The sequence below is a fragment of the Chitinimonas lacunae genome, assembly GCF_042650885.1.
Classification (GTDB): Bacteria; Pseudomonadota; Gammaproteobacteria; order Burkholderiales; family Chitinimonadaceae; genus Chitinimonas_A; species Chitinimonas_A lacunae.
Window position 1 is genome coordinate 4,676,701 of the sequence record NZ_JBHSBU010000001.1, and the last position, 57,204, is coordinate 4,733,904.

The following is a 57,204-nucleotide window of genomic DNA, read 5'->3' on the forward strand; positions in this document are numbered from 1 at the left end:
TGGTTTTCAGCCAGGCTCTTGAAGCCTTGGGTCTGAATTTGCGAGAAGTGAGCGAACAGGTCTTCACCGCCGCCGTCGGGGGTAATGAAACCGAAACCTTTGGCGTCGTTGAACCACTTGACGGTACCAGTTGCCATCGTGCTGTATCCTTGTTGGGTAATAAAGTGAAACGGGCGATTGCCCACGCTGCCGGACGATCAAACAAGGGACTGGCGAACCGGGGCGCCTGAGGCGCGAGACTGCCAAAGAACCTGCTTATTGAATTGCCTGCGACCCGCAGTTTACTGCGGTGTGAGGCTGTTCGGCAAATGGTTTATCGCGAGCTGCGACGCGAGCCTAGTCCTCTGCGAGAATGGCGTCAATATATCGTTTCCCCGTCTAAAGCGTTTGTTGCCTTTTTGCGTTTTTATCCCTTGTTCGGAATGGGAAAATTCCCATTATCTTTTTTGCGGGTTTTCAAAGCAGATTTTCCAATGGCAGAAAATCCACCCGCTCGCCTGGCCTGACAGTGCGTCCCGGCGTCAGATCGACCAGACCGTCTGCCCAGCATAAAGCGCTCATAACGGCCGATCCCTGATTGGAGTGGATTGTCACTTGCAGCATCCCATCCGTTCCCATTTCCAAACGTCCACGCAGAAATTCGCGCCGCTTGTCGGGTTGTGGCCAGCTAAACGCTGCCGGCAGCGATAAGCGGCGTGGCGCGGCAGGCTGGGCACCCTGGCTTTTAAGCAGGAAGGGCCGTGCCAGCAGACAGAAAGTCAGAAAGGTCGAGACCGGATTGCCCGGCAGCCCGAGAAAGGCCGCCTGCCCGATCCGGCCAAACGCCAGCGGTTTGCCCGGCTTGATGGCAATGCGCCATAGATCGAGCTGGCCGAGCCGCTCGACGACGGCTTTGACATGATCCTCCTCGCCGACCGATACCCCGCCTGAAGTCATCACCACATCGTTTTCCGCCGCAGCCTGCGCCAGCGCCACCTCAGTGGCTCCCGGGTCGTCGGCGATATTGCCGTAGTCGCTGACCGTACAGCCCAGCCTCTCCAGCAGTGCCAGCAGCGAGAAACGGTTGGCGTTATAGATAGCGCCCGGCGGCAGCGGCTCGCCCGGCAGTACCAGCTCATCGCCGGTGAACAGCACGCCCACCCGCAGGCGGGGCCGCACCATCACTTCGGCGATCCCGACCGAGGCCAGCAGCGCCAGATGCTGCGGCGTGAGCCGGGTGCCGGCCGAGACCAGCCGGTCGCCCAATGCAATATCGTTGCCGCGCAGCCGGATATGCTGGCCCGGCCGCACACTGGCTTGCAGCTCGACCCAGCCATCGCCGGCGACGGCTTCTTCCTGCGGCACCACGGCATTGGTGCCGGGCGGCACTGGTGCGCCGGTGAAAATCCGGGCGGCCTCCCCGACGGACAAGGGTGTGCCGACCGCCCCGGCGGCAATACGCTGGGTAACGGGCAGCCGCGCCGGCAAGGTGGTGAAATCGCTCAGATGCAGGGCATAACCATCCATCGCACTATTGTCGAAGCCCGGCACATCGAGCGGGGCGGCCAGATCGGTGGCCAGCACCCGACCATCGGCGACGGCAAGCGCCACGGTTTCGTGCCCGGTCAGCGGGGTAGCGGCCTCCAGCAACTGCGTCAAGGCGTCATCGAAGGAGAGAAGCGGCGTCATCACGGTCTCGGCTGAAAAAGTTGAAGGAAGTGGCGCAAGGCGCGGGCCTGGGCCGTGCAAGATGGAAAAATCGATTGATGGAAATTATTCGGCCAAATGTCTTCAAGACATATGGCGGTTAATAAGAGGAATGGAAATATTCCTCAATCCGTACCCCACGATATCCTAACCGCCGGTATACGCCATCACCCGGATGATCTTACCCGGCTGTTCACGAAATTCGTGCCGCTCGGGCTTGCGGTCGATTGCCTGGCGCAGGGCAGCGTCAAGTCCTGCCTCGTCGATTCCGGCGCGCAGCAAGGGTCGCAGTGCGAGCTTGTCTTCCTGGCCGAGGCAGAGGTAGAGCGTGCCGTCGCAGGTCAGGCGGACCCGGTTGCAGGTGGCGCAGAAATGTTGCGAGATCGGTGTGATATAGCCCAGGGTGAAGGCGCCGTCGTGGCTGCGCCAGTAGCGGGCCGGACCGCCGCCCAGCTCAAGCGTCGAGGCCGTGAGCGAGAAGCGCTCGGCCAGACGCTGGATATGGGGTTGCAGATCGATATAGGCCGCATTGCGGCCACCCTCGCCGATCGGCATCGCTTCGATCAGCCGCAGGATAAAGCCGTGTTCGAGGCAATAGGCCACCAGATCGTCGAGTTCGTCTTCATTGAGACCGGCCTGGACCACGGTATTGATCTTGATCGGGGCAAAGCCGGCCGCTCGGGCGGCGTCGAGTCCCGCCAGCACCTTGGCCAGCGCATCGCGGCCGGCGGCGCGGGCAAAGCGCTCGGGCCGCAGCGAGTCGAGGCTGACATTGAGCCGGTCGACGCCGGCGCGGCGCAGTGTTTCGGCTTGTTGGGCCAGGCCGGTGGCATTGGTGGAAAGGGAAAGGTCGGCAAGTCCAGGTAGCGCTTTGAGGCGGGAAGCCAGTTCCGCCAGATTGCGCCGCAGCAGCGGCTCGCCGCCGGTGAGCCGTACCCGCCGGGTACCAAGCCGGACAAAGGCTGCTACCACCCGCTCGATCTCAGCGAAGGTCAGCCAGTCAGCCGGTTCTTCGAAATCCTTGAAGCCCTTGGGCAGGCAGTAAGTGCAGCGCAGGTCACAGCGGTCGGTGACGCTGAGGCGCAGATAATCGATACGGCGACCGAAACGGTCGATCAGGCTGGGATCGGGCATGGCGGCGCGGCTGGCAAGTCTTCCTGGTAGGTCGAGCTGAAGGCCCGAGGCTTACAGTGTGGCCGAAGGCTGGCTGCGACGGCCAGCAGAAATCATTGAACGAACCTAAAAAAACGGCGCGTCTCCCAAGGAAACGCGCCGCGATCGGTCGGACCGAAATGGCCCAATATCAGACTCCCCAACGAATCTGGAGCAATCCGGCTTGCCGTCAAGCCAGGCTCGTCTGCCTCAATGCAGCAAGCGTGCCAGGGACGTGGCGGCGACAAAGTGGCTATGGATTGATTTTAAGTGGCTGATATTGCTTGGATATTTTTTGTTCCGGCAATCCGGGTGCTCCCTGTCTCCCCGCCAGCCTCCCACACTGCGCCATAAAGAGGCAGCAATGCACCAAAGCGAGGCAGGACAGGGGCGGGCGGCGCACTATCGGCAGGGCTTGTCAATCGTCGGAGTCTCTACTCTATCGGAAAGCAGCGAAATACTTGAGAATGCCCGCTCGACCAATCTCAGCGCAGTGCGAGGCCATGGATTTTCTGAATTTCTGGAAGTCGATGCAAGAGAGTGTGCCAGTGCTCCAGCAGGTGCGACTCGACATCGTCTGGGAATACCGCGAACTGTTCCTCGACGGGGCGTGGATGACCATCAAGATCACCCTGATTGCCGTCCTGCTGGGCACGCTGATCGGCCTGATCGGCGGCATGGCCCGCCTGGCTGAGGTGCGGCATGGGCCGTGGCGTCTGCCGGTGCGTTGGTTGGTCCGCATGCCGGCCACGGCCTATGTCACCTTCTTTCGCGGAACGCCGCTGTTTGTGCAGATTCTGCTGATCCATTTCGCGATTCTGCCCAGTCTGATCCATCCGACGGACGGTGTATTGATAGCGGGCGAGCTGGCCCGTACGCTGCGCCAGGAGTACGGCGCCTTTATGTCCGGTCTGGTGGCGCTGACGCTCAATGCCGGCGCCTATATCACCGAAATCTTCCGGGCCGGCATTCAGTCGATCCACCGTGGCCAGACCGAGGCGTCCCGCTCGCTCGGGATGACCTACTGGCAGACCATGCGCTATGTGGTGATTCCGCAGGCTTTCCGCCGCATGCTGCCGCCGCTGGGTAATGAAGCGATCATGTTGCTCAAGGATTCTTCCCTGGTGTCGGCCATCGGTCTGTCCGAGATGGTCTATGCCGCGCGTACCGCTGCTGGTGCCTATTCCCGCTTTTGGGAGCCTTATCTGGCGATTGCCTTTGCCTATCTGATCATGACCCTGGTGCTGGCTGCCTTGGTCGAACGGCTGGAGAAGCGTTATCAGGCGGCCGGGGGGATTCACTGACGCCGGAGATGTTTCAAGCAAAACGCCCATCGAAACCGATGGGCGTTTTGCTATGGCGACAGCTGTTGAAGGAAAAGATCCTGTCTTTTCATTGCAAGGCCGGGTACTGGATTGAGAAGAAAAGAAATATTTCTTGAATCCTTCTAGCGATCACGCGGTTCCCGCTTCTTGGCCGGTGGGCAGTCGCCTTTATGGATGCAGTCCCAATGCTTTTGCCAGAAGGAGCGGTTGTCGGGGGCTTTGGCGCTCTGGATCGGCTGGGTAGGCAGCACTTCGATCTCGTCTTGCTGCGGCAAGGGTTGGGGCTCGCTGCTGCTGGCCGTGGCGGTCGGCAGCGGCTCGGGAGGAGTGGTGAGCAAGGGGACGGCTGCGGCGCCGGGTGCAAGTGGCGGGTCGGTGGGTTCGCTCGGAGCGCTTGGCTTGTCGAGCGCGACGATATCGAGTTCGGGCGCCGGGGTGGATTGCCACCAGATCACGCCACCCAGCAGCAGGGCCGCGCCACCTGCCAGCGCCAGCATGCGGCGCGAGGGCATACGGCTGCTGCGGCGGGACGACTGGCTGCCGATGGGCCGGGGTGTCGGGGCGGCCAGCATTGCCAGTGCCTGTTCGGCATCGGCAAAGCGCTGGTTACGATCCTTTTTGAGGCAGCGCATGATCAGTTGCGCCAGCGTATCGGGCACCGCCGGATTGATGGCGCGTGGATCGGCCGGTTCTTCGTAGAGGATGCGGTAGACCGTGCTGGCGAGCTGTTCGCTATCGAAGGGTGCCACGCCCGTGGCTGCCTGGTAGAGCACCACGCCGGCGGCGAACAGGTCGGCGCGGCCGTCGACCCGTTTGCTCTGGATCTGCTCGGGTGCCATATAGCCGGGCGAGCCGATCAGGGCGCCGGTACGGGTCAGGTCGTTGCTGGGAAGTTGGGCGATGCCGAAATCGGTGATCTTGAGCCGGCCATCGCTCGTCAGCATCAGATTGGCCGGTTTGATATCGCGATGGACCACATCGCGGGCATGGGCATAGGCCAGGGCGTCAAACAGCTGGCGGGCCAGCTCTTCGAGTTCGTCGGGCGGCAGGCGGCCTTCGTGTTCGAGCACCTGACGCAGGGTACGGCCTTCGACCAGCTCCATGGCCAGATAGGACTGACCGTCGATCTCGCCGCATTCATAGACCGTGATAATGGCCGCGTGGTTGAGCCGGGCGGCCGAGCGGGCTTCGAGTTGCAGCCTAGCGTTGTATTCGGCCCGGTGGCTGGCGTCGAGATGCAGATGCAGCACCTTGAGCGCCACCGGGCGATCGAGCCGCTCATCGACGGCACGATAGACCACGCCCATAGCGCCTTGGCCCAGCACTTCGGTGATGCGGTAGTAAGCAAGCCTGTCCATACCACTATTTTACGGTTTACCGAGATGGCACTGTTGATCAATTTCCAGGGCGGAAGAAAACGGCGCCGTCCGCAGCGGCCGATGATAGACGGCCCCGGCTGAACGGTCGGTGAAGCGGGGCGGGGGGTCAGTGCCAGGTCGAGATGATGCGCTCCAGCGTGCCATCGCGGCGTAGTTTTTCCAGTCCCTGGGCAAAGCGGTCGGCCTTGTCATTGTCGCCGCGCTGAAAGCCCACATAGCGTGCCACTTCAGCCAGCGGTTTGGGCAGAAGCTTGATGCGGTCGATCACTCCCTGTTGACGTGCCAGATAAAGCAGCTGGGTTTTGTCCCCGACGATCAGATCGACCCGCTTGACCATCAGCTTCTGCAACAGCTGCGCCGGACTGGTGGCGCCGGCATCCTTGCGCAGATAGCTCGCCTTGTCGAAGGCATCGGTATAGGCAAAGCCATGCACCGTACCAATGGTATAGGGCGCCAGGTCGGACAGCTCGTTATAGCTGATGTCCATCTCGCTACGGGTCATGAATACCGTCACGCCGAAGCGTATCGGCCCGACCAGCCGGTACTGCGCCATCCGTTCAGGGGTGCCGACGAACTGGTAGGCCATATCGACCATTTTGGCATCAAGCATTTTCTTGACCCGTTCCCACGGATAGAGTTCGAGGTCAAACGGCTGGCCGATGGCTTGCAAGGTGGCGGTGACGATATCGGTATCGAGCCCGGCCGGGCGCTGGGTGGCAGGATCGAGAAAGCTATACGGTGGAAAGGCATTGTCGGCTGCCACGATCCACCGTTCGGCCCGGGCTGACAGTGCCAGCAATGTCAGTCCTATCCATATCCATGCACGCATCACCGTCTCCTGTGGCCGTCGATGGCATCGACAGATTCACTATAAGCCACTGTTATCACGGTGCTACTCGTCGTCGTGCTGCCTGAGTGCCTCCTCCATATCGGCCAGCAGAATATTGAGCGCGTCGCTGGAAATGCGGATTTCACTGAGCGACAGACCCAGCGACAGCAGCATCAAGGCCAGGCTGATGCCGAATACCCACTGGGCCGGCCATTGCCAGCCCAGCAGCACCAGAAACATCGACAGTACGCATAAGAACATGCTGCCCACGCCGACGGCCTGCATGCGCCGGATCAGGATCACCCGGCGGCGCAGGTTGGCGATCTGACGCAGGAGCTTGGGCGAGGGCGAGCGCTGGTAGGCGTCGTAGAGCTGGCGGATCACGCTCGACAGGCCGAGAAAGCGGTTGGTATAGGCCAACAGCAGCAGCGAGATGGCCGGAAACAGCACGGCCGGCACATTGATCGACATCTCCACCGGGCGGGGCTCAGTTGGCCTTGCTGAGCTGACGCAGGTCGGCGGCGACCTGCTTGGCGTAAGTCTTGGTATCGATATCGGTGTAGCGCTTCACCACGCGGCCTTGCGGGTTGATCAGAAAGCTATGGCGCTTAGCCAGCTTCATCACCCCCAGATTGTGGAGGGCGCCATAAGCCTCGGCGACCTTGCCGTCGGGGTCGGCCAGCAGGGTAAAGGGGAGTTCATATTTCTTGCCGAAGGCCTGAATCGCCGCCACCGAGTCGGTGCTCACCCCGACGACTTCGGCACCCAGCGCACGCAACACCACGATCTCGTCGCGAAAGCCGCAGGCTTCTTCAGTGCAGCCGGGCGTGTCGGCCTTGGGATAGAAATACAGCACCACCCATTTGCCACGGAATTCCTCCAACGCACGTGGTTTGCCGTGCTGGTCGTTGAGGGCGAAGATCGGGGCCGCTTCGCCAACAGCCGGGGCGGCGAGGGCCGGGGCCGCCGCGACCAGGGCGGCCAGGGCCAGGGAAATCAGCTTGCTACGCATGGGAATCGCTCTCTTTCGCTTGCGAAAGCCTGAGGCCGGCGGCAGGAAGAACGCACGCAGAATCGGGCTCAGGCGACAGGATGGGATCAGGACCAGACCCGGCCGACCGGGTCGATAATGGCGCTTATTATCGTCCCGCCCGCAGCAGCCGAACAAGCGCCTGCGGGCTATTCCGCTATACCTTCCTTTCGCGGCATAGGTATAATCTGCGCCACTTTGCGGAAAGCGCCCCTGTGCCACCGCCTGGTCCCGTTAGTTAAATGGATATAACCGGCCCCTCCTAAGGGTCAATTGGTGGTTCGATTCCACCACGGGACGCCAGAAACCCAGCAAAAGCCCTGAATCTCCAGGGCTTTTGCTTTGTGTCGACTTCGGCTGCTTCCTGGGGCCGAAGCGCCTGGGCAGCGGATAGCGGACGCCTCATGCTTGCACCACTTCCCTGTCTATAAAGCGGTCAGCTTTCTCAGCCATTCTGCCTTCCCTTCACTAATCGGCTGATTTTATCCGGACAGTTCCCAGTAAATGGAAGAACTGATCCAGCCCTCTCCGATTTCCCGTATCCCTTCGATAAGTCGAAAGGTATTGGCCCGCTCCAGGGCCGAGTAGTCGAGCTTGGGGTGGTAGCTCAGTTCAAGCTCGACCTGGTAGGGCAATTCCTATTGGCCACCCTGCCAGGGCATTCCTTTGAGCCGAACGGGAAAGGGTGTTTGCCCTGGCAGTTGGACATAGGGAGCGTATCCATCGTCAATTGGCATAACCGCTCTGCCGCCTTGGTTTGGAGGGAAAAGCGGAGAGTTGCCTTAATGAAATATTTTCTATGCATGGCTGTATTGAATGACGGGAGTTACCTGCCGTATTGCGTATTGCAGAGAAAAATATATTGCCTGGCCATCAATCATTTTCTGATCGCTTATGCCAAAAAAAATGACATAGATCAAAGCCGTTTTGCGAGGAAAGCCTAGACTTTGGGGCGATTCTTTCCCTAGCGAGAACCAGCATGCTCCACATCCCCCAAACCTCCGCCGTCCTGGCGACTGATGAGGTGGCTGCAACCTCGGCCCATTTCTATCTGATCGGAGGCGGTATCGCTTCCCTGGCCGCTGCGGCCTTCCTGATCCGCGACGGCCATATCTCGGGCCATCACATCACCATCATCGAGCAGCTCGACCGACTGGGCGGCAGCCTCGATGGCACGGGCGACCCGCAGTATGGTTATCTGATCCGCGGTGGCCGGATGTTCGAGAGCAAATACCGCTGCACCTACGAACTGTTCGACTCGATCCCGACGCTCGATAACAGCCGCAGCGTCAGCGAGGAAATCCGCCACTGGAACGAGGTGATACGGACCGGTTCCAAGGCCCGGCTGGTGCGCAATGGCTGCAAGATCGATTCGCCGGAATTCGGCCTGAGCGAGCGGCATATTCTGACCCTGACCCGCCTGGGGGTCGAACCCGAGTCGATGCTGGGCGACAGCACCATCAGTGACCACTTCGACGCGGAATTCTTCGAGAGCAATTTCTGGCTGATGTGGTGCACCACCTTTGCCTTCCAGCCCTGGCATAGCGCGGTCGAGTTCAAGCGTTATCTGCTGCGCTTTGTCCATATGATCGACGGCTTCAACCAGCTCAAGGGCATCATGCGCACCGTCTACAACCAGTACGACTCGCTGGTGCGCCCGCTCAAGAAATGGCTCGATCAGCGCGGCGTGCGCTATCTGACCGGTGCCCGGGTGCTCGACCTTGGCGTGGCCGGCCTGCCGGGGCAGCGCCGGATCAGCCAGATCGACTGTGAACGCCATGGCCAGCCTCATCGCATCGTGCTCGGGCCCAACGACTACGCCATCGTGACCCTGGGCTCGATGACCGACGCTTCGACCAGCGGCGGCCACGACCATCCGGCGCCGCTGCTTGGCAAGGAGCAAGGCAGCGCCTGGCCGCTATGGGAAAAACTGGCGACTGGCCGGCCCGAGCTGGGACGTCCTGCCGCCTTTGCCGACCATATCGAACAATCGAAATGGCTGTCCTTCACGGTGACGCTGCGCGATCCGGCGCTGTTTGCCCATGTGCGCGACTTCACCGGCAATGTGCCAGGCGAGGGAGGGCTGATCACCTTTGCCGATTCGAACTGGCTGTTGTCCATCGTCCTGCCGTTCCAGCCGCACTTCCGCGATCAGCCCGAATCGGTGCAGGTGATGTGGGGCTATGGGCTCAATATGACGCGACCAGGGAATTTCGTTGCCAAGCCGATGGGGGAATGCAGCGGGCGCGAGTTGCTGACCGAGGTATTGGGACATCTGGGCGTACCGCAGGACCAGCATGACGCGATAATCGACAACGCTACCTGTATTCCCTGCCTGATGCCTTTTATCACCAGTCAGTTCCTGCGCCGTGCCGAGGGCGACCGGCCCCAGGTGATGCCTGAAGGCTGGCGCAATCTGGCCCTGGTCGGCCAGTTCGTCGAGTTGCCCGAGGATGTGGTGTTTACGGTCGAATACTCGATCCGCAGTGCCCAGGCCGCCGTGGCCGGGCTGCTTGAGCTCGATACCGCACCGCCGCCGGTCTACAAGGGTCAGTTCAACCCTGCCGTTCTCGCCCGTGCCTTTACCGTGCTGCACGATATGGGCACCTGAGGCCGCGCTTTACGCCATTGGCAGTGTCCCGGTTGCCTCCACCTGCTGCGATGTCGGGTGGAGGCTTTTTTATGGACGGAAGCCGAGGGGGGAGAAAAATGGAAAATAATGTGAAAAATGTCTGCTATGTGTATAGTAGACAATAGTATGAAACTATAAATAATTGCCGATCCGGCTTGTCTGCCGGATCGGCCTGGTCCCTATCAGTTCACCCTGGCCATCTGGCCATCCTTGACCTTGGGGCGGGCCTCGATGCCCAGTTTGACCTTTTCCGGATTGGCCACCGACACCTGCTCATCAAACGGCGGGAACATCACCTGATCGGTCCGTTCGAAACGCACCAGGATGTCGTGGTAGCTGCGCAGATGCTCGACAAAGATCACTGTTTCCCCGCCTCGGGCATAGCCGTATTTGAGAGTGCTGAAGTATTCATAGTTGCGCAGCAGCGGCAGCACGGTTTTCAGATCGACCCAGGCATCGGGGTTCTTGCCGAGCCGTTGCGCCAGTTGACGTGCGTCGGACAGGTGGGCCGTGCCGACGTTGTAGCTGGCGAGCGCGAGCCAGGTACGGTCGGGCTCGGCGATATGCGGCGGCAGTCTGTCCTTGAGCATCTGGAGATAGCGGGCGCCGCCCATGATGCTCTGGTAGGGGTCAAGCCGGTCATCGACGCCCAGTCGGTCGGCGGTGTCATTGGTCAGCATCATCATGCCGCGCACGCCGTAGGGTGAAGTGGCGAACGGGTCCCAGTGTGATTCCTGGTAGGCGAGGGCGGCCAGCAGGCGCCAATCGATACCATAACGGGCTTCGGCTTCGACAAAATGGGCGCGATAGCGTGGCAGCACCGTTACCCGCCGTGCCAGGAATTCCTGGGCATCGACCGGCTTGAGTCGTTTGACATGGCCGTAGTAGCGGTCGAGCAGACGGCCAAGCGTGCCGTCCTTGCGAATACCGTCGAAGAATTTCTTCACCTTGCCGCCGAACTCGGCCGGTGCAGTCTTGGGCCAGGCCCAGCTCAGCGGCTGTTCCGGGCCGACTTTGAAGGCGGTGGCCACATCGGGGTAGAAATTCTGGGCAGCTTCGGCACCGTGGGTATCGATCACGGCATAGTCGATCAGGTGATTGGCGACTTTTTCCACCAGCTCTTCGCTGTCTTGATAGTCGGCCGCGTGCCAGATCAGTCCGGGCGTTTTATTGGCCAGACGGCGGAAGCTCGGCGCGAGCTGGCCGCTGACCATCAGCAGCCGCTCGCCGATCTCGCCGATCGATTTGGGGGGATTGCTGTCGCGGTGGTGCACCAGGACCGGTTGCACAGCCTGGTAGCTGGCGCTGAATACGAGTCTCGGGTCATCGCCCTGAAGCAGGCCGACGGCCAGGTGGGCTTCGCCTCGGGCGAGCTTGTCGGGAATCTCGGCCACGCGCGGGGCCACCACGAACTTGACCTTGACGCCCATTTCTTCGGCAAAGCGGGTCACCAGATCGTATTCGAGCCCGGCGTATTTGCCTTCAGCATCGACATAGAAGCTGCTGGCTCCATTGCGGATCAGGACCACCAATTCACCGCTCTGCTCGACCGGCGGTACCGGTTTGAACTCGGGTTCGGGCAACGGCGGCTGGCGGCAGGCCGCCAGACACAGGGCAAGCGCAAGCGCGGTGGTGGCCATCAGTCGCATCGTTTCCCTCCCGGTTGTCGGGAAAGGGAAGGGAAGGGGCGCATGATATTGCTATCGAACATATATCTTCTCCGTGGGCAGGCCGCGATTTTGCCATGAGCCAGACGTCATAGGACGTAGGGAAACCCTGTGGAATAAGTCACTTGCGTCGAAACAGACTCAGTTCTGGCAAAAAAGTTTATCAATGTGGTTGACAGGGCCATAAGTGGACCCTATAATGCGCACCTCTTTCACGGAAAGGTGGCAGAGTGGTCGAATGCGCCGGACTCGAAATCCGGTATACGGTTACACCGTATCGTGGGTTCAAATCCCACCCTTTCCGCCAGACCACGAGAAAAAGCCCTGATTTATCAGGGCTTTTTCCTTTTTTGTCTTGCTGGGTATGCCATTGGGTATGCCATCTATAGCTCACTGTTGAGCACGTCCCTCGTGCCAGCAAAACACCGCCTAAGCGCAATGCATCTGCTACCCCTCGCTGAAGCAGCTCAGCTAGACTCCCTGTCTAATCGAAAAAGAATTCTTTGGACCAAGCATCCCCACCTTGGGGGGCGACCCACGCGGTAGGTAGGGGGGCTTACCTACGCCGCATATAAAATTTGGAGTTTGCTGAACCTACCGGTAGGTAACACCTTCCTGCGCCCCGGCTCACACTTGTCTGGCCTTAGCAGGCTGTTGAAAAACCCACCCTGTCATCAAGCAGACAGGTCTGCGGGATGAGATCATCCCTCCCCCCTCTTCCAAGAGCTTTTCTTCCTGCGTGGCGCCGATACCCTTCAGGAGGCGATGTTCAGTTATGTTGAGCTCAACAGCCGTGTGCCGGCAGCGCATCCGCTGCGGCCGCTCAAGCAGGCTGTCGATGCGATCCTGGCCAGCATGAGCGCCGAGTTCGATGGCCGCTATGCCCTGGTCGGCCGGCCCTCGATGCCGCCAGAACGGCTGCTGCGCGCCCTGTTGCTGCAGGTGCTGTACACCATCCGCAGCGAGCGCCTGCTGGTGGAGCAACTGGATTACAACCTGCTGTTCCGCTGGTTCGTCGGCCTCGGTGTTGACGGTCCGGTCTGGGACCACAGTACCTTCAGCGCCAACCGAGATCGCCTGCTGGAGCACACCCTGCTGCGGCAGTTTTTTGATCGCATGCTGGCGCTCGCCGACTGGGCTGGTGTCCGATGAACACTTCAGTGTCGATGGCACGATGATCGAAGCGTGGGCCTCGCACAAGAGTCTGGTACGCAAGGATCAGCCCGACCCGCCACAGGCCACCGGCCGTAGCGGTGGCCGCCATGCAGAAGTGGATTTCAAGGGCGAGACGCTCAGCAATGCCACGCACCAGTCGAAGACCGCCCCGGATGCCCAACTGTACAAGAAGGCTAAGTTTGCCGAGGCGAAGCTGCGCTACCTGAACCACATCCTGCTGGAGAACCGCAACGGTCTGGTGGTGGATGTCGAAACAACGAAAGCGGCTGGCACTGCCGAGCGTGAAGCGGCGGAAACGATGGCGTCGCCCACGCTGAAACCCGGCAGCACGCTGGGCGAAGACAAGGGCTACGACGTGGACAGCCACATCAGGGCGCTGAAGGCGCTCGGCATCAAGCCGCAAACCGCCGCCAAAGATCAGCCTGCAGGTGCGCAAGCGGATCGAGGAATGCTTTGGCTGGGCCAAGACGATCGGTGGCTTGTGCAAGACCCGCTTCATCGGGACAGCGAAGGGGCAAGCCCAGGCACTGATGACGTTTGCCGCATGGAATCTGACGCGGATGATGACGCTGTGTGGAGGGCGGGAAGGCCCAAGATAGAAACCATTGCGCCCGGCGTCCGTCAACTGGCGGGCAAAACCCGGAAATGGGTGAGGAAAAGGCTCGAACTCAGCGAGTTTCGAGCCTTAGCAGAAGAAATTCACCAATGATGTAAGGTTGGAGCAAGCCATTGTTTCTGCGCAAAGCCTTTTTCAACAGCCTGCTAGGGTTATGCAACAAAGCCTTCAAAAGTATGGATTAGATGGGGTGATTTTTCTCCACGATTTCCTCTCGAAGGCGTTCAAAGCCCTGTTCGTTTTTGAAACTGGGATCGTTCACGATTTCTAGAGCGGCTTCTATCTGATCAAGTTCAAAGAGCGCTTTTGCCTTGCCTAGGGCCAGCTCGGTCGCGAACGCTTTCGCCCGAGACATACCACAATCAAATACCTTGATCGCCCAAGCCGGATCATCGTTGACAGCATAGTAAAAATAGCCAAGTTCAACATATGCTTCTAGGCATCCCGGATCATTCTCTAAAGCCATCTGCAGGATTTCTTCTGCACTTTCGAGTTGATACTCGTGACCGTCAGAAAGTTGAATGGCTCTAGCCTTGTCGACCATTAAATGAGGTGGAAGCTCCGCGTCCTCATACTGTTTGTATAGGGCCGTTAGTGTATTGGCGTCCTGAGTCGCTTTGGCCTCTTCAATCTTCTGCCTCAACATCCGAATAGGATCTTTCATTTTGCACCCATTTTCTCTAGAGCGTGTTATGGACTAAATATTTCTGCCAGCCGTGGCAAGAGAATGCAAACGAAGGCCAGGAAATGGTAGGCAGCCAAGGTCTGGCTCAATCGTTCATAGTCGCGAGCTAAACGGCGAAAGCGAGCCATCCAGCCAAAGCTGCGTTCGACTACCCAACGCCGAGGTAACAGGACGAAGCCCTTCTTGGCCTCAGGCAACTTGACGACTTCGAGCGTCATCCCGTGTTCTGCAGCGGCCTCGGCCGCTTTTTCGCCGGTATATCCCTGGTCAACAAAGGCCACTTCGACCTGCTGTCCGGTGACGTTTTGCACCTGTTCAGCCAACACCGCCACTTGAGAACGGTCTTGCTCATTAGCCGGGGTGACCACTACCGCGAGGAGGTGACCCAGCGTATCGACAGCGATAGGAACTTTGCTGCCTTTGCGCTTCTTTGCCCCGTCGTAACCTGCCCGAACACCGCTTTCTGGCGTGGACTGCAAGGTCCGGCTGTCCAGGCCCACCGCCGTGGGCGCCAGGGCACGTCCTTCTAGAAGCCGCAGAACCGCGCGTAAGTCGTGCACCAAGGCTTCAAAGCAGCCGGCCTTGATCCAGCGTTGCATCTGCTGATAGACCGCCGGCCACGGTGGGAAATCATGCGGCCTCATCCGCCACGAAGCGCCAGTGCGAAGCAGCCAGCGCATCGGATTGAAGATTTCCCGCAAGTCATGGGTGCGTTGCGGCGCCTTCTCGTCCATCAACGTCAGGTAGGGAACGACCAACTGCCATTCTTCGTCGGTCACATCGGTAGGGTACGGTTTACGGGCGGTCATACAATGAATAATAACTGCCAAACCCTGCTTCGTCCTTCAAACCTAGGCTCCGCGTGCCTTTCAGCCAAAGTGCATAACACGCTCTAGCAGAAGAAATTCACCAATGATGTAAGGTTGGAGCAAGCCATTGTTTCTGCGCAAAGCCTTTTTCAACAGCGCTGCTAGCGCAGGTTGTCCGCCGCTACAGCCGAGACCGTGTCTGAATGTTGATCAGCCCAGCCCCATCGCCGCACTCAATCGAACATCGCCAACAAATCTGCTATCAATTTTTTCCGCCAATCATCGAGCGCACAGGACTCAAGAGATTTTGAAAGCACATCAAAGCCAAGTTTCGCTTCTTTCGAATCGATCAATTCAATGTCAGTCAATATATTGAATGCCTCATGTGCAACCTCCCAGTTTCCTTGACACACAAGATTCACTAGCCACAGGAATTTGTTTGAGCAATCGAATTTTCCCAGACAATTGACTAAAGTAGCACGTTGGTCCGACAGGTCTGGACGATCGATAAGCTCAACAAGAACCGCTTGAACACTTGGGTCGCCTTTTTCCGTTACATCAATAGCTAGTGCATTCCTCTCTACACTGTCCTTAGTGTCTTTCAATCTTTGCAGTTGTTCACTTAAAATCGACATCTCTACCTCTTTCACAAAATCACTCGATCCTTACTTAGGGACAGGCTTGCCAATGTCCTTCCAATACTTCATAGCATCCTGCGCATTCTGGGAGTCCTGGATGTCCCTTCCTCCATTAAAGTCTGCCTTCCCTTCGCGGTGCCACCATTTTTGGAAATCCTTATCGTGTTTAGTCCCGGCATTTGATGGTGCAATCTTTTCTCATCACTGGAAGGAAGCACTATGGGCCAGGTTCTACACGGAAGCGCCACAACGACAGAGGCAATCCGTCGAGCAATACAAAATAGTCAAGAGAGTCTGAGAGCACTGTCCAAGCGGTACGGCATCAATCAGAAGACTGTTGCCAAGTGGAAGAAGCGAACCTCAGTCGCTGATCTGCCCACCGGCCCCAAAAAGTCTTGCTCAAGCGTTCTGTCAGCCGAGGAGGAGGCAACCATCATTGCCTTTCGCCAGCACACATTGCTGCCCCTGGATGATTGCCTCTACACCCTACAACCGATGATGCCGCATCTGACGCGCTCATCTCTGCACCGATGTCTTCAGCGCCACGGCATCTCGAGACTGCCTCAAGTCGAGGGTAGCAAGCCGGTCAAGAAGCGGTTCAAAAGCTACCCGATCGGCTACTTCCATATCGACATCGCCGAGATGCAGACGGCCGAGGGTAAGCTCTATCTCTTTGTTGCGATTGATCGCACCTCCAAGTTCACTTTCACCGAACTCCATACCAAAGCCGGAAAAATGATTGCTGCACAGTTCCTGCGCAACTTGATCGAGGCGGTGCCCTACACCATCCATACAGTGCTCACCGATAACGGCATCCAATTCACGAACCGCCATTGTGATCAATACGCTTTCCAGCACATTTTTGATCGCGTCTGCGACGAGCATGCCGTTGATCATCGACTGACCAAGGTCAAACATCCTTGGACCAATGGGCAGGTCGAGCGAATGAACCGGACTATCAAGGACGCCACTGTTAAGCGCTTTCATTACGACGATCATGCGCAACTGCGACGACACCTAATCGATTTCATCAATGCCTATAACTTCGGACGAAGGCTCAAGACTCTCAAAGGGCTGACGCCCTACGAATTCACCTGCAAACAGTGGACTTCTGAGCCACATCGCTTCAGGGTTGATCCGATCCATCAAATGCCGGGACTAAACATCTAGTGCTTGCTCGTTCCCTGCTGAATACGGACTCTTGCCACCCCTTCATTCCCGCCCCGTAGAGGCCGATTGGCGGCCTTGCTCCTTCGCCACGACATCCGGGCTAAGCCAGACTCGCAGATAGCGTCCATAGCCCTTGCTGCGCTCAAACCAGACCCGTTTCCGACGCCACCCCGCATCCAGCAGAGTTTGACTTAACTCCTGCGATGAAAAGCCCAGCGCACTCGATAGCTCCTCCATCGACCAATGGCGGTGCCTTGCGGCAGGAGGGAGTGAGGCGTACCAAGCGTCATGCTTGGCCCGGGTTTTTGTCACCCCCTCCTGACAACCGTTCACAGGCGGCACGTGGCCAGAGGCACTTTGCGCCAGCCGCGTCGATAGGCCGGCCCGTGCTGCTTGACCTTCCATTCCCCCTCGCCGTGAATCTTGATGCCGGTGCTGTCCACCAGCAGATGCAGCGGCTCGGCACGGCGTCGCACCGGAATCTGCACCGCCAGGGTGGCCTGCCGCCGGCTGACCGTGCTGAAACACGGCACCGACCAGTCCAGATTCATCATGCGCACCAGGCTGCACGTGAACCCGCGGACTTGGCGCAGCCCTTGTTGGAACAGCACCTTCAACGTCAGCATGATTTGAATGGCTTGATCGCTATAGCGCGTCGGGGCGCCCGCCTGACCTGAAGGCTCATTGCTATGCCAGGCAAGGTCCGGCGAAAACCAGATCGTGACATCGCCCCTCGCTTGCAGGCTTCGGTTGTAGGTGGACCCATTCGTCGTGCGGTAGCGGGGCTTGGCTGGCTTCATGCTGCTAGCTTACAACCGGCATCAACCCTGGATTCGGGGGTTATGCAACAAGGCCCCTCTGAGCTGAAGTTCTCTGGCTGCCGCAAAACGGCGTGTTTCCTCAATTGAAGCCAGCTCTTCATGGAGCCGCTTGAAATCGGATTGTTTCATTTCTTTTCACAGCGTGTATGCGATGTCTGCCGGCGGATCGGGAGGCATGTTTAGTCCTTTGGCTGCTGTTTGCATTTCTTGTTTCGAATTCGGCCAAGAAGCAGGCTTGCTGGGGTAGAGACGTTAAGACCCGGTAACTACCTCCAGCATGCCGAGCGCTGGCAGCTACAAGCGGTCAAGGCTTATTGATAAAAATGTGTCAATTGGCCTCAAGCCCCTTTCAATGCTTCATCAAGATCGGTCTTTAAATCGTCAATATGCTCGATACCGATCGATAAGCGGACTGTTTCTTCCGAGACCCCGGCGCGCGCCAGTTCCTCGGGCGATAGCTGGCGGTGGGTGGTCGAGGCCGGGTGGGTGGCGAGTGAGCGGACGTCGCCGATATTGACCAGTCGGGTGAACAGCTTCAACCCGTCCAGGAAACGCTCGCCGGCAGCGCGGCCGCCGTCGATGCCGAAAGTGAGCACCCCCGAGGCTTTGCCGCGCAGGTATTTCTTGGCGAGCAGATAGTCCGGATGATTTTCCAGCCCGGCGTAATTGACCCACTTCACCTTGGGGTGCTGTTGCAGATATTGGGCAATCGCCAAGGTGTTGCTATTGATGCGATCGAGCCGCAAAGCCAGGGTTTCAATGCCTTGCAGGATCAGGAAGGCGTTGAATGGCGAAATTGCGGCGCCGGTATTGCGCAGTGGCACTACCCGGGCGCGGCCGATATAGGCGGCGGGGCCGAGGGCTTCGGTGTAGACCACGCCGTGGTAGCTGACATCGGGTTCATTGAGACGCTTGAAACGGGTTTTATGTTCGGCCCAGGGGAATTTGCCCGAGTCGATAATGGCGCCACCCACACTGGTGCCATGGCCGCCCAGATATTTGGTCAGCGAATGCACCACGATATCGGCTCCATGTTCAATCGGCCGGCTCAGATAAGGCGAGGGAACCGTATTGTCGACAATCAGCGGTACACCATGCCGATGAGCGATTTCGGCAATCGCGGCAATATCGGTGACATTGCCGGCCGGATTGCCCAGCGATTCGACAAAAACCGCCTTGGTGCGTTCGTCGAACAATTGATCGAAACTCTGCGGGTCGCGATGATCGGCAAAGCGGGTCTGAATGCCGAATTGCGGCAGCGTATGAGCGAACAGATTATAAGTCCCGCCATAAAGCGCCGTGCTGCTGATGATATTGTCGCCGGCTTCGGCGATGGTCAGGATCGAATAGGTTACGGCCGCCTGGCCCGAGGCCAGTGCCAGGGCGCCAATGCCGCCTTCGAGTGCTGCGAGGCGTTGTTCGAGGATTTCTTGGGTCGGATTGTTGATCCGGGTATAGATATGGCCCGGTACCTTGAGATCGAACAGGTCGGCACCATGCTGCGCACTGTCGAAGGCATAGGCCACCGTCTGGTAGATGGGCGGCGCAACCGATCGGGTCGTGGGCTCCGGTGAGTAGCCGGCGTGGACGGACAGCGTTTCAAACTTCCAGGTTGTGCTCATGGCTAGATCCAATCATCCGAGTTAAGGGAAATCTCATCGCGACAGCCCGCACAGCCCATGGCCGGGTGTCAGGCCAGCCCATTGTTGGCTGCGATTTAAATGGCCGGGAAATACTTGGAAATCTTCTTTATATTTCCGTGGGAAATATAAAGCGATGAAAAACACGGCAGAGGCGATAAGAGTGGCAGAGCGCTGACAGACCGGCTGCCTTCGGTCCATTGCCGAGATCAGCATATAAAAGCCAACCTCGAAAGGTTGGCTTTTTGCTGGGTTGTTGCGGGATCGACGCTGAATCAGCCGCCGAATTGATAGGAGGCGCTGAGCCAGATCTGCCGCCCATACGGGGTGTAGTTGCCGACTGGATAGAACGGCCAGCCGCCTCGGCCATCGTATTTGACGGTATCGAACAGATTGTTGATGGTCAGGGAAACCGACGCGCGCTTATTGATCTGGTGGCCAACGCTGGCATTGGTCAGCCAGGTCGGCGACAGATAGGCCGAACCATCGCCATTGGGAATGCGGCCGTAGCGGTTGAAGGTCAGCGAGCTGCGCCAGGCTTCCCGTGACCAGTCGAAGGTAGCGGTGACGCGGTCAGGCCAGTCCGAGTTGTTCATGCTGTGGTGTAGATCGACCGGTTCGTCATGGGCAAACTGGCGGTAACGATGGGTCAGTACCCGCGAATAGCGAATCTGGCCGCCAAAGCGTCCCCAGTCCTGCGTGCGCCAGCGGTAGCCGGTGTTGAGGTCGAAGCCGCTGGTTTCCTCATCGGCCGCATTGATCGGGTTGATGAAGATATTGGCGATGGCATTGGGGCGCAGAGGCGCATCGGCCGGGTTGCGGACGATCCGGTTAAACGCATCAAGACACTGGGCCGAGCTGGCTTCGAGCTTGCCCGAGCGGCAGTGGGCCTCGGTCTGCAACAGATGGTCGGCATCGAGATTGGTGACTTCGTCCTTGATCCGTACCTTCCAGTAGTCGAGGGACAAATCGAACTGGTTGTTCGGTGCCCAGACCAAACCCAACCCCCACGACTTGCCGTTCTCCGGCTTCAGATCCTTGTTCTGGGTCTGCACATAGTTGGCACCGGGCGACTGATTGGCGAACTGGCAGTTGGACAGCGGCTGGCCGGCCAGATAGCAGCGGTAGTAGTCGGTGGTTGACGCGTAGTAGCCGTTGGTCTGGTTGGCAAAGATGTAATTCATATCGGGAGCGCGGAAGCTGGTGGCGTAGTTGCTGCGCACCAGCAAGCTATTGCTCGGGCGATATTCCAGGCCGCCGTTATAGGTGAACTTGCCGACATCGTTGCCGGCGAAGGCGTAATGGTCGTAGCGGCCAGCCAGGGTGGCGGTGATCTGCTTGGTCAGCGGCGCATTGAGTTCGGCCCCCAGCGCGTAGCGGGTGCGGGCGCCGCTGACATAGGTCGCCCGGCTGTTGTTGTAGAACACGCCTTGCGCGAGTCTGGGATCGGCGGCTGTGATATAGCCCTGTCTGCCCCATTCGGCCACGGTCGCCAGCTTAAGCGGGCCGCCGCTCAGTTCGAGCAGTTCACCGGTGGCGCTGAGGCTGAAGGTCTGGTTCCAGCTCTTGTTATGACTTCTGGCGTGGCCGAACAGCTGGCTGAAGGCTTCGGGCGTGACCGGGGTGTAGAAGCGGTTGGGGTCGGGCGCATAGATCGACACGCCGCTGGCCGTCTTGCCGAGTTGCGGGCCGAGGAAATATTCGTCGATCCCGTTATAGAACAGCGGCGCGCGATGGCGGCTGTCGTAGCCCGAGGCGCTGTAGACCGCCTCATAGGTCCAGCTGGTCTCGCCCAGATTGCCGCGTGCCCCGAGCGCCAGATTGGCACTGGTGTCTTCCCAGCGCCGGTTCCAGTGCGAAGCCCCGCCGATCTCCTCGGGTGCGAACCGCTTGGTCCATTGCTCGAAGTTGCCGGTGTTCTGGTTCAGGAAATAGCTTTTGCCCGACGCTGCCGCTGCCGTCCAACTGGGGCCGCGTGTATTGTTTTCCGTGGTGTTCCTGCCGGCCTGGAATTCGGCAAACAGCAGATGGTTGGCATCGAGCGAATAGTTGAGGCCGACAAAGCCGCTGAGACCTTCCTTTTTGGTCTGCAGGGTCCAGTAGGACGAAGAGCCTTTGCCGGAGCCGCAGAAGCTGCCGCCCTTGGGATCGTGGACGGTCGAGACGCTGCCATAGAAGTTGTTCGAGAAGCGGCCGCAGATGCCGCTCAGATCTTCATAGACATTACGGCCAAGGTCGGTGCGGCTCAGAATGGCCCGCGGCCTGGCACCGCCCAGCGTGTCGTCGGCCATGAAGTCGCGGTCCTTGCTCCACAACATGGCGCGGCGGTTGAGATCGAGCGCATAGACCAGACTCAGCTGATCGAAGGTTGCCCCGCCACTCAGCGAAAGCCGGGTATCTTCGCCGCCACCGTGCTGCAATCGGCCGGTCCGCGCCGAGATATTGATCCCCTCGATATGTTTTTTCAGGATGATATTGACCACCCCGGCAATCGCATCGGAACCATAAATCGCCGATGCCCCGCCATTGAGCACTTCCACCCGTTCGATCAGACCGGCCGGAATATCGGCCAGATTGACGAAATTGACCGAGCCTTGATAAGCGATTGGATAGTCGGCCATCCGATGGCCATTGAGCAGCACCAGGGTATGGTTGGGGCCAAGTCCGCGCAGGCTGATGGAATTGGCGGCCGGGGTGAAGGTATTGCCGAAATCGTCGCCCTGGACGAAACCAGTATTCTGCGGCAGGTTATTGAGCGCATCGAACACGCTTTTATAGCCTTGCTGCTCGATTTCCTTGGCTGTCAATACGGTGACGCTGGTTGGGCCTTCCTTGGCAACACGCACGATGCGTGAACCCGTCACCACCACCTGTTCGGCTTTGCTGGCTTTGCTTTGTTCGCTCGCTTGCGGCTTAATGGCGTCGGTCGATTCCTCGGCCGCCAGGGCCGAATAAGAAAACGTACTGAGCGCGAGCGCAACCTGGGTAGCGATCAGCGTGGGATTATGCTTCACGGATTTTCCTCCCTTTGTATTTGATAAACACCGGCCGGCGGCTGGCCGGTGGTGATCGATGGCCTGGCTTTGGCTCGGTTCGATACCCCGGTCTTATTGAGCCACGCAATCTAGCAAGTATGTATAATCGCCAAAAAGAATTAAAACAATTATTTTAATTTCTTTCCGGAATAATGAATCCTGCTTGCAACAGGCGACGGCAAGGCAAGGGCCTTATTTCTCAACGATCAAGCCGAATGATTTCATTGGAGAAAAAACGACGGGTCCGAAGTGGCTTCGTGGCGAGCGGGGAGCTGTGGGGGAGGACAGTATGGAGGGGCTGGAAGAGAGGCGGGAGTTACCCATCCATTAAATATTCATGCATAAGCTCTGCAAGAAAGCATACCGAAAGAATAAATAAAATAATAAAACGGGACTCCCAATAAAAGACCCGCCACCTATCGAGCGGGTCTGTTTGCATCGGTGACACCGTAGCAGGGTTTACTGCACGCGCACGGGACTATGTTTGACCTGCAAGGAGCGCACTTCCACCTGCTTGGCCAATTGGGCGATCAGATTCATCAGCGGTCGTCCGCTTTCCACTTGCATCGAGACTTCGATCCGGTCGGCCCGGTTCTGATAGTCGGCCGCGAAATGCCGTACCTGGAAGCCCCGGTGGCGGGTTACCCGCAGCAGGCGCTCCAGAGCGCCTACCTGGTTGTCGAGGGAGAGTTGGAGAGAGCTGGCCATGGTGATACTCCTGAAAAGACAAACGATGGAAAAACGGTCAGACGGCGAGCCGGGCTTCATTGGCCGGCTCGGGCAGTTGTTCGAGCATGGTGGCGTTGTCGGCGCCGGGCGGAACCAGCGGCCAGACATTGGCGCGACGGTCGATCACCGCGTGGATCAACAAGGGGCCGGGGGTCTTGAGAAGACGGGCAAGCGCCAGCGGCAGCTCGGCCGAGCGCTCTATCCGGAGCGCCGGGATACCGAAGGCTTCGGCGACGCGGCAGAAATCGGGGTTGTCGGACAAATCGGTCTCGCTGTAGCGCTGCTCGAAGAACAGCTCCTGCCACTGCTTCACCATGCCAAGCGTGCTGTTGTCGCACAGCAGAATCTTGATCGGCAGCCGGTAGCGGCCGATGGTGGCGAGTTCCTGCACATTCATCATGAAGGAGCCGTCACCGCTGACATTGATCACCAGGCGGTCCGGAAAGGCCAGTTGGGCGCCGATCGCAGCCGGCAGGCCGAAACCCATGGTGCCGAGGCCACCGCTGCTCAGGTGATGGCGCGGATGATGAAAGCCGTAGTGCTGTGCCACCCACATCTGGTGCTGGCCGACGTCGCAGCAGACGATGGCGTTGTCAGGCGCGAGGCGCGATAACTGATTGAGAAATGCCGGGGCGTACAGCAGCGGGCCGGGTGCATCGTAGCGCGGCTGGGTGGTCTGGCGCGCCTGGCGGCATTGTTCGCGCCACGGCTCGATCGCCAGCGGCTGGGCCAGTGCCTCGAGCGCCGGACCAAGGTCGCAGCAGGCCGACAGGTCTGCTGCGCGCAGCTTGCCGATTTCGGCCGGGTCGATATCGAGATGGATCACCCGGGCATCGGGCGCAAAGCCATCGAGCCTGCCGGTCGCCCTGTCGTCGAAGCGGGCGCCTGCCACCAGTAGCAGATCGCATCCTTGCACCGCCAGATTGGCGGCCCGGCTGCCATGCATCCCCAACATGCCGAGATTGAGCGGGTGCTCGGGCGGCAACACCCCTATGCCCTTGAGGGTGGTGACGGTCGGCAGACCCGCTACCTCGACCAGCCGGCGCAAGGCCGCCATCGCGTCAGCAATGGCGACGCCGCCGCCGGCGTAGAGCAGCGGCCGCTCGGCGCTGGCGAGCAGGCGTCGGGCACGTTCGAGCAAAGTGGGGGAGGGAGGGGCGGGGGAAGGCAGGGAGAGAGGCTGATAGGGCAGGGCGTTGGAGGCAAGCTGGAGATCCTTCGGGATATCGACCAGCACCGGCCCCGGTCTTCCCGAGCGGGCGAGGCGGAAGGCTTCGGCCAGCACACGCGGCAGGTCGGCGCCGTCTTCAAGCAGAAACGAATGCTTGACCGCCGCCAGCGACATGCCGAATACATCGACTTCCTGGAAAGCATCGGTGCCCATCAGCGGTCGGGCTACCTGGCCGGTAATCGCCACCATGGGCACCGAGTCGAGCAGGGCATCGGCAAGGCCCGTCAGCAGATTGGTGGCGCCCGGGCCCGATGTCGCCACACAGACGCCCACCCGGCCCGAAGCGCGGGCATAGCCGTTGGCGGCAAGCGCGGCGCCCTGTTCGTGGCGGCACAGGATATGGCGTACCCGGCGTCCCACCAGCGCATCGTAGAACGGCATGATGGTGCCACCGGGGTAGCCGAATACCAGTTCCACCGCTTCGGCTTCCAGGGCATCGACGATCAGATCGGCGCCGCGTCGTGTCATGGTCTTGCTCCTTTGCCGCCCCACAACGACGAAGCCCCCGGACCTTTCGGTGCGGGGGCTTCGTCTTGGGATTCGGACTTGTCGGTTTCTGCCTGCTCTACCGCCGTCCAGCCGTCAACGCGCCCCACGATCGTTTGATCGTGGTGCGTTTAATGGTAATGGTGCGGAGGGTGCGGACGGACATGGGGAAGAATTCTCAAGCGCCAATTGGCGCGTTGCACAATGGGCAGGAATCTAACCGGATTGTCGTCCTATTGGCAAGCGCTATCGTTGCTGCCTGACTTGCCGCCATAATCGCCCACCCGTTTCGCTTTCCGGCCAGTTCTATGCTTCCGCGCATTCCCCATGTGATCGGTTTTGACGATGCCCCGTTCGAGCGCAGCCATCGCGGCGATGTGATGCTGGTTGGCATCGCCTGCGCCGGCACGCGGCTCGAAGGCGTGCTGTCCAGCCGCATCCGCCGTGATGGCGCCAATGCCACTAGGGCGGTGATCGAACGGGTCGAGCACAGCCGCTTTCGGCCGCAACTCCATGCTGTGCTGCTGCAAGGCATTGCCTTTGGTGGCTTCAATGTGGTCGATATCCACGGCCTGGCCGCCGCAGTCGGGCTGCCGGTGCTGGTGGTGTGCCGGCATGAACCCGACCGCGACAGGATTCGGCAAACCCTGCTCAGCCATGTCGCCGGCGGCGCCAGAAAATGGCGGCTGATCGAGCAGGCCGGTCCGTCCGAGCCACTGGGTGGCCTATGGGTACAGAGAGCCGGCATCGATCTGTCACAGGCGGCCCATCTGCTCAGCGCCACCACGGGCCGCGGCAAGTTGCCCGAAGCGCTGCGGCTGGCGCATCTGGTGGCGGGTGGGGTGACGATGGGAGAATCGCAGAGCAGACCTTGATATCCTAACTATCCTTTGATCTTATTGATGGATAGTTAGTGTAGGAAGGTCTTGGGAAAATAAGGATTGTCTTTTAAGTAACTAGCTGATTTGTATATGAAGCGGGAGTCTATGAGACCGATTTTCCGATCCTTTGAATAAAACACAGGTTATTTACTGTGATATTTGATGGGTGGAGTTTACTCTATCCGCCTCCGCCTCCGCCTCCGCCTCCGCCTCCGCCTCCGCCTCCGCCTCCGCCTCCGCCTCCCACCCCTCAATGCGCCACATCCGAGCTGGCCATCACCCGTTGTTTCTTCATCAGCATCAGCAAGGGCAGCATCAGGCAGATGGCGATCCCGAAGCCCATGAACAGATCGCTGAAGGCCAGCATCATGGCCTGTTTGTTGATCTGGAGGTCGAGCAGCGCCCGGGCCTTGAGCGCCGCGAGGGCGCCAAGGTCGCCGTGGTGGTTGAAGAGTGACTCCAGCAGAGCCAGCCGTTCGCTGCTGGCGGGGTTGTCGTTGACCACATGGGCCATCAGGGCGGCGCGCTTGCCGGCTTCGAACTGACTCAGCAGCGTTGCCGACAGCGCGATGCCGACCGAGCCGCCGAGCTGGCGCACCAGGTTGTAGAGGCCGGTGGCGTCGGGAATGGTCGGTGCCGGGATATTGGCCAGCGTCAGATTATTGAGCGGCATAAAGACGAGCCCGAGACCAAAGCCGCGTTGCAGCAGCGGCCAGAAGAAATCTTCGCTGCCGGAGGCGGTGGTGAACAGATGGTGGCCCCACATCGAATAAAGGAACAACAGGGCACCCGTCACGATCAGCAGGCGGGCCGGCACGCCACGGGCGATCAGCTTGCTGGCGATCGGCATGGCAACCCCGGCGGCGATGGCCGAAGGCAGGATCAGAAAACCGGTCTGCATGGCGTTGTAGCCCATCAGGGTCTGGGCGTAGACCGGGAACAGGAACACGGTCGAGAACAGCGCAGCGCCCAGCAGGAAGGTAAACACCAGTCCGGCCGAGAATTGGGTGTCGCGCAGGATATGGAGATTGACGATGGGATGGCGGATTTCGAGCTGGCGCACGATGAAAAAGCCGAGGCTGACCACGCTGGTCACAGCGTAGCTGAGGATTTCGGCCGATTCGAACCAGTCGAGCTTTTCCCCGCGCTCCAGCATCAGTTGCAGCGCCCCGATGCCCAGTGCAAGCAGCAGCAGGCCCGGGTAATCGACCTGCCGCACCACTCGGCGATGGCGCGAATCGGGCACATAGAGTAGGGCCAGCAGCAGGGCGGCGGCGCCCAGGGGCAGGTTGATATAGAAGATCCACGGCCAGGAATAGGTCTCGGTCAGCCAGCCGCCCACGGTCGGGCCAAGCGAGGGGCCGAACATGATGCCGATGCCGAAGATCGCCATGGCCGAGGCCATTTCCTTGGCGGGAAACACTTCAAACAGCGTGGCTTGTGCCGTGGCGATCAAGCCGCCGCCGCCCAGACCCTGGACGATGCGCCAGAACACCAGCGAACCCAGTGAATCGGCATTGCCGCAGGCCCAGGACGCCATGGTGAACAGCAGGATCGAACCGGCGAAATAATTGCGCCGGCCGAGCTGATTGGCCAGAAAACCCGAGATCGGCAGCACGATCACATTGGCCACCACATAGCCGATCGATACCCAGGTGATCTCGTCGAGCGTGGCGCCCAGCGTGCCCATCATATGGGGGACAGCGACGTTGACGATGCTGGTGTCGAGCAGTTCGAGCACGCAGGCCAGCGTCACCACCACCGCGATGATGCGGCGGTTGGCGTGGATGGAGGTGTCGTCGCGGCTGCGCGACAGTGCGGGAAGAAGGGGCTTCATGACGGACTCCGGGGCTGAGGCCGGGCGGGAAACGGGCGCTTTGCCTCTGCGCCGCGAGACGACGCAGAGGCTGGGGCTGGGACGGTCAGCCGACGCGGATCGACGCTTCGACGCTCATCCCGGGGCGCAGCGGGGTGCTGTTGGGGTCGAAGCGGTCAAGCCGGATGCGTACGGGCAGCCGCTGTACCACCTTGGTGAAGTTGCCGCTGGCATTGTCAGGCGGCAGCAAGGTGAACTTGGCGCCGGTGGCCGGACTGAACGATTCGATATGGCCGCTGAAATGACGGTCCGGGTAGGCATCGACCACGATATCGGCGGGCATGCCGACCCGTACCCGGCCGATATCGGTTTCCTTGAGATTGGCGACGACCCAGACCTCATCGAGCGGCACCACGGTCATCAGTGGCTGACCGGCCTGGACCAGTTGGCCCACTTCGACCGCCTTGCGGCTGACGATGCCGCCGCTGGGGGCCTTGATGGTGGTGTCGCTGAGCTGGATCGCCGCCAGATCGCGCTGGGCACGCACGGCATCGACCTTGGCCTGGGCCGACTTGAGACCGGCCGAGGAGACGCCGATCTGGCGACTGGCCGCCAGTGCCGTGCCACGCGCGCTGCGCAACTGCGATTCGGCGGCGCGGGCACCGGTTTCGGCGGCGTCGAGCTGGGCCTGGGTGGCCATGCCCTTGGCCGCGAGCATCCGGGTACGGGCCAGATCGTTGCGGGCACGTTCGGCATTGGCTTCGGCCTGGGCAACGCTGGCACCTGCCGCGGCGGCCGTGGCCTCGGTGTAGCGCAACTGCGCCTCGGCCTGTCCGGTGTTGCCGCGCTCACCGGCGGCGGCACGGGCGATGGCGAGTTCGGCTTCGGCCTGGCTGAGGCGGGCGCGGTAGTCGCGGTCGTCGATCTTGACCAGCAGCGCGCCCGAGCGGATCGGCTGGTTATCGCTCACCCCGACTGCCTGCACATAGCCCGACACCCGGGCGGCAATCGGAATCAGATGGCCTTCGATCTGGGCATTGTCGGTTTCAACGAAGTGGCGGCCGTGCCAGAGATGGTAGCCAAGCCAGCCGCCGATGCCGACCAGCGCCAGGGCCAGCAGCAGGCGGGCTTTACCGGCCTTGGCCGGCGGGGAATCGTGTTGCATGGAGACTCCTAATCAAAGCGCGTGGCCGTTGCCCGGGCATCGATGCCTTGCAGCAGGATGTCATAGTGGAAACGGGCAAACTCGACCAGATCGATGGACTCATCGCCCAGCGGGGCGAAGCTGCGCTGCCAGATATTGATCATCAGCAGCGGGGCAGTGATTTCCCGGGTCAACAGCGCTACGTCGACCGGGCGGAATTCGCCATCCTGGATGCCGCGTTCGATCACCGTGCTGAACAGCCGCCGGCTGCGCAGCACCACTTCATCGAGATAAAAGCGCGCCAGATCGGGGAAATTGGCCGCTTCGGCCATCATCAGTTTCGACAGGCAGCCCGAATGCGGCTGCGACAGCAGCACCGCCCAGGCGTCGAGCAGACGGCGCAATAGCGAGCGGGCATCGTCGCGATGGTCAGCCACCAGGTCTTCGGCGAATTCGATATGGGGCAGCACGGTTTCGCGCACGGCGGCTTTGAACAGCTCTTCCTTGTTGGCGAAATACAGATACAGCGTGCCCTTGGTGACCCCGGCGCGGCTGGCGACATCATCGAGCCGGGTATTGGCATAACCGCGTTCACCGAATAGGGCGAGCGCAGCGGCGAGGATTTCGGCGGGACGGGCATCCTTGCGCCGTTGCCAGCGCGGGGAACACGGTGTGGTCATGACCATTCCGATATTGATGACTTGCCGGTAATTTATTTTATTGCTGACCGGTAAGTCAACAAGGGAATTGCCCTGGCTCAACGATTGGTCTAGGGTAGCTAGGCATTTCCTTTTTTCCGGATGTCGCTGTGACTGATCTGTCGCTTGAACTTGTCTGCGCCCACCCCGACCTCCCCGGTTCCCATCCGCCCTTATTGTTTCTCCATGGTGCCTACGCCGCTGCCTGGTGCTGGCAGCCGTATTTCCTGCCGTATTTCGCTGCGCAGGGTTATTCGGCCTGGGCGCTCAGTCTGCGCGGCCATGGCCGCAGCGATGGCCATGGGACCTTGGCGTCCTGGGGCATCGACGACTATGTCGACGATCTGGCCTGGGCCGTGGGCCAGATCGAAGCCCATCACGGGCGCCCGCCGATACTGATCGCCCATTCGATGGGCGCGTTTGTGGCGCTGCGTCTTGCCCGGCAGCGATTGCTCCCCGGGCTTGCACTATTGGCGCCGGTACCGCCGGCAGGTCTGCTTGGCTCCACCTTGTCGCTGCTGTGGCGTGATCCGCTTTTATTGTGGGAACTCAATCTGGTCCAGCACGGCCGCCAGGTACCGCAACTGTCCAGCTTGCGCCGGCTGCTGTTTTCACCCGATATGCCGGAAACCGAGCTGGCCGGCTATGCCCGCCGCTTCCAGCGCGAATCGGACCGCGCCTTGCTGGAGATGAGCCTGCCGCAATTCGATCTGCGTCCACCGCTTGGCTCGCCGCCGCTGCTGGTGCTGGGCAGCCGCGATGACCACTTGATGCCCGCCATGCTGGTCGAAGCGGCGGCGATGAGCTTGGGGCAGCCGGTACAACTGGTCGATGGCCTGGGCCATGTGCTGATGCTCGATACCCGCTGGCGGCTGGTGGCCGATTCGCTGCGGCAGTGGCTGGAGCAGGGAAAATGAAGCGGGCACTGTGTCTGATCGTCTGCGCCACGCTGCTTGCTGGCTGCGGCAGCACGCCGCCCAAGCGCAAGGCCGGACCGACCAATCTGAGCCTTGCCCGGATCGAAGCGACCGGCAGCGGCCGCGAAGTCGTGATGTATGCCCTGGGATTACTCGATGTGGGCTACCGCTTCGGCGGCAAGAATCCCGAAGCGGGACTCGATTGCAGCGGGATGGTGAGCTTTATCTTCCGCAACGCCATCGGCCTGCGCCTGCAAGGCAGCGCCGCCGATATGGCACGGCTGGGACGGCCGGTCGAGCCCGATCGGCTCAAGGCAGGCGATCTGGTGTTCTTCAATACCCTGGGCCGCGCTTTTTCCCATGTCGGCATCTATATCGGGGACGACAAATTTATCCATGCCCCGACCAGCAATGGCCGGATTCGGGTTGACAGCCTCAAGCAGACTTACTACGCCAAGCGTTTTGAGGCGGCGCGGACCTTTCTTGAGGGATGAAGCGGCTAATGGAAAAATTCAGGAAAAATATCTGCAAGACTCAGTGCGGGATATAAAAGAAAATAAACTCTTTATCTTTGCCTTCACGAGCACGGCATCCTAGCCCATGAAACCGGAGGAGATGGGTAGGCAGGCAGCAGTCCGTCCTGTCTGATGGTTCTGTTAGCGCATTGCCAACCAATCCGGAGTCAGCGTATCCGGACCTCAAGCCGCAGGTGCATAGCGCTCAACCAGGCTTGGCAGCGACTCCGATTTAAACGGAAATGCTCTGGGCTTCCCCTGTGTTTCCCAGTGGAGACAATGGTTCCGCTTGAGCTCATGGACGAAGCGCTGGACACGGCTTTTCACGGCGGCCGTGACCGTCTGGCTGGGTAGGGGTGTTGGCTGCCAAGTGCGTTGGCCACTTCGCTGCACTATCCGGTGACAGGACAATAGAAAAAGGAGCCTTGCGGCTCCTTTTCAACTACCCATGGCTCCAATCGTCCCGAAACTGCCGGGTAGCTTGGAGGCCATATCCGAGCCAAAGCGCTATCAATCGCCCAGGTAAGCGTGCTGCACCTTTTCGTTCGACAGCAGTGCTTCGGAGCTGTCGGCAAAGGTGATGCGGCCGCTTTCCATCACATAGCCACGGTTGGCGGTCTTGAGCGCCAGTTTGGCGTTCTGTTCCACCAGCAGCATGGTGACGCCTTCGGCGGCGATCGTGCGGATGATCTCGAAGATCTTCTGCACGATGATCGGCGCCAGGCCCATGGACGGTTCATCGAGCAGCAGCAGCTTGGGACGGCTCAGCATGGCGCGGCCCATGGCCACCATCTGCTGCTCGCCGCCCGACAGGGTGCCGGCGAGCTGCTTATAGCGTTCCTTGAGACGCGGGAACAGGGTATAGACCCGTTCGATGTCCTTCTGGATTTCGTCCTTGTCGCTGCGATAGTAGGCGCCCATCAGCAGGTTTTCTTCGACGGTCAGACGGCCGAAGATACCGCGACCTTCGGGCACCATGGCCAGACCGCGCTGCACATAGTGATGCACCGGCAGGCGGGCGGTCGATTCGCCCTGATAGGTGATGGTGCCGGCATTGGGCTTGAGCATGCCGGACAGGGTCTTCAGCGTGGTGGTCTTGCCGGCGCCGTTGGCGCCGATCAGGGCTACCAGTTCGCCCTGCTTGATTTCCAGATCGATGCCCCTGACCGCCTGGATGCCGCCGTAGGCGACTTGCAGTCCCTTGACTTCGAGCAGGGTGGGTGGGTTGCTCATCGGTATCTTTCCCTTATTCCGGCGAAGCGCCGAGGTAGGCCTCGATCACGCGCGGGTCGTTCTTGACGGCTTCGGGCACGCCTTCGGCAATCTTCTTGCCGTAGTCGAGCACCGCGATGCGGTCGCACAGGTCCATCATCAGCTTCACATCGTGTTCGATCAGCAAGATGGTGACGCCATCGCGCCGCACCTTTTCCATCAGTTTCTTGAGGTCGTCGGTTTCCTTGCCGTTCATCCCGGCCGCGGGTTCGTCGAGCGCCAGCAGCTTGGGGTCGGTGGCCAGGGCCCGGGCAATCTCCAGCCGGCGCTGGTCGCCGTAGGACAGATTGCGTGCCGCCTCGTCGCGGTGCTTGGCGATGCCGACATAGTCGAGCAGCTGGCTCGCCCGTTCGCGGATCGCCGCTTCCTCGCGCCGGGTGGCCGGGTCGCGGAATACCGCGCCGAACACCCCACCCTTGGTGCGGACATGGCGGCCGACCATCACGTTCTCCAGCGCCGTCATATTGCCGAACAGCCGGATGTTCTGGAACGTACGGGCAATCCCGGTATCGACCACCACATAGGGCTTCTGGCGGAACAGGTCGCGGCCGGCAAAGGTGAACTGGCCTTCGTCTGGCTGGTAGAGACCGGTCAACACATTGAACAGCGTGGTCTTGCCGGCGCCGTTGGGGCCGATCAGACCGTAGATCTCACCCTTGTTGATCGACAGGGTGACGTCGTTGAGTGCATGCAGGCCGCCGAAGCGCTTATGGATGCCTGCAATCTGCAGCAGAACCTCAGCCATGCTTGGCCTCCCTGGCGGCGTCTTTGGCGATTTCCCCGGCGGCTTCCGAAGCGGCCGCTTCGGCTGCCTTGGGGTCGTCTTCGTGGAATTCGGCCTTGCGGCGCTTCGACGGCCACAGACCTTCCGGACGCACCAGCATCACCACGATCAGCGCCAGACCGAACAGCAGCATGCGCAGGGTTTCCGGATCGACCAGGCGTTTGCCGATCAGCTTGTCCTGGAGCGGGTTGATGATGTCGCGCAGCACTTCAGGCGTCACCGACAGCAGCACCGCCCCCAGGATCACGCCCGGGATATGGCCCATGCCGCCCAGCACCACCATGGCCAGCACCATGATCGACTCCATCAGGATAAAGCTCTCGGGCGAGACAAAGCCCTGGAAGCTCGCGAACATCGCTCCCGACACGCCACCGAAACTCGCGCCCATGGCAAAGGCCAGCAGCTTGACGTTACGGGTGTTGATGCCCATGGCGTTGGCAGCGATCTCATCCTCGCGGATGGCCACCCAGGCGCGACCGATACGCGAATCCTGCAAGCGGATCGACACGAAGATGATCAGCATGGTCAGCGCCAGGAACAGATAGTAGTGCTGGTGGACCGACTGAAACTCCAGGCCGAACAGATGGATCGGTTCGGACAGCTTGTGACCGAACAGCGATACCGGCTCGATCAGGTTGACGCCCTGCGGGCCGTTGGTCAGGTTGACCGGACGGTCGAGGTTGTTCATGAACAGGCGGATGATTTCGCCGAAACCCAGCGTCACGATGGCCAGATAGTCGCCGCGCAGCTTGAGGGTCGGACTGCCCAGCAATACCCCGAAGGCGCCGGCCACGGCTGCGGCGATCGGCAGCAGAATCCAGATCGACGGCCCGAGTATCCATTCCAGCCCGGTGCCTTGCAGCAACCCCACCAGATGCGGCGAGTTGAGCAGGGCATACAGATAGGCCCCGACGGCGTAGAAGGCGATATAGCCCAGGTCGAGCAGACCGGCGTAGCCGACCACGATATTGAGACCGAGCGCCAGCATCACATAGAGCATGGCGAAGTCCAGGGTACGGATCCAGGTCTTGCCCAGCAGACCGCCGACCACAAAGGGCAGGACGGCCAGGACGATGGCGATCACCACGGAGCTGATAAAAGCCGCCTGGCGAGATTGCTTGAGGTTGTACAACATGGCTTGGCGTCCTCTCGATCAGGCGCGTTCTGCGACCCGTTCGCCCAGCAGACCGGACGGACGGAACACCAGCACCAGGATCAGCACCATAAAGGCGAAGATGTCTTGGTAGTGGCTGCCCAGGAAGTTATTGGTCAGCGGTCCGATATAGCCGGCACCGACCGATTCGATGACGCCGAGCAGAATGCCACCCGCCACCGCGCCAGCCAGATTGCCGATACCCCCGAGCACGGCGGCGGTAAAGGCCTTGAGACCGATCATAAAGCCCATGTAGGCGTGGGCCTGACCATAGTTGGCCGCCACCATCACACCGGCGATGGCGCCGAGGGCCGAGCCGATCACGAAGGTCATCGAGATCACATAGTTGATATTGACCCCCATCAAACCCGCGACCGCCGGGTTCTGCGCCACGGCCCGCATCGCACGACCGAGCTTGGTGCGCTCGACCATCAGCAGCAGGCCGACCATCACCCCGACCGCCAGCACGATGATGGCAATCTGTAGATCGGTGATGCTGGCGCCGAAGATGGTATGGACCTCATGCGACAGGATGGGCGGGAACTGGCGGTAGTTACGACCCCAGATCAGCATCGCCGCCTGTTGCAGCACGATGGACACACCGATCGCGGTAATCAGTGGAGCCAGGCGTGGTGCCTTGCGCAGCGGCCGGTAGGCCACCCGCTCGATGCCGTAACCGAGCGCCATGGTGACGGGAATGGCCAGCATCAGACTGACCAGCAGCAGGGCTGCGCCAGGCAGGTCGATGCCGAATCCCGTCAACAGGTTGATGATGGTGATCGTCACCATGGCGCCCACCATCACCACTTCGCCGTGGGCGAAGTTGATCAGCTGCAAGATGCCGTAGACCATGGTGTAGCCCAGTGCGATCAGCGCATAGATGCTGCCGACGACCAGGCCGTTCAGGATTTGTTGCAGAAAAATATCCACGTTTCGGCCCTCTTTAAGGCGTAGAGGTCCCCACTGCACCGGACTCGCAGGTGCAGGGCGGGTTTCTAATATTGTTATCGCTGGGGGATGTTGCGAAAGACAAGGGGGGCGACACAGATTGCGCGGCATCGCCCCCGCTTTGCGTTAATGCTCAGTGTTTATTGCTTGGCCGGTTCCTTGGCATCGGCCGGTTTGGCGGCTTCGGCCGGTGCGGCAGCAGCGGCGTCGGCAGCAGGACCGCCCACGGTGGAGGCCATTTCCCACTTGTTGCCCTTGACCTGATAGATGGTCACGGCGCCGCCGATCACATCACCCTTCTCGTCGAACTTGATCTTGCCGGTCACGCCGTTGTGCTCGATCTTGGCCAGTTCCGGCAGGAACTTGGCCGGTTCGGTCGAGCCAGCCTTCTTCATCGCTTCGACCACGGCCATGGTAGCGTCGTAGGTGAACGGTGCGTAGAGCTGAATCTCGGCGTTGAACTTGGCCTTGTACTTGTCGTTGAACGAGGCGTAGCCAGGCATCTTGTCCTTGGGCAGACCCGGTTGCGAGGCGTACTGGCCTTCGGCGGCGTCGCCGGCCAGGTTGATGAACTCACCGGTCTGGAAGCCGTCGCCGCCCAGCAGCTTGGCGGTCAGGCCGAGTTTCTTCATCTGCTTGGCCATCGGGCCGGCTTGGGCGTCCATGCCGCCGTAGAACACCACATCGGGCTTCTTGCCTTTGATCGAGGTCAGGATGGCATTGAAGTCGGTGGACTGGTTGGTGGTGAACTCGCGGCCGACGATTTCGGCACCCTTGGCCTTGGCGGCCTTTTCGAATTCATCGGCCAGACCCTGACCGTAGGCGGTACGGTCGTCGACGATGGCGACCTTCTTGGCCTTGAGACCGTCAACGGCGTATTCGCCGAGCGCCTTGCCCTGGGCGATGTCGTTGGCGATCACCCGGAAGGTGGTCTTATAGCCCTGGTTGGTATAGGTAACGGCGGTGGAGGAGGGGGAGATCTGCGGAATGCCGCTGTCCGAGTAGATCTTGGAGGCCGGGATCGAGGTACCCGAGTTCAGGTGGCCGATCACGGCAGCGACCTTGGCGTCAACAAAGCGCTGGGCCACGGTGGTGGCGGTCTTCGGGTCGGCCTGGTCGTCTTCGGACAGCAGTTCGAACTTGACCTTCTTGCCACCGATCTCGACGCCGCCGGCAGCGTTCAACTCATCTACGGCGAGCCGGGCGCCGTTTTCATTATCTTTGCCCAGGTGGGCGATATTGCCAGTCAAAGGCGCAGCGTGGCCGATCTTGACGACAGCGTCGCCGCCGGCGCTGGGCTGGGCGGCTGCGGGTTCTTGCGGACCCGCTTCGGCCGTCTTTTCCGGCGCTTTTTCGCCGCAAGCGGCCAGCGCCAGAACAGCGGAGGCGATCAGACTGTAGCGTGCCAAGGTCATGAATGTTTCCCCTTAATTAGAGTTGAACGCGGTACGAAAGCGGTACTAAATATAGCCGGGCGGCGTAAAAAAGCACGGCTTGCTGTGAACCACCGGGCGCTATCGCTAACCCGCGTGAATATTGCGCTCTAGCTTTGACGATTGTCAACGTGAGGGAAAACCCTGAAACCCTGCTGCCATGCGCCTCCAGAGCGGATTGGTGATAATTGACCGTGAGTTTTTTACTAGACGCTCAAATCGATTTTCTGCACGGTTCCGACCGTGCCATTTTCATTTAGAAATATGCCGGTCTGACGGACCTGGCCGTGCCGGTTGTTGCTCGAATCGGTCAGGGCAAAGTCGGTGGCGGCATGTCCCAGATGCAAGGCGCCCACGCCCAGCTCTCCCACCCCCATCAGACGACTGCCGCCCGCCTCATCGCGGGTCCACACTTTGAGCGAGGCCCAGACGGCGTCGCTTTCGTCGATCCAGCCGTTTCGGTCGTCGTCGAAGGTCGCGAGATCACCAAAGCCGTCGCCGCTCTGCGCACCGAACAGCTCGCTGCCGTCGTTGACCTGGCCGTCGCCATTGCGGTCGAGTGCCACAAAGCCGCTGCCGGGCAGCAGAAACGATATCGACTCTTGCTGACCGTCAGCATCGAGATCGAAACGGATCTTGTCCTCGCTGAGACTGGCGGAGGCCGCGCCGAAGTTGATCACCAGCGGGTCTTTCTGCGGCCGGGCGGGACCGGCGCTTAAGCGGGTTTCGCTGTATTCCTGATAGTCACGGTAGAGGTCGAGCGCTGCGTCGAATTCGATGCTGCGGCCATCGGCGGTGACGATCTGGCCGCTTGCGCTAAAGCGGGTGGATTCGGTCTCGCGCAGCATCGATTGCTGTTGATAGTCGATCCGCCAGGCCACCCCGCTGTCGGGAGCGGGCGTCGGGGCGGGGGAATTGCCCTGGCGCAGGCCGGGGGGGAACAGGTCGTCCAGTTCGATCTCGCGGCCGGTCAGTTGTTTGACGAAGGCCCGCACCATATTCCAGAGCGGGTCTTTTTCCAGCATGGCGCGGATATCGTCGAGCTGGCGCGAGGCATTCTGGCCCGCTTCGGACAGCTCGACCCGTTCGCTGCGGCGCGGCACGGCTTCGAGCTGCAGGCGTTCCCGACGCTGGACGTCGCGGCTGGCCTGATGGTGGCTGGCAAGATGGACTTGCGATTCCTGGATCTTCATGGCGGCGACTCCGGCGGGGGCGATGAGCGCTTATCGACCGCTGCCTTGGGTTCTTGATCCGCCGTTTGTCAGGCTATTAAATAAAGAAATATGAAACTTGCCTGCTAGATATATCTAATGTACTGCAAAAAATAAAATATTTTACTGAAATTCAACCAGGCCGCGCTCCCGCAGGCTGACGGCGGCACCCTGGGCGACCACCAGATGGTCGATCAGTCGGATATCCAATAGCGCCAGTGCCTCGCTTAGACGTCGGGTCAACAGCACATCGGCCCGGCTCGGTTCCGGGTCGCCCGAAGGATGGTTATGGGCCACGATGAGGGCGCTGGCGCCGTGGGCCAGGGCGCGCCGGGCCACTTCGCGCGGGTAGACGGCGGTCTGGTCCACCGTGCCGCTCGACAGCTCTTCGCTGGCCAGCAGGCAGAGTCGGGTATCGAGAAACAGGGCGACAAACGATTCGACCGTGCGATTGCCAAGCCATAGGCGCAGATAGTCATGCACGGCCGCCGGCCGGTCGAGTGCGGTACGCCGTTGCAGCGATTCGCCCAGCGCCCGGCGTGCCAGCTCCTGGACTGCCTGGAGCTGGGCATATTTGGCCCGCCCCATGCCAGGTGTGTCGGACAGGGCCGCCAGATCGGCCCGCAGCAGCGCCTGGAGTGAACCGAAACGGTTGAGCAGTTCACGCGCCAATTCGACTGCGTTCTTGCCCGGCAGCCCCACCCGCAGAAAGATCGCCAGCAGCTCGGCATCGCTCAGGCTGGCGCTGCCCTGGCGCAGCAGTTTTTCGCGGGGCCGTTCTTCGGCAGGCCAGTCGTGCAGGGTCATGGCGGCAGGTGGGCGATGGCGAGATGCTTTACACTTTCGATCCGCCCCTTCCGTTTGTAAAGGAATCCTGATGCGAAAGGCAAAACGATGAGCCGCTCAAGGCGACTATTGCTCGGTGTTACCGGCGGCATCGCGGCCTATAAATCAGCCGAGCTGACCCGCTTGTTCGTCAAGGCCGGCTACGATGTGCAGGTGGTGATGACCGAGGCGGCGACCCGCTTTGTCGGTGCCGCCACCTTCCAGGCGCTGTCGGGACGACCGGTGTTCGTTGACCAGTGGGACAACCGCATCGACAACCATATGGCGCATATCGATCTGCCGCGCGGCGCCGATGCCATCCTGATCGCGCCGGCCTCGACCGACTTTCTGTTCAAGCTCGCCCATGGCGCCGCGGACGATCTGCTCTCCACCTTATGCACCGCCCGTGACTGCCCGCTGCTGGTGGCGCCGGCCATGAACCGGCAGATGTGGGAGAACCCGCCTACCCAGCGCAATGTGGCACTGCTGCGCGAAGACGGGGTACATATCCTCGGGCCCGATCAGGGCGAGCAGGCCTGCGGCGAAAACGGCATGGGCCGGATGCTGGAGCCGGCCGAGCTGTTCGACCGGGTCCATGCCTTCTTCCAGCCTAAATACCTGCGTGGCCTCAAGATGCTGGTGACAGCAGGCCCGACCTTCGAGCGTATCGATGCCGTGCGCGGCATCACCAATTCGAGTTCGGGCAAGATGGGTTTTGCTATCGCCAAGGCGGCGGCTGATGCCGGCGCCGAACTGACCCTGGTGGCCGGCCCGACCATGCTGTGTACTCCGTATGGCGTGCGCCGTATCAATGTGGTCAGCGCCCAGGATATGCTGGCTGCCGTCAACGCCGAAGTCGCCAAGATCGATATCTTCGTCAGCGTCGCGGCGGTGGCCGACTACCATGTCCTCAACCAGTCCGAGCATAAAATCAAAAAAGACGCCAATATCCTGACACTCGAGCTCGCGCCTAACCCCGATATTCTCGCCAATGTGGCCAGTCTGGCCGATCCGCCGTTCTGTGTCGGCTTTGCCGCCGAGAGCGAGAATCTGCTCGACTACGCCGAAGCCAAGCGCCGGCGCAAGAAGCTGCCGCTGCTGGCGGCCAATCTGGTGCAGCAGGCCATCGGTGCCGACGACAACGAGGTGATCCTGCTCGACGATGACGGCCAGCACCGCCTGCCGCGCGCGGCCAAGGAAGAGGTGGCGCGAGCCATCGTCAAGCACGCCGCCCGGCTCTACAACAAATACCATCCTGAAACATGAAGACCATCGATATCCGTATTCTCGACCAGCGCCTCTACGCCCAACTGCCGGCCTATGCCACCACGGGCGCGGCCGGCCTCGATCTGCGCGCCTGCCTCGACGCGCCGCTGACACTGGAGCCGGGTGCGACCACCCTGGTGCCGACCGGCATCGCCATCCATCTCGCCGATCCGACCCTGGCGGCCATGCTCCTGCCGCGCTCGGGCTTGGGCCATAAGCACGGCATCGTGCTGGGCAATCTGGTCGGGCTGATCGATTCGGACTATCAGGGCCAGATCTTTGTCTCGGTCTGGAACCGTGGCCAGCAGCCGTTCAAGATCGAGCCGCTGGAGCGCATCGCCCAGATGGTGGTGGTGCCGGTAGTCCAGGTCGGCTTCAATGTGGTCGAGTCGTTCAGCGAAAGCGAGCGCGGCGACGGTGGTTTTGGCAGTACCGGCAAGCATTGAAATAATTGTTTTTGCCAGAATAACGCCACCCGATCGGGTGGCGTTTTTATTGGTTCGGATTTCATTAAAGAAGGATTTGACCGGCTGCGAAAATACTCCTGCCCGGACTGCTATGCCAATTAATCCGCTACCGGAATTGGAGGGGGAACTCATCTGTTTTTCTCAACTGTCCAATCCAATAAAAATATCAGCCGATAAACCTTGCGTGATGAATAATCGATGCCATCAGGCAGTTTTTCATAAATACCCGTTTTATCGCCTGGAACGGATGACCATAATAAATCTCGGTGACGGAGGGAAATAATCGTCTGGGTGGTTATGGAGTACAGAGACTTGTTTTATTAAAAAATTCTTATATGGTGCCATGGTTCTGGCAACGATTTGGCAGAATAAGTTAATTATCTGATGCGCCTGATCATCGCCTTACACGGCTGAGCTGGCTGGCAGGGGTCGAAGGCGCAGAAAAATACATCGGATATTTTTTGTGCGGAGTGGCGTTGGCCGGGTGATCTTGATAACGATCGACCGTGCCGCTGGCGGTAATTTTAGCTTTCCCGCTTTTTTTGGACGTATTTACTGTGGAATCGTGCCGCTGGGTTCTATAAATCCTGTGCAACGCCCGGTCCGTCAGGCGGTTTTGCTATCTGCCGGGTTGACGTGCCCATCCCACAAATCAGGAGGAAATCGATATGTCCACTGTGAATCTGAACCCGACTTCGGCGCAGATGTTGCAGACCCTGCAATCGCCCTACTACGGCATGGTGTTTCTCGGTCTGGCGGCCCAGGCGTACACCGCTGAAGGCGACTGGAGCAAGATCCCCCTGGCGCTCTATACCGCGCTGACCCAGACCCAGTACACCCCATCGCTGCCGGCGCCGGGGCAGGCCGGGGTGGATTCGCCGCAGGCGCTGGCGGGTGCCTGGAGCCTCGACTGGGGTCCGGCCAATGGCCAGGATGGCTCGGGTGACAACAGCAATCTGCTCTATATCGCCTCCTATCGGGCACAGAACAACCCCAACTATGAGAAGAACTGGCCGTATTTCTTTGTGGTGGCAATCCGTGGCACCGATACCAGCGCCGGTCCGCTGGCGCTGTGGAAGCAGTTGGGTGAGGACCTCGGTGACTTCAACCTGACTTCCTGGGCCGGGCTGGTGAGCAACGGGCAGATTCCGATTCCCAACAGCAGCGATACCAGCAGTCTGTCGGGCAATATTGCCAACGGTACATCCGACGGCTTCACCGTGCTCGCCACCTCGACGGCACCGCTGAACAACGGCCAGCCGCCCAGCTCCAACGGTACGCCGCTGAGTCTGATCGCGGCGCTCAACAGCCTGTTGCAGCAATATCCCAATACCCCGGTGGTGGTGACCGGGCATAGCCTGGGCGGCGCCCAGTCCCAGCCGATTGCCGCCTACCTCGGTTGGCAGCTCAGCGGCATCACCACGGTGATGGCCCAGCCGTTTGCCCCGCCGACCGCGGGCGACCAGGGCTTTATCAACACCTACCAGTCCTTTTGTCCCAATTCCTATTTCTGGTACAACACGCTGGATCTGATCCCTTACGCCTATATCACCATGGGCAGCCAAAGCGGTCTGCAATGGGCCAATCAGAATCTATGGACCAGCTATGAATGGCCCGGCGGCAGTACCAGCGGACCTTCGCTGCCGTCCTTGCTGTCGGGGCTGATCGATGTGTTCGGCAACGATATTCCCTCGTCCTATGTCAGACCGAGCAGCGGCGTGCAGGCGCTGCAAGGCAGTCTGCCGCAGCAGACGCAGATACAGCAGTTTCTCAACGGAATGGGCTTTCCCTGGGACCTGCTGTCCTGGAACGGCTCGGATGCCCAGCTGGCCTGGCAGCATTTTCCGCCATCCTACTTTGCCTATATGAGCAGTCAGTACGGCAGCTCGATCGTCAACTACATGACTACCCCGTATAAGCCTTCCTAGCGCTTGGCTTGGTATGGGCAAGCGACCGGCTGGAGGCAAAATCCGGCCGGATGAAAACAAACAGCAAAACTGGCGCCAGATCTGGCGCCAGAAATAAATGAATTGGAAAAATAGAGGAAGAAACAGCCGGCTCCCGTCCAACGGGAGCCGCTGGTGTCAGACGCCCAGTTCCTCAACCCAGGCCAGCGCCTGGACATGGGCACGGTTGAGCATTTCCGGTGTGAGCTGGAGGTGTTCGCACAGCCGTGGCACATCGGACATATCGGGATCTTCGCAGGCTTCGGCAAGTTCGAGGAAGGGGCCGTAGATCCCGCTGCGGTCAAGCAGTGCCTCGGTGACGCTCTCGGGGAGCAGCAGGGTTTCGAGGATCTTGTCCATCGGCATATCGAGCATCACATCGAGCAGCGAGAACACGCCGACGATAAACAGATTGTCGCGGTCGGTGCCGTCGAGCATATGCTGCCCCAGCAATTCGACCAGCCGGCCCCGGGTCACGGCGGTCTTCATCAGCGCAGGCGGCGTGCCCGAGTCGGAGCTGGCCGTCACCAGCAGCAGGGTCAGCCAGCGGTAGAGCTTCTGGTAGCCCAGAATCGTCACGGCGTGGCGGAACGAATTGATCTCGCACGACAGGCCAAAGCCTGCCGAATTGATATAGCGCAGCAGCTTGAACGACAGCGCCACATCGCGCTTGAGGGCATTCTCGATCTCGACGATCTCGGCATTGTTCCTGAGCATATTGAGTAGGCTCAGGATATTGGCGTAGGCCGGGTTGATCACCTTGGCCGACAGGGTCTCGGGGTGGGCGAAATAGTAGCCCTGGAAACAATCGAGCCCCAGATCGAGGCAGTGCTTGAATTCGTCCTTGGTTTCGACCTTTTCGGCGATCTGGAGCACCGGGAACTTGCGCAGCTCCTTGCTGAGGCTCTGGACGTTTTCCAGACCCAGTTGCTGGATATCGAGCTTGACGTAGTTGGCGAATTCGAGGAACGGCGCGGTCTGTGGGGTATAGGCGAAATCGTCGAGCGCGATGCCGAAGCCCTGGGCGCGCAGCTCCTTGGTTCTGACCAGCAGCTCGGGGGTGGCGTTGACCGACTCGACGATTTCAAGCACCACCCGCTGCGGGTGCAGCAGTTCCAGAAAGTTGCTTTCGAGCATCGAGGTGGCAACGTTGATAAAAGCGAGCTTGCTGCCGACCAGCCAGTCTGCCCCCATATTCGACAGCGTGTTGACCAGGATATTGGTGCCAGCTTGCATATCGCTGGAAAAGTCCGCACTGACCGAGCTTTGGTCGAGCCGGAACAGCAACTCGTAGCCAATGATCTGCTGTTGGCGGTTGAGTATGGGCTGGCGGCCGATAAAGGCGTTGTTGTGCATATGACCTCTAAAGCCCCGATAGGCGATTCAGATGGTTAAGAGACGCGACGGCCGGGCCCGGTTGGCTGCGCGATATCAGTGCTTCGACATCGATTCGAGCAGCCGTGAGGTCCGGATCGCCGAATTTTCCGCCTGGCTCGAGTCGAGCAGGCTTTCCATATCCAACACCAGCACCACCGAGCCATCGCCTGACAAGGTGGCGCCGGCGATACCCTTGGGACGGATATTCTGCAACGGTTTGATCACCACATCGTCGCGCCCGATAAAGCTGTCGATGGCCAGAATAAAAGAGTATTCGGTAGTCTGCATCAGCACCCCGAACTGCGGCGGCTGGGTTTCTTCCCAGCCTATCAGTCCGGCCAGCGAGCGCACCGACAGGATTTCGTCACGCACCACGATGGTGGCGCGGCCCGATACTTCCTGTACCTGATCGAGCCGGATCGGGATGATCTCGCGCACCATGGCAAGCGGTACGGCAAACGGCTGGTTGCACACCTTGACCACCAGTACCGGCAGAATCGCCAGGGTCAGCGGCAGCGAAATGGTGAAGCGGGTACCTTCGCCGACCACCGATTGGATATCGATACGGCCATTAAGTTTGAGGATATTGGTCTTGACCACATCCATGCCCACGCCACGGCCGGAGATGCTGGAAATCTGATCCTTGGTCGAGAAGCCGGGCATGAAGACCAGTTGCAGGCTCTGCTTGTCGTCCATGCTGTTGGCGGCCTCGAGGTCGATCAGGCCCTTCTCGATCGCCTTGCGCCGCAGCACATCGGGTCGCATACCCTTACCGTCGTCGGCGATCTCGATCAGGATATGGTCGCCCACCTGGGTCGCCGACAGCTGCACGATGCTCTTGGGCGGCTTGCCGGCGGCGATTCGCTCTTCCACCGTCTCGACGCCATGGTCGACTGCGTTGCGCACCAGGTGGACCAGCGGGTCGTTGAGGTCTTCGAGCATGGTCTTGTCAAGCTCGGTCTCCTCGCCGGTGATCACCAGCTCGACATCCTTGCCAAGCTGCCGTGCCAGATCGCGCGCAAGGCGCGGGTATTTCTGGAACAGCCGGCCGATCGGCTGCATCCGGGTCTTCATCACGGCGTTCTGAAGATCGCTCACCAGCAGGTCGAGCTGGCCGATGGCCTCGTCGAGCGCCTTGAGGGTGGCGGCATCGGTCTTGCCGGACAGGATATCGGAGCGCAGGGTGGTCAGACGGTTCTTGGTCAGGCCGATTTCACCCGACAGATTGAGCACCTGATCGAGTCGGTTGGTGTCGATCCGGATCGTGGTTTCCTGGCTCGAGAGCTGCTGCGAGGAAACCGCCGGCTTGGCACTTGCGCTGGGGGCAGCCGGCCGCAAGCCAGGTTCTTCGGTCCGGGTGACCACCGCAGGCGTCAGCGGTGCGGTGCTCTGCTGCACCGGGGGCGAGGGCTTTGCCACGGCGGCCACCGGCACGGTGGCTGCCGGAGTTGGCACGGGCGCCGCCGGACGGGCAACGGGTGCCGGGGCTGCCGCAGCGGGGCTGCCGCCGACCAGGGCATGGTAGAGCGCGGTCCAGTCGGGTTCGGAGGAATTGCTCGGGCTGCTCACCACAGGTGCTGGTGCTGGCGCTGCCGCGACCGGTGGGCGGCCTTCAAGTGCGGCATCGAGCTGGGCCAAGAGGACCGATGAGGCCGGCTGCGGCGTACGCGCCTGGGCCAGCGCGCCGAACATCTCGCGCACGACGCCGGTGGCGGCGAGGATCACGTCCATCAGTTCGGGATTGAGCCGCAGCTCCATATTGCGCAGCTTGTCGAACAGGTTCTCGGTGCGGTGGCACAGATTGACCAGGGCATCGACATTGAGAAAGCCTGCGCCACCTTTGATGGTATGGAAGCCTCGGAAGATATCGTTGAGCAGGTGCTTGTCGTCGGGCCGCTTTTCCAGCTCGACCAGCTTATTGTCCACATCGGACAGCAGCTCGGACGATTCGGTCAAGAAATCCTGCAGGAGATCTTCCATTCCGGAGAAGTCGCTCATCTCGCCTCCTGGCTATCCATCACAAAATTTGAACCTAGAAACCCAGGCTGGCGAGCAGATCGTCGACCTGCTCCTGGTTCGTGACTACGTCGGGCCGCCCCTCGGCCTTGTAAACCGGGCCGTTGAGCAGGCTCGGGTCGACTTCGGCCGGGCTGGGGGCTTTGAGACCGGGCGAGAACTCGACCAGGAATTCGAGCAGATGGCCTTCCATTTCCTTGGCCATTTCGACGATCTTCTTGATCACCTGGCCGGTCAGGTCCTGGAAATCCTGCGCCATCATGATTTCGAGCAACTGTTCATTGGTCGCCCGGGCATGGTTGGCGCTGCCCTTGAGATGGTCGCGCGTCTCGGCGACCAGTTGCTTGAATTCTTCGATCGAGAGCTGGTTGGCGTAGAGCTTGTCCCAGCGTGCTGCCAGCGCATCGGCTTCGTTCTCGATCTTGTTTTGCAGTGGTTGGGCGGCATCGACCGCGTTGAGGGTGCGGTTGGCCGCCTGCTCGGTCAGGGTGGCCACATAGGCCAGCCGGTCGCGGGCGTCGGGAATGGCCGCGGCAGCGCGTTCGAGCGACTTGTCATAGCCCAGCTCACGCAAGGCGTCGTGCACCTTGCGGGTCAGCTGGCCAATACTGGAGAACATCGAGCGAGCCGGCTCATCGAGCGAATCGATCGCCTGCACCATGGCCGCCATCCGCGAGGCGGCATCGTCGATCTTGGCCGCATCAGGTCGTGCAGCGGCGCTTTCCGGCTGGGCCGGCGGTGGCGATGCGGCGGGTGCCTGCTGGCTGGCGTTGACGATACTGTCGAATAGGGCCTGGAGTTCGTCGGAGTCGCCGCTATTGATGGCTTGATCGCTCACATTGCTCTCCTACTTGTTCAGGTTCTGGAAGATCTTGCCCAGTTTTTCGTCCAGGGTGGCGGCCGTGAAGGGCTTGACGATATAGCCGCTGGCGCCGCCCTGGGCCGCTTCGATGATGTTTTCCTTCTTGGCTTCGGCGGTGATCATCAGGACCGGTAGATGTTTGAGGGTGGGGTCGGCTCGAACCGCCTTGAGCAGCTCGATGCCGGTCATATTGGGCATATTCCAGTCGGTGACGACGAAATCAAATTGTGAAGACTTGAGCTTATGGAGGGCGACCTGGCCGTCTTCCGCTTCCTCGACGTTGCCGAAGCCGAGCTCCTTCAGCAGGTTGCGCACGATGCGGCGCATCGTGGAGAAGTCGTCCACGACCAGGAAACGCATGTTCTTGTCAGTCATAGGTTACTCCGGCTGGGTCTGCGTCCGGGCGCAGGCTAGTTAGCTTATTTAGTTATGCAGGAACGGGGTGATGGTTTCCGCCAGGATCACCGGATCGAACTTGGCGACATAGGCGTCTACCCCGACGCTGCTCCCCATCGCCCGGTTGGCATTGGACGACAGAGACGAGTGCATGACCACGGGTATGCCCTGGAAACGATGGTCGGACTTGATATGCTTGGTCAGGACATAGCCGTCCATCTCAGGCATTTCCGCATCGACCAGGATCAGCTTGAGATGATCCTTCAACTGTTCACCATCGTGCTGGTAGCGGCCGGCGATATTCTGCAGCTTGTCCCATGCTTCGGCGCCGTTGGTGGCCTGATGGTATTTCACACCGATCTTGTCGAGCACACCGACGATTTCCTTGCGGGCGACCATCGAGTCATCGACGAAGAACATGAAGTGATCCTGGTCGACATGGGCATTGGGGATTTCCGGTACGATCGCTTCGCCGATCACGCTTGACAGGATCTGTTCGACGTCGAGGATGGAGACCAGCTTGCCGTCTTCCAGTTCAGTGATGGCGGTGATCAGGCCCTGGCTGCCGGCCAGCATATTCTCCGGCGCCCGTACCTTGTTCCAGTCCACCCGTATGATGCGATCGACCGAATGTACCAGAAAGCCCTGGGTGTGCTTGGAAAACTCGGTGACGATCATGGTTTCTTCGGCCTCGGCGCTGTAGTCGTTGGGGCAGACGAACTTGGCAAGCGAGATGACCGGGATGATATTGCCGCGCAGCGAAATCACCCCTTCGACCCCGTGAGGCATATTGGGGGTGTTGGTGATCTTGGGGGTCTGTGATACCTCGCGCACCTTGAATACATTGATGCCGAAGGTTTCCCGCGAGCCAAGCGAGAACAGCAGGATTTCCATCTTGTTCGAGCCCGCGAGCTTGGTGCGGGCGTCGACATTTTCGAGCAAGGTGGTATTGGGGCTGGCCATTGGCGGTTCCTCGAAGCGGGACGTGGGCGATTAACTGTGAGCGTGACGCAGCATATGAACGACCGCTTCCGACAGCTTCTGCGGCTCGAACTTGGCGACATAGGCGTCAACGCCGACCGAGTGGCCCAGCTTCTGGTTCGACATACCGGACAGCGAGGAGTGCATCAGTACCGGAATGCCGGCGAAGCGGGGGTCGCTCTTGACCTGCTTGGTCAACATATAGCCGTCCATTTCGGGCATTTCCACATCGGTAAGCAGCAGATGCACCAGATCGCGCACGGGCTTGCCAACGGTTTCGGCATAGGCGGCGATCCGTTGCAGCTCTTCCCAGGCGCGTTTGCCGTTGATGGCATGCATATGGTTGATCTTCATCGAGTCAAGGGTGCGCTCGATCTGCTTGCGGGCGACCAGCGAGTCGTCGGCGAAGAACACGGTCTTGCCGACTAGGTCCGATTGTGGGGTGATGGCCCGGAAGGCGTGGGAGTCGTCAAGCTCGTTGGTCTCGGCCAGGACCTTCTCGACATCGAGCATCATCACCAGCTTGCCATTGTCGAGTTCGGTGACGGCGGTGACGAGGCCGCGCAGATTGTTGCTGAGCATTTCGGGTGGCACCCGCATCTGCGACCAGTCGAGCCGCAGGATGGTGTCGACCGCCTCGACCAGAAAACCCTGGGTTTGGCCGTTGTACTCGGAGACGATCATGATGTCGGGTCGGGTGTCGGTGCGGACGCCGACATAGCGGGCCAGGTCGATCACCGGAATCAGGTGGCCGCGCAGGCTGACCATCCCTTCGACGGCCGAGGGCATCTCGGGGGCCTGGGTGATCTCCGGGGTACGCATCACTTCGCGTACCTTGAACACATTGATGCCGAAGTTCTCGCGGCGTCCGGTACGCTGGTCGAGGCCCAGCGTGAAGAGAAGGATCTCGAGCTTGTTGGTGCCGGCGAGCTTGGTGCGCGCGTCGATGTTCTTCAAGAGATCGGACACAGTAGGGACTCCCGCGATTTACCTGGGTGAAAACGGCGCAAAAGGAAGATAACGGCGCCCCCTCGTATTGATACGAATTATAGCGGTGCCTCCATTGCACTGCTGATCGGCACCGCCATGCCAGGCTGCCTGCAAAACTGCGTCGAAGCGGGAGAAGGCGCCGTTTCGGGCGATTTTGCCTAGGGTTTTTATAATGCAAAATACCGGTCCCAACAAGGAAACGCCATTGAGCAACGTACCCGGGAAAATCGACCGCGCCGAGCTGGAGCAGGCCTTCTCACTGTTCACCGAAGCCTCGCGTCAATTGGTCGAGTCCTATCAGGAGCTTGAGCAGAAAGTCGGCTCCCTGACTCAGGAGCTGGCCGTCGCCAACGGCGCCCTGCGGCAGCAATACGAGGAGAAGGCGGCCCTGTCGAGCCGGTTGGAGACCTTGCTGGCGGCACTGCCGGGCGGGGTGGTCGAGCTCGATGGCGAAGGGCGGGTATCGACGGTCAACCCGGCCCTGCGCCAGATACTGGGCCGCGAAGTGCAGGGCTGTCTGTGGCAGGAGGAGGTCGCCCCCGAATTGGTACCGACCTCGGTGGTCAATGAATGGGAATACGCCCCGCCTGGCGAGGCCGCCGTGCGCCGGCTCAGTATCGTGGCCAGCGAACTGGCAAGCGGCGAGCGTATTCTGCTGATCCATGATCTGAGCGAGAGCTGGCGGCTGCGCCGCCAGCTCGAACAGCATAAGCGGCTGGCGGCCATGGGGGAGATGGCGGCGGGCCTGGCGCATCAGTTGCGCACACCGCTTGCAACCGCTCTGCTCTATACCGCGAATCTGACCAAGCCTGATCTGGGCGCAGCCGAACGCGCCAAGTTCGCCGACAAGTCGCTGGCCCGACTGCGTCACCTGGAAACCCTGGTGCAGAATATGTTGCGCTTCGTGCGCGGCCAGCAGGCCGAGATCGAGCTGGTCGATCTGTGCCTGGTGATCGAAGACGCCTTCAAAACCGTCCAACCCGAAGAGAGCGAGCGCCGACGCGACTGGCAACTGGCCCTGCCCGACGGCCCGGCCTGGGTCGAGGCCAATCATCGTGAATTGTCGGGTGCCTTGATCAATCTGCTCGAAAACGCCGTGCAGGCGACCGCAGAGCAAGGTAAAGTCGCGCTGCGCTTGTGCCGGGAGGGGCGTTGGTGGCAGATCGAGGTCACGGACGACGGCTGCGGCATGAGCGAGGCGGTCAAGGAAAGGCTGTTCGAACCTTTCTTTACCACCCGCAAGGAAGGAACCGGGCTGGGGCTTGCCATCGTGCGCAATCTGGTCGCTGCCTACGGCGGCGAAATCGATGTGCAGTCGGTGCAGGGCCAAGGCACCACCTTCACGATCTTGTTGCCAGCGTCGCGCTAGCTGCCTATCGTTGGCTCAGCGGGGGGCGCGGTCCTCCGGACACTCACAAGGTGCTACAAACATGACTGCAAGCGTACAAATCGATGGATCTACCGGTCGCCTGATGCTGTCGGGCCAGTTCGACTTCAGTGCGCACCGCGATTTCCGCCAGGCCTGCGACGAAGTGCTGGCGGCCGATCAGGTGAACGAGGTCCTGGTCGATTTTCAGCATGTGGATTATCTCGACAGCTCGGCACTCGGCATGCTGCTGCTGCTCAAGGAAAAAGCTGCCGCCGCTGGCAAGTCGCTGGCGCTGGTCAACTGCCGCGATACCGTGCGCCAAGTACTGGAGATCGCCTGTTTCGGCAAGATCTTCACCATACGCTGAACCGAGTATTCCGCTGTCTCTCCGTGCCCATGTCCGATGAAAAGCGCCGATGAAAATCCTGATCGCCGATGACGCCGAAGTCGTCCGTCTGCTGATCGGGCGTTTTGTCGAGACGCTCGGCCACCAGGTGTTGCTCGCGCGCGACGGTGTCGAGGCGCTGGAAGTCTTCCGCAGCCAGCGTCCCGACATGATCCTGATGGATATGCTGATGCCGCGCATGGACGGCCCCGAGGCCGCCCGGCTGGTCAAGGCGGAGGCCGGTGAACACTGGATTCCCGTGGTGCTGGTCACCGCTGTCGGCGAAGAGGACAAGCTCGCCGATGCCATCGAAATCGGTGCCGACGACTATCTGCTCAAGCCTGTCAACTACCGCATTCTCGAAGCCAAGATCACCGCGATCGAGCGCACCGTCGAGCTGAACCGCAAGGTGCGCGAGCAGTCGCTCAAGCTGGCCGAGTACTACGACCGGGCCGAGGACGAGAAGCGGGTCGCCCGCCATCTGCTCGAACAGATGGTCAACCGCGAACGACTGTCAGACCCGCAGCTCCACTACTGGATCTCACCGGCCGAGAGCCTGTCGGGCGACCTGATTGCCGCGGCGCGCACGCCCGGTCGGGTGCTCCATCTGATGCTGGCCGACGGCATCGGCCACGGTCTGACTGCCGCGCTCAATGTGCTGCCGCTGACCCAGCCGTTCTATGCCATGACCGAGCGTGGCTTCGAGCTGCCCGATATCCTGATCGAGATGTGCCGCAAGGTGCGCCAGGTGCTGCCGACCGGCCGTTTCGTGGCGCTGGCCTTTGTGGCGGTCGATTTCTCCGACCGCCGCATCGAGGTCTGGAACGGCGGTATTCCCGATCTGCGGCTGTTTGACCAGCAGGGCGAGCTGGTGAAGTCATGGCGCTCGCGCCATCTGCCGCTTGGCATCGTCTCGGCCGAAGACCTCGATCTGACCACCGAGCGCTCGGTATTCGACCGCCGCTGTAGCCTTGTGATGTGCTCAGACGGTCTGCTCGAAGCGCGCGGATCGAGCGGCGATGCCTTTGGCGAGGGCCGCCTGGCCGAAGCCTGTGCCGGTCGTCCGCCCGGCGAGGCGCTGGGCCGGGTCATCGATGCGCTGGCTGCATTTGTCGGCGACTCGGCCTGCCATGACGATGTCTCGCTCGCCATCGTCGATATCGACCCCCATCTGCCCGAACTGCCGCTGCCTGCCGGCAAAGTGGAGAGCGCACCGCTGCCCGATCTGGCCGGCGAAGCGCGCTGGCGCTATGCGCTGACGCTGGGCGCCGAGGAATTGCGCTATCTGCATACCGTGCCACTGCTGATGGCTTTCGTGTCGCAGATCAAGCCGCTTGGCAATGCCCAGGCCGATATCTTCCTGATCCTGACCGAATTGTTTGTCAACGCCCTCGACCATGGGGTGTTGCGGCTGTCCTCCTCGCTCAAATCCGAACCCGACGGCATGGAGCGCTACCTGCTCGAACGCGCCCGCCGCCTGGCCTCGTTGCAGCAGGGCCGGGTCGAGATCGAACTGCTCGGCTACGAAGTGGGTGGCCGGCCCATGTTGCGGGTACGGGTCAGCGACAGCGGCGAAGGCTTTGAATGGCGCACCCTGGCCCAGCCCAGCCCCACCCAGCCCAGCGGACGCGGGATCGCCATCGTGCGTGCGCTATGCGCCTCCCTACATTTCTTTGGCAACGGCAACTCGGTCGAGGCGTTCTATCTGCCGCGGGTGGATTAGCCTGTGTAGCGTAAGCAGTCGGGCTGGCTATGCAAAAAACTCATAGCTTTAAAATAAGAATACAAGATCCGAATTGGCGAATAATTAATAAGGTATGCAAAATTTGCATACCAATACTGGCCGCCTCGTGGCCGGTTGCCTGAGGCCTTCGCTGTATTGCCGGGGCTCTCCTAACCCAGCCTATTGGTCGAAGCGACAATCGCGCATGGACAATTCCGCCGACGATATCCGCAAACGGATCCGGGCCGCTGCGGCGCAGCAGGAACACCACGATATTCCGCCCAGCATGAATGCCGACGTGGTGCTGCCGAGCAACCCGCGCGCCGTGCCGCCCAATTCGGAGCGGCTGATCGTGGTCGGGGCGTCCACGGGCGGCACCGAAGCGCTCAAGATCTTTCTGACCCCGATGCCTGGGGTGATCCCGCCGATCCTGATCGCCCAGCATATGCCGGAGATGTTCACCAAATCGTTTGCCGCGCGGCTGGATTCGCTGTGCCGTATCCGGGTCAAGGAGGCCGAGGATGGCGAACCGGTGCTGCCGGGCTGCGCCTATATCGCGCCGGGCCATTCGCATCTATTGCTGACCTTGCAGGCCAATCGCTATATCTGTGAGCTGTCGCAGGCGCCCGCAGTGAATCGGCACCGGCCGTCGGTCGATGTGCTGTTTCGCTCGGCAGCCAATGCCGCCGGTCGCAATGCGATCGGGGTCATCCTGACCGGGATGGGCAAGGACGGGGCACAGGGCATGCTGGAGATGAAACGGGCCGGTTGCTACAACTTTGCCCAGGACGAGGCGAGCTGCGTGGTATTCGGCATGCCACGCGAGGCGATCGCCCTGGGCGCCGTGGACGAGGTCTGCCATCTGGGCGAGATGGCCCACCGGGTACTTGCCCATATCGCCAGCCCCAGGCGTAGCTGAGCGGCCGTATCAACCGGGGAGGAGCCTATGCCCGCCTTACCGATACTGATCGTCGAAGACGACAACGATTTGCGTGAAGCGCTGACCGATACGCTCGAACTGGGCGGCTACCAGGTATTGTCGGCGATCGATGGCGAGAGCGGACTGGCGGTGCTGGCTGAACATAAGGTCGGGCTGGTGCTGTCCGATGTGCAGATGCAGCCGATGGATGGCGAAACGCTGCTGCGGCGGATCAAGACCGATTATCCGCATGTGCCGGTGGTGCTGATGACCGCCTATGGCGTGGTTGAGCGCGCGGTGGCGGCGCTCCACGCCGGCGCGGCCCATTATCTGCCCAAGCCGTTCGAGCCTGACGATCTATTGGCCGAAGTCGCCAAATACATGCTGCCGGCCGTGGACGACGAGGCGGTGATCGCCGAAGACCCCGCCATGTTGCGCCTGCTCGATATTGCCCAGCGGGTGGCCCTGTCCGAGGCGGCCGTGATGATTACCGGCGAGAGCGGCACGGGTAAGGAAGTGCTGGCGCGCTATATCCACCGTCATTCCCATCGTGCGACCGGGCCTTTTGTGGCGATCAATTGCGCGGCGATTCCGGAACAGCTGCTCGAATCGACCCTGTTTGGCCACGAGAAGGGCGCATTTACCGGCGCGGCTACCCAGCATATCGGTAAATTCGAGCAGGCCCAGGGCGGTACGCTGCTGCTCGATGAAATCTCGGAAATGCCGCTCGAGCTGCAAGCCAAGCTGTTGCGGGTACTGCAAGAGCGTGAGGTCGAGCGGGTCGGCGGAAAAAAACCGATCGCGCTCGATATCCGGGTATTATCCACTTCGAACCGCGATATGCCGCTGGAAGTGAGTGCTGGGCGTTTTCGGGAAGATCTCTACTACCGGCTCAACGTATTTCCGCTGGCATTGCCGGCGCTGCGGGAGCGACCCGATGACATTCTGCCTTTGGCACGCGCCATGCTAGCTCGACACGCATCGGCCGCTCACCGGCGGGTGCCGGTGATTTCCGCCACAGCGGCCGAACAGTTGGTGGCCCATGGTTGGGAAGGTAATATCCGCGAGCTGGAGAACGTTATCCAGCGCGCACTGATCCTGGCGCCCGGTGATGAGATCAGCGCCGAACATCTATTCCTGCCTTTGCCTAAGCGGCAGGAATTGCCGCCCAAGGCGGCAAAAGTTGCCGAACCGCCGCCAGCCGAGCCGCGCGGCGCGCTGCCAACCGATATCAAATCTCTGGAGCGCCAGCATATCCTCGATACGCTGGCCTCGGTCGGTGGGGTGCGTAAAATGGCAGCGGAGAAATTAGGCATGAGCGAGCGCACTTTGCGCTATAAATTACAGCAGTACCGGGAAGAAGGGTGGCAGGTCGACTGAAGCCGACAAGGCGGCAGTTCCAGGGTGGTCATACAGCCCCGCTTGGCGCAGCGATTGCTTGCTAGCGACAAACCGAGCCACATACAATTTCCAGTAGTTCCGAGGTGCATCATGAGTGTGCAGGGCATCGATCAACTTCTGGGCGAACTCAAGGCGATGTCGTCGCTGGCGGCAGGTCAGCCGGCGCAAGTCGAGAACGTCCCGCAGGGAGCAGACTTCGCGTCGGTGCTCAAGGACTCGCTTGACCAAGTCAATCAGATGCAATTGGACTCCCAGGCCAAGCAACAGGCGTTCGAAGCCGGGGCGCCCGAAGCCAACCTGCAAGACGTGATGGTCTCGTTGCAGAAGGCGAGCCTGTCGTTCCAGACCATGGTGCAGGTTCGTAACAAGCTGGTGTCTGCCTACCAGGAAGTTATGAACATGCAGGTGTGATATACGCCTGATTTATGGATGACGCGGTCGTAGCGGTCGACAATCGAGACGCGCAGCCCGGAAGCGCTGCCAATCTTTTCCAACGCTTCAATCAGCTCCCCAATACCCGCAAGATTCTAATCATCGTCGCCGTCGCTGCCCTGGTAGCGGCGGCGATCGGTGTTTACCTTTGGACCCGCGACCCCGGCTACAAGGTCCTGTTCTCCAATGTGTCCGACCGCGACGGCGGTCAGATCGTCCAATCGCTGCAACAAATGAATATCCCCTATCGGCTCGATGCCGGCGGGGTGATTTCGGTGCCGGCCGACCAGGTCTACGACGTCCGGCTGCGGCTAGCTTCGCAGGGATTGCCCAAAGGCGGCTCGGTAGGGTTCGAGCTGCTCGACAACCAGAAATTCGGCATCAGCCAGTTCGGCGAACAGGTCAATTACCAACGTGCCATTGAAGGCGAACTGGCCCGTTCGGTCGAGTCGCTGTCGGCGGTACAGACGGCCCGGGTGCATCTGGCCATCCCTAAACAGACCGTCTTTCTGCGCGACCAGCAAAAACCCACCGCCTCGGTGCTGCTGACCCTGTTCCCAGGCCGGGCCCTCGATAGCACCCAGGTAGCCGGCATCGTCCATCTGGTTTCGTCGAGTGTTCCCGATCTGCCGGTCAAGAATGTCACGGTCGTCGACCAGAACGGCACCTTGCTGTCGGCCATTCCTGAGCTTGGCGGCGCCGGGCCCGGCAACACCATGCTCAACCAGCGTCAGCTCGCCTATGTGCATCAGATCGAGCAGATGTTGTCCGAGCGTATCCAGAAGATTCTCGAACCCATCGTCGGCGTCGACAACGTCAAAGCCGAGACCACGGCTCAGGTCGATTTCGCCGAGGTGGAACAGACCTCAGAGAGCTTCAAGCCCAATTCCCCCCCCAATGCCTCGGCGATCCGCAGCGAGCAGACGGCCGAAGGCATCGGGACCACCGGGCCGCAGCCGTCCGGCGTCCCTGGTGCCCTGTCCAACCAGCCACCGGGCGCGGCCACGGCACCCATCACCCTGCCCAATCCGCCCGGCGTGGCCGTCAATACCGGCCAGGGCCAGACCAGTCATAAAGAATCGACCCGCAACTACGAGGTCGATAAGACGATCCAACACGTCAAGAACCCCGTCGGTACGGTCAAGCGGCTGTCGGTGGCGGTGGTGGTCAACTATAAGCGGGTCACCCAGAAGGATGGCGGCATCAAGTCAGTGCCGCTGACCCAGGCCGAAATGAACCAGATCTCCAATCTGGTGCGCGAGGCGATGGGTTACAACAAGGACCGCGGCGACACCCTCAATGTGGTCAACGCCGCCTTTGCCGACCGTGTGCTCGAGGTCGAAGGCAAGTCCTTTATCGAGAAGCTGACCGAATACCTGATCGCCCATACGGCCGATATCGTCAAGGTGATCCTGATCGCCCTGGTGCTGGCCTATCTGCTGTTTGGCGTGGTGCGGCCGATCCTGCGCGATGTGATCCGGCCCAAGCAGGAACAGCGTGCCGCGCTGGCCGGCGAAGAGGGGGCTGTCGCGCTGACTGCCGAGGAATTGGCGCAGTCCGAAGTCGAGGCCGAGGCGGTGGCCGAGGCCGAAGCCACCGCCCAGCTCGCCGCCTTCTCCGAGCTGATGCAGCGCGCCAAGGATATGGCCAAGGAAGACCCGCGGATGGTCGCGACGATCATCCGCGAGTGGCTCAATACCGATCCGGGCGACAAGAAAGCCTCCTAGTCGTCTCGCCCACCCTGTAGGACTCCGCCGTGATGAGCGCTCAGACCGACGACAAACTGCAAACCCTGCGCCGCCAGGCCGCCGAGATCGCCCGCCGTGATCCGCCGGGCAGCGCCGGCGTGCTGCGCGGCTGGATGGCGGCCAAGCCCAAACCCGGAGCCGGCAAATGAGCACCAATAACGAAGACGCCATCCGCCGCAGCGCCATCTTGCTGATGAGCCTGGGCGAAGATGCGGCGGTCGAGGTATTCAAATACCTCGGTCCCAAGGAAGTACAGAAGATCGGTATGGCGATGGCCAATATGGACAACGTCACCCGCGAACAGGTCGAGGAAGTGCTGGCCGACTTTATCGCCTCGACCCAGAACCGTGCCAACTTCGGCGCCGCCGACGAATATATCCGTTCGGTGCTGACCAAGGCGCTTGGTTCGGACAAGGCCGCCAACCTGCTCGACCGCATCTTGCAAGGCGGCGACAACACCGGTATCGAAGCGCTCAAGTGGATGGATTCCACCGCTGTCGCCGAACTGATCAAGAACGAGCACCCGCAGATCATCGCCACCATCCTGGTTCACCTCGAACCCGACCAGTGCTCGGAAATCCTCAACCAATTCG

50 protein-coding genes, 2 tRNA genes and 2 pseudogenes (2 of these 54 cut by a window edge) are annotated in these 57,204 nt (G+C 60.7%); 21 read left to right on the forward strand and 33 right to left on the reverse strand.

The genetic code is table 11. The annotated features are described in order from the left end of the window. The 3 genes from ACFOW7_RS20085 to moaA all read right to left on the reverse strand — a co-directional run. Positions 1-137, reverse strand: the 5' portion of a protein-coding gene (locus ACFOW7_RS20085; protein WP_378167811.1) for a cold-shock protein. 67 nt of this gene lie to the left of the window's left edge; only the first 137 of its 204 coding nucleotides appear in the window; it begins with the start codon at positions 135-137; its stop codon lies off the left edge, out of view. A 319-nt stretch (positions 138-456) separates the two neighbouring features. Then, positions 457-1,668: a molybdopterin molybdotransferase MoeA gene (locus ACFOW7_RS20090; RefSeq protein ID WP_378167813.1), complete on the reverse strand. Its 1,212-nt coding sequence runs from the start codon at positions 1,666-1,668 to the stop codon at positions 457-459. A gap of 165 nt (positions 1,669-1,833) precedes the next feature. Continuing rightward, the gene (gene moaA / locus ACFOW7_RS20095) at positions 1,834-2,820 is read right to left on the reverse strand and encodes a GTP 3',8-cyclase MoaA (RefSeq protein ID WP_378167815.1); all 987 of its coding nucleotides are present in this window, start codon (positions 2,818-2,820) and stop codon (positions 1,834-1,836) included. 521 nt (positions 2,821-3,341) lie between these two features. On the opposite strand from moaA, the gene ACFOW7_RS20100 reads away from it, so the two are divergent. Beyond that, positions 3,342-4,142, forward strand: a complete 801-nt coding sequence (locus ACFOW7_RS20100) for an amino acid ABC transporter permease (protein WP_378167817.1) — start codon at positions 3,342-3,344, stop codon at positions 4,140-4,142. A gap of 143 nt (positions 4,143-4,285) precedes the next feature. On the opposite strand, the gene ACFOW7_RS20105 is transcribed toward ACFOW7_RS20100, so the two are convergent. The 4 genes from ACFOW7_RS20105 to ACFOW7_RS20120 all read right to left on the reverse strand — a co-directional run bounded on the left by ACFOW7_RS20105 (position 4,286) and on the right by ACFOW7_RS20120 (position 7,383). Continuing rightward, positions 4,286-5,521 carry a serine/threonine-protein kinase gene (locus tag ACFOW7_RS20105; protein ID WP_378167820.1) on the reverse strand — a complete coding sequence of 412 codons (1,236 nt, stop codon included), beginning with the start codon at positions 5,519-5,521 and terminating at the stop codon, positions 4,286-4,288. 127 nt (positions 5,522-5,648) lie between these two features. Continuing rightward, a complete protein-coding gene (locus ACFOW7_RS20110) occupies positions 5,649-6,371 on the reverse strand; it encodes a substrate-binding periplasmic protein (RefSeq protein WP_378167822.1) in 723 nt (240 codons plus the stop codon). Between the two features lie 63 nt (positions 6,372-6,434). Further along, on the reverse strand, positions 6,435-6,842 hold the full coding sequence (locus ACFOW7_RS20115) for a DUF2721 domain-containing protein (RefSeq protein WP_378167824.1): 408 nt from the start codon (positions 6,840-6,842) through the stop codon (positions 6,435-6,437). Between the two features lie 16 nt (positions 6,843-6,858). After that, positions 6,859-7,383 (reverse strand): peroxiredoxin, encoded by a 525-nt coding sequence (locus ACFOW7_RS20120; RefSeq protein WP_378167826.1) that lies wholly within the window; start codon positions 7,381-7,383, stop codon positions 6,859-6,861. Between the two features lie 246 nt (positions 7,384-7,629). Here ACFOW7_RS20120 and ACFOW7_RS20125 point away from each other — a divergent pair. Further along, positions 7,630-7,704: transfer RNA gene (locus ACFOW7_RS20125), tRNA-Arg, on the forward strand. Between the two features lie 179 nt (positions 7,705-7,883). On the opposite strand, the gene ACFOW7_RS20130 is transcribed toward ACFOW7_RS20125, so the two are convergent. Beyond that, the gene (locus ACFOW7_RS20130) at positions 7,884-8,036 is read right to left on the reverse strand and encodes a hypothetical protein (RefSeq protein ID WP_378167828.1); all 153 of its coding nucleotides are present in this window, start codon (positions 8,034-8,036) and stop codon (positions 7,884-7,886) included. A gap of 344 nt (positions 8,037-8,380) precedes the next feature. Here ACFOW7_RS20130 and ACFOW7_RS20135 point away from each other — a divergent pair, with 344 nt between their 5' ends. Then, positions 8,381-10,012, forward strand: coding sequence for an oleate hydratase (locus tag ACFOW7_RS20135; protein WP_378167830.1), 1,632 nt, complete (start codon positions 8,381-8,383; stop codon positions 10,010-10,012). Between the two features lie 203 nt (positions 10,013-10,215). Here ACFOW7_RS20135 and mltF read toward each other — a convergent pair whose 3' ends face one another. After that, a complete protein-coding gene (gene mltF / locus ACFOW7_RS20140; RefSeq protein ID WP_378167832.1) occupies positions 10,216-11,682 on the reverse strand; it encodes a membrane-bound lytic murein transglycosylase MltF in 1,467 nt (488 codons plus the stop codon). Positions 11,683-11,916: 234 nt separating this feature from the next. Here mltF and ACFOW7_RS20145 point away from each other — a divergent pair. After that, a tRNA-Ser gene (locus ACFOW7_RS20145) sits at positions 11,917-12,007 on the forward strand. 428 nt (positions 12,008-12,435) lie between these two features. Continuing rightward, positions 12,436-13,475: pseudogene (locus ACFOW7_RS20150) on the forward strand (IS5 family transposase). A 198-nt stretch (positions 13,476-13,673) separates the two neighbouring features. Here the strand turns inward: ACFOW7_RS20150 and ACFOW7_RS20155 are convergent. The 3 genes from ACFOW7_RS20155 to ACFOW7_RS20165 form a co-directional block, all read right to left on the reverse strand. Beyond that, a complete protein-coding gene (locus ACFOW7_RS20155) occupies positions 13,674-14,156 on the reverse strand; it encodes a hypothetical protein (protein WP_378167834.1) in 483 nt (160 codons plus the stop codon). A 26-nt stretch (positions 14,157-14,182) separates the two neighbouring features. After that, entirely contained in the window at positions 14,183-14,986 is an 804-nt protein-coding gene (locus ACFOW7_RS20160) for an IS5 family transposase (RefSeq protein WP_378167836.1), read from the reverse strand. Positions 14,987-15,219: 233 nt separating this feature from the next. Continuing rightward, positions 15,220-15,636 (reverse strand): hypothetical protein, encoded by a 417-nt coding sequence (locus ACFOW7_RS20165; RefSeq protein ID WP_378167838.1) that lies wholly within the window; start codon positions 15,634-15,636, stop codon positions 15,220-15,222. A gap of 207 nt (positions 15,637-15,843) precedes the next feature. Here ACFOW7_RS20165 and ACFOW7_RS20170 point away from each other — a divergent pair, with 207 nt between their 5' ends. Then, positions 15,844-16,794 (forward strand): IS481 family transposase, encoded by a 951-nt coding sequence (locus tag ACFOW7_RS20170; protein ID WP_378167840.1) that lies wholly within the window; start codon positions 15,844-15,846, stop codon positions 16,792-16,794. A gap of 344 nt (positions 16,795-17,138) precedes the next feature. On the opposite strand, the pseudogene ACFOW7_RS20175 reads toward ACFOW7_RS20170, so the two are convergent. The 5 genes and pseudogenes from ACFOW7_RS20175 to ilvG form a co-directional block, all read right to left on the reverse strand. Continuing rightward, a pseudogene (locus ACFOW7_RS20175) lies at positions 17,139-17,594 on the reverse strand (IS5 family transposase); the annotation flags it as partial. Between the two features lie 359 nt (positions 17,595-17,953). Continuing rightward, complete coding sequence (locus tag ACFOW7_RS20180; protein WP_378167842.1) at positions 17,954-19,237, reverse strand: O-acetylhomoserine aminocarboxypropyltransferase/cysteine synthase family protein; 1,284 nt, start codon at positions 19,235-19,237, stop codon at positions 17,954-17,956. 293 nt (positions 19,238-19,530) lie between these two features. Beyond that, positions 19,531-22,269: a TonB-dependent receptor gene (locus tag ACFOW7_RS20185; protein ID WP_378167845.1), complete on the reverse strand. Its 2,739-nt coding sequence runs from the start codon at positions 22,267-22,269 to the stop codon at positions 19,531-19,533. A gap of 480 nt (positions 22,270-22,749) precedes the next feature. Continuing rightward, the gene (ilvM, locus tag ACFOW7_RS20190) at positions 22,750-22,998 is read right to left on the reverse strand and encodes an acetolactate synthase 2 small subunit (protein ID WP_378167847.1); all 249 of its coding nucleotides are present in this window, start codon (positions 22,996-22,998) and stop codon (positions 22,750-22,752) included. A 37-nt stretch (positions 22,999-23,035) separates the two neighbouring features. Further along, on the reverse strand, positions 23,036-24,718 hold the full coding sequence (gene ilvG / locus ACFOW7_RS20195) for an acetolactate synthase 2 catalytic subunit (RefSeq protein ID WP_378167849.1): 1,683 nt from the start codon (positions 24,716-24,718) through the stop codon (positions 23,036-23,038). A 326-nt stretch (positions 24,719-25,044) separates the two neighbouring features. Here ilvG and ACFOW7_RS20200 point away from each other — a divergent pair, with 326 nt between their 5' ends. Continuing rightward, positions 25,045-25,611, forward strand: coding sequence for an endonuclease dU (locus tag ACFOW7_RS20200; protein WP_378167852.1), 567 nt, complete (start codon positions 25,045-25,047; stop codon positions 25,609-25,611). 256 nt (positions 25,612-25,867) lie between these two features. Here ACFOW7_RS20200 and ACFOW7_RS20205 read toward each other — a convergent pair whose 3' ends face one another. The 3 genes from ACFOW7_RS20205 to ACFOW7_RS20215 form a co-directional block, all read right to left on the reverse strand. Continuing rightward, positions 25,868-27,454 (reverse strand): DHA2 family efflux MFS transporter permease subunit, encoded by a 1,587-nt coding sequence (locus ACFOW7_RS20205; RefSeq protein WP_378167854.1) that lies wholly within the window; start codon positions 27,452-27,454, stop codon positions 25,868-25,870. A gap of 85 nt (positions 27,455-27,539) precedes the next feature. Continuing rightward, positions 27,540-28,598: an HlyD family secretion protein gene (locus tag ACFOW7_RS20210; protein ID WP_378167856.1), complete on the reverse strand. Its 1,059-nt coding sequence runs from the start codon at positions 28,596-28,598 to the stop codon at positions 27,540-27,542. Positions 28,599-28,606: 8 nt separating this feature from the next. Further along, complete coding sequence (locus tag ACFOW7_RS20215) at positions 28,607-29,257, reverse strand: TetR/AcrR family transcriptional regulator (protein ID WP_378167858.1); 651 nt, start codon at positions 29,255-29,257, stop codon at positions 28,607-28,609. A 128-nt stretch (positions 29,258-29,385) separates the two neighbouring features. On the opposite strand from ACFOW7_RS20215, the gene ACFOW7_RS20220 reads away from it, so the two are divergent. Both ACFOW7_RS20220 and ACFOW7_RS20225 read left to right on the forward strand, forming a co-directional pair. Beyond that, positions 29,386-30,192 carry an alpha/beta hydrolase gene (locus ACFOW7_RS20220; protein WP_378167860.1) on the forward strand — a complete coding sequence of 269 codons (807 nt, stop codon included), beginning with the start codon at positions 29,386-29,388 and terminating at the stop codon, positions 30,190-30,192. Then, positions 30,189-30,686, forward strand: a complete 498-nt coding sequence (locus ACFOW7_RS20225) for a C40 family peptidase (RefSeq protein ID WP_378167862.1) — start codon at positions 30,189-30,191, stop codon at positions 30,684-30,686. The genes ACFOW7_RS20220 and ACFOW7_RS20225 overlap by 4 nt, the downstream gene beginning before the upstream one ends. A gap of 531 nt (positions 30,687-31,217) precedes the next feature. Here the strand turns inward: ACFOW7_RS20225 and ACFOW7_RS20230 are convergent. The 7 genes from ACFOW7_RS20230 to radC all read right to left on the reverse strand — a co-directional run bounded on the left by ACFOW7_RS20230 (position 31,218) and on the right by radC (position 38,315). Continuing rightward, the gene (locus ACFOW7_RS20230; RefSeq protein WP_378167864.1) at positions 31,218-31,940 is read right to left on the reverse strand and encodes an ABC transporter ATP-binding protein; all 723 of its coding nucleotides are present in this window, start codon (positions 31,938-31,940) and stop codon (positions 31,218-31,220) included. A gap of 13 nt (positions 31,941-31,953) precedes the next feature. After that, a complete protein-coding gene (locus ACFOW7_RS20235) occupies positions 31,954-32,724 on the reverse strand; it encodes an ABC transporter ATP-binding protein (protein ID WP_378167867.1) in 771 nt (256 codons plus the stop codon). Beyond that, positions 32,717-33,898, reverse strand: a complete 1,182-nt coding sequence (locus ACFOW7_RS20240) for an ABC transporter permease subunit (protein ID WP_378167869.1) — start codon at positions 33,896-33,898, stop codon at positions 32,717-32,719. Before ACFOW7_RS20240 ends, ACFOW7_RS20235 begins: the two co-directional genes overlap by 8 nt. Before the next feature lie 18 nt (positions 33,899-33,916). After that, a complete protein-coding gene (locus ACFOW7_RS20245) occupies positions 33,917-34,846 on the reverse strand; it encodes a branched-chain amino acid ABC transporter permease (RefSeq protein WP_378167871.1) in 930 nt (309 codons plus the stop codon). A 158-nt stretch (positions 34,847-35,004) separates the two neighbouring features. Then, on the reverse strand, positions 35,005-36,279 hold the full coding sequence (locus ACFOW7_RS20250) for a branched-chain amino acid ABC transporter substrate-binding protein (protein WP_378167873.1): 1,275 nt from the start codon (positions 36,277-36,279) through the stop codon (positions 35,005-35,007). 224 nt (positions 36,280-36,503) lie between these two features. After that, positions 36,504-37,490 (reverse strand): hypothetical protein, encoded by a 987-nt coding sequence (locus ACFOW7_RS20255; RefSeq protein ID WP_378167875.1) that lies wholly within the window; start codon positions 37,488-37,490, stop codon positions 36,504-36,506. A gap of 141 nt (positions 37,491-37,631) precedes the next feature. Next, positions 37,632-38,315, reverse strand: coding sequence for a RadC family protein (radC, locus tag ACFOW7_RS20260; RefSeq protein ID WP_378167877.1), 684 nt, complete (start codon positions 38,313-38,315; stop codon positions 37,632-37,634). A gap of 87 nt (positions 38,316-38,402) precedes the next feature. Here radC and coaBC point away from each other — a divergent pair, with 87 nt between their 5' ends. From coaBC to ACFOW7_RS20275, 3 genes are all read left to right on the forward strand, one after another. Then, positions 38,403-39,599, forward strand: coding sequence for a bifunctional phosphopantothenoylcysteine decarboxylase/phosphopantothenate--cysteine ligase CoaBC (gene coaBC, locus ACFOW7_RS20265; RefSeq protein ID WP_378167879.1), 1,197 nt, complete (start codon positions 38,403-38,405; stop codon positions 39,597-39,599). Continuing rightward, entirely contained in the window at positions 39,596-40,045 is a 450-nt protein-coding gene (gene dut / locus ACFOW7_RS20270; protein WP_378167881.1) for a dUTP diphosphatase, read from the forward strand. Before coaBC ends, dut begins: the two co-directional genes overlap by 4 nt. A 689-nt stretch (positions 40,046-40,734) precedes the next feature. After that, a complete protein-coding gene (locus ACFOW7_RS20275; protein ID WP_378167883.1) occupies positions 40,735-41,994 on the forward strand; it encodes a lipase family protein in 1,260 nt (419 codons plus the stop codon). A gap of 156 nt (positions 41,995-42,150) precedes the next feature. Here ACFOW7_RS20275 and ACFOW7_RS20280 read toward each other — a convergent pair whose 3' ends face one another. From ACFOW7_RS20280 to ACFOW7_RS20305, 6 genes are all read right to left on the reverse strand, one after another. Continuing rightward, positions 42,151-43,368 (reverse strand): EAL and HDOD domain-containing protein, encoded by a 1,218-nt coding sequence (locus ACFOW7_RS20280; RefSeq protein ID WP_378167885.1) that lies wholly within the window; start codon positions 43,366-43,368, stop codon positions 42,151-42,153. Between the two features lie 75 nt (positions 43,369-43,443). Next, positions 43,444-45,387, reverse strand: a complete 1,944-nt coding sequence (locus tag ACFOW7_RS20285; protein ID WP_378167889.1) for a chemotaxis protein CheA — start codon at positions 45,385-45,387, stop codon at positions 43,444-43,446. Positions 45,388-45,421: 34 nt separating this feature from the next. Beyond that, entirely contained in the window at positions 45,422-46,243 is an 822-nt protein-coding gene (gene cheZ / locus ACFOW7_RS20290; protein ID WP_378167891.1) for a protein phosphatase CheZ, read from the reverse strand. Positions 46,244-46,252: 9 nt separating this feature from the next. Beyond that, positions 46,253-46,642, reverse strand: coding sequence for a chemotaxis response regulator CheY (gene cheY / locus ACFOW7_RS20295; RefSeq protein ID WP_378167893.1), 390 nt, complete (start codon positions 46,640-46,642; stop codon positions 46,253-46,255). Between the two features lie 48 nt (positions 46,643-46,690). After that, a complete protein-coding gene (locus tag ACFOW7_RS20300; RefSeq protein WP_378167895.1) occupies positions 46,691-47,626 on the reverse strand; it encodes a chemotaxis protein in 936 nt (311 codons plus the stop codon). Between the two features lie 30 nt (positions 47,627-47,656). After that, positions 47,657-48,613 (reverse strand): chemotaxis protein, encoded by a 957-nt coding sequence (locus ACFOW7_RS20305; RefSeq protein ID WP_378167897.1) that lies wholly within the window; start codon positions 48,611-48,613, stop codon positions 47,657-47,659. Between the two features lie 226 nt (positions 48,614-48,839). On the opposite strand from ACFOW7_RS20305, the gene ACFOW7_RS20310 reads away from it, so the two are divergent. The 9 genes from ACFOW7_RS20310 to fliG form a co-directional block, all read left to right on the forward strand. Next, on the forward strand, positions 48,840-50,003 hold the full coding sequence (locus tag ACFOW7_RS20310; RefSeq protein WP_378167899.1) for a sensor histidine kinase: 1,164 nt from the start codon (positions 48,840-48,842) through the stop codon (positions 50,001-50,003). 61 nt (positions 50,004-50,064) lie between these two features. Further along, positions 50,065-50,370, forward strand: coding sequence for an STAS domain-containing protein (locus ACFOW7_RS20315; RefSeq protein ID WP_378167901.1), 306 nt, complete (start codon positions 50,065-50,067; stop codon positions 50,368-50,370). 49 nt (positions 50,371-50,419) lie between these two features. Further along, a complete protein-coding gene (locus tag ACFOW7_RS20320; RefSeq protein WP_378167903.1) occupies positions 50,420-52,111 on the forward strand; it encodes an ATP-binding SpoIIE family protein phosphatase in 1,692 nt (563 codons plus the stop codon). Between the two features lie 205 nt (positions 52,112-52,316). Beyond that, positions 52,317-53,030, forward strand: coding sequence for a chemotaxis protein CheB (locus ACFOW7_RS20325; protein WP_378167905.1), 714 nt, complete (start codon positions 52,317-52,319; stop codon positions 53,028-53,030). 27 nt (positions 53,031-53,057) lie between these two features. Further along, positions 53,058-54,410, forward strand: a complete 1,353-nt coding sequence (locus tag ACFOW7_RS20330; RefSeq protein WP_378167907.1) for a sigma-54-dependent transcriptional regulator — start codon at positions 53,058-53,060, stop codon at positions 54,408-54,410. 111 nt (positions 54,411-54,521) lie between these two features. Next, positions 54,522-54,842: a flagellar hook-basal body complex protein FliE gene (gene fliE, locus ACFOW7_RS20335; protein ID WP_378167909.1), complete on the forward strand. Its 321-nt coding sequence runs from the start codon at positions 54,522-54,524 to the stop codon at positions 54,840-54,842. A gap of 14 nt (positions 54,843-54,856) precedes the next feature. Beyond that, on the forward strand, positions 54,857-56,590 hold the full coding sequence (fliF, locus tag ACFOW7_RS20340) for a flagellar basal-body MS-ring/collar protein FliF (RefSeq protein ID WP_378167911.1): 1,734 nt from the start codon (positions 54,857-54,859) through the stop codon (positions 56,588-56,590). Positions 56,591-56,622: 32 nt separating this feature from the next. Further along, a complete protein-coding gene (locus ACFOW7_RS20345) occupies positions 56,623-56,760 on the forward strand; it encodes a hypothetical protein (RefSeq protein ID WP_378167913.1) in 138 nt (45 codons plus the stop codon). Beyond that, positions 56,757-57,204: the start of a flagellar motor switch protein FliG gene (gene fliG / locus ACFOW7_RS20350; protein WP_378167915.1), read on the forward strand. The gene runs 557 nt beyond the window's last position; only the first 448 of its 1,005 coding nucleotides appear in the window; it begins with the start codon at positions 56,757-56,759; its stop codon lies beyond the right edge, outside the window. The genes ACFOW7_RS20345 and fliG overlap by 4 nt, the downstream gene beginning before the upstream one ends.

Bases quoted from the DNA above. Each gene is read 5' to 3' on its own strand.
- ACFOW7_RS20090 (WP_378167813.1), bottom strand. From the start codon at position 1,668: ATGACGCCGCTTCTCTCCTTCGATGACGCCTTGACGCAGTTGCTGGAG.
- moaA (WP_378167815.1), bottom strand. From the start codon at position 2,820: ATGCCCGATCCCAGCCTGATCGACCGTTTCGGTCGCCGTATCGATTAT.
- ACFOW7_RS20100 (WP_378167817.1), top strand. From the start codon at position 3,342: ATGGATTTTCTGAATTTCTGGAAGTCGATGCAAGAGAGTGTGCCAGTG.
- ACFOW7_RS20105 (WP_378167820.1), bottom strand. From the start codon at position 5,521: ATGGACAGGCTTGCTTACTACCGCATCACCGAAGTGCTGGGCCAAGGC.
- ACFOW7_RS20110 (WP_378167822.1), bottom strand. From the start codon at position 6,371: ATGCGTGCATGGATATGGATAGGACTGACATTGCTGGCACTGTCAGCC.
- ACFOW7_RS20115 (WP_378167824.1), bottom strand. From the start codon at position 6,842: ATGTCGATCAATGTGCCGGCCGTGCTGTTTCCGGCCATCTCGCTGCTG.
- ACFOW7_RS20120 (WP_378167826.1), bottom strand. From the start codon at position 7,383: ATGCGTAGCAAGCTGATTTCCCTGGCCCTGGCCGCCCTGGTCGCGGCG.
- ACFOW7_RS20135 (WP_378167830.1), top strand. From the start codon at position 8,381: ATGCTCCACATCCCCCAAACCTCCGCCGTCCTGGCGACTGATGAGGTG.
- mltF (WP_378167832.1), bottom strand. From the start codon at position 11,682: ATGCGACTGATGGCCACCACCGCGCTTGCGCTTGCCCTGTGTCTGGCG.
- ACFOW7_RS20155 (WP_378167834.1), bottom strand. From the start codon at position 14,156: ATGAAAGATCCTATTCGGATGTTGAGGCAGAAGATTGAAGAGGCCAAA.
- ACFOW7_RS20160 (WP_378167836.1), bottom strand. From the start codon at position 14,986: ATGACCGCCCGTAAACCGTACCCTACCGATGTGACCGACGAAGAATGG.
- ACFOW7_RS20170 (WP_378167840.1), top strand. From the start codon at position 15,844: ATGGGCCAGGTTCTACACGGAAGCGCCACAACGACAGAGGCAATCCGT.
- ACFOW7_RS20180 (WP_378167842.1), bottom strand. From the start codon at position 19,237: ATGAGCACAACCTGGAAGTTTGAAACGCTGTCCGTCCACGCCGGCTAC.
- ilvM (WP_378167847.1), bottom strand. From the start codon at position 22,998: ATGGCCAGCTCTCTCCAACTCTCCCTCGACAACCAGGTAGGCGCTCTG.
- ilvG (WP_378167849.1), bottom strand. From the start codon at position 24,718: ATGACACGACGCGGCGCCGATCTGATCGTCGATGCCCTGGAAGCCGAA.
- ACFOW7_RS20200 (WP_378167852.1), top strand. From the start codon at position 25,045: ATGCTTCCGCGCATTCCCCATGTGATCGGTTTTGACGATGCCCCGTTC.
- ACFOW7_RS20205 (WP_378167854.1), bottom strand. From the start codon at position 27,454: ATGAAGCCCCTTCTTCCCGCACTGTCGCGCAGCCGCGACGACACCTCC.
- ACFOW7_RS20210 (WP_378167856.1), bottom strand. From the start codon at position 28,598: ATGCAACACGATTCCCCGCCGGCCAAGGCCGGTAAAGCCCGCCTGCTG.
- ACFOW7_RS20215 (WP_378167858.1), bottom strand. From the start codon at position 29,257: ATGACCACACCGTGTTCCCCGCGCTGGCAACGGCGCAAGGATGCCCGT.
- ACFOW7_RS20225 (WP_378167862.1), top strand. From the start codon at position 30,189: ATGAAGCGGGCACTGTGTCTGATCGTCTGCGCCACGCTGCTTGCTGGC.
- ACFOW7_RS20230 (WP_378167864.1), bottom strand. From the start codon at position 31,940: ATGAGCAACCCACCCACCCTGCTCGAAGTCAAGGGACTGCAAGTCGCC.
- ACFOW7_RS20235 (WP_378167867.1), bottom strand. From the start codon at position 32,724: ATGGCTGAGGTTCTGCTGCAGATTGCAGGCATCCATAAGCGCTTCGGC.
- ACFOW7_RS20240 (WP_378167869.1), bottom strand. From the start codon at position 33,898: ATGTTGTACAACCTCAAGCAATCTCGCCAGGCGGCTTTTATCAGCTCC.
- ACFOW7_RS20250 (WP_378167873.1), bottom strand. From the start codon at position 36,279: ATGACCTTGGCACGCTACAGTCTGATCGCCTCCGCTGTTCTGGCGCTG.
- ACFOW7_RS20255 (WP_378167875.1), bottom strand. From the start codon at position 37,490: ATGAAGATCCAGGAATCGCAAGTCCATCTTGCCAGCCACCATCAGGCC.
- radC (WP_378167877.1), bottom strand. From the start codon at position 38,315: ATGACCCTGCACGACTGGCCTGCCGAAGAACGGCCCCGCGAAAAACTG.
- coaBC (WP_378167879.1), top strand. From the start codon at position 38,403: ATGAGCCGCTCAAGGCGACTATTGCTCGGTGTTACCGGCGGCATCGCG.
- dut (WP_378167881.1), top strand. From the start codon at position 39,596: ATGAAGACCATCGATATCCGTATTCTCGACCAGCGCCTCTACGCCCAA.
- ACFOW7_RS20275 (WP_378167883.1), top strand. From the start codon at position 40,735: ATGTCCACTGTGAATCTGAACCCGACTTCGGCGCAGATGTTGCAGACC.
- ACFOW7_RS20280 (WP_378167885.1), bottom strand. From the start codon at position 43,368: ATGCACAACAACGCCTTTATCGGCCGCCAGCCCATACTCAACCGCCAA.
- ACFOW7_RS20285 (WP_378167889.1), bottom strand. From the start codon at position 45,387: ATGAGCGACTTCTCCGGAATGGAAGATCTCCTGCAGGATTTCTTGACC.
- cheY (WP_378167893.1), bottom strand. From the start codon at position 46,642: ATGACTGACAAGAACATGCGTTTCCTGGTCGTGGACGACTTCTCCACG.
- ACFOW7_RS20300 (WP_378167895.1), bottom strand. From the start codon at position 47,626: ATGGCCAGCCCCAATACCACCTTGCTCGAAAATGTCGACGCCCGCACC.
- ACFOW7_RS20315 (WP_378167901.1), top strand. From the start codon at position 50,065: ATGACTGCAAGCGTACAAATCGATGGATCTACCGGTCGCCTGATGCTG.
- ACFOW7_RS20320 (WP_378167903.1), top strand. From the start codon at position 50,420: ATGAAAATCCTGATCGCCGATGACGCCGAAGTCGTCCGTCTGCTGATC.
- ACFOW7_RS20325 (WP_378167905.1), top strand. From the start codon at position 52,317: ATGGACAATTCCGCCGACGATATCCGCAAACGGATCCGGGCCGCTGCG.
- ACFOW7_RS20330 (WP_378167907.1), top strand. From the start codon at position 53,058: ATGCCCGCCTTACCGATACTGATCGTCGAAGACGACAACGATTTGCGT.
- fliE (WP_378167909.1), top strand. From the start codon at position 54,522: ATGAGTGTGCAGGGCATCGATCAACTTCTGGGCGAACTCAAGGCGATG.
- fliF (WP_378167911.1), top strand. From the start codon at position 54,857: ATGGATGACGCGGTCGTAGCGGTCGACAATCGAGACGCGCAGCCCGGA.
- ACFOW7_RS20345 (WP_378167913.1), top strand. From the start codon at position 56,623: ATGAGCGCTCAGACCGACGACAAACTGCAAACCCTGCGCCGCCAGGCC.